Annotated in this window: 53 protein-coding genes and 2 tRNA genes (2 of these 55 running past the window's edge); 37 read left to right on the forward strand and 18 right to left on the reverse strand. The window is 68.0% G+C overall.

From position 1 onward, the window contains the following. The 3 genes in view from ACQ3HB_RS12805 to ACQ3HB_RS12815 are tightly spaced (each overlapping or abutting the next) and all read right to left on the reverse strand, a layout consistent with a single transcriptional unit that may run on beyond the window. Positions 1 to 887: the 5' portion of a thiolase family protein gene (locus tag ACQ3HB_RS12805; RefSeq protein ID WP_430920444.1), read on the reverse strand. Its footprint begins 319 nt before the window's first position; 887 of the gene's 1206 nt are visible here — the first part of the coding sequence; the start codon lies at positions 885 to 887; its stop codon lies off the left edge, out of view. Beyond that, the gene (locus ACQ3HB_RS12810) at positions 880 to 2157 is read right to left on the reverse strand and encodes a class I adenylate-forming enzyme family protein (protein ID WP_430920445.1); all 1278 of its coding nucleotides are present in this window, start codon (positions 2155 to 2157) and stop codon (positions 880 to 882) included. Before ACQ3HB_RS12810 ends, ACQ3HB_RS12805 begins: the two co-directional genes overlap by 8 nt. Continuing rightward, positions 2154 to 2834 (reverse strand): biotin transporter BioY, encoded by a 681-nt coding sequence (locus ACQ3HB_RS12815; RefSeq protein WP_430920511.1) that lies wholly within the window; start codon positions 2832 to 2834, stop codon positions 2154 to 2156. Before ACQ3HB_RS12815 ends, ACQ3HB_RS12810 begins: the two co-directional genes overlap by 4 nt. Positions 2835 to 2908: 74 nt before the next feature. Here ACQ3HB_RS12815 and ACQ3HB_RS12820 point away from each other — a divergent pair, with 74 nt between their 5' ends. Next, the gene (locus ACQ3HB_RS12820) at positions 2909 to 3550 is read left to right on the forward strand and encodes a TetR/AcrR family transcriptional regulator C-terminal domain-containing protein (RefSeq protein WP_430920446.1); all 642 of its coding nucleotides are present in this window, start codon (positions 2909 to 2911) and stop codon (positions 3548 to 3550) included. 130 nt (positions 3551 to 3680) lie between these two features. Next, a complete protein-coding gene (locus ACQ3HB_RS12825; protein ID WP_430920447.1) occupies positions 3681 to 3914 on the forward strand; it encodes a hypothetical protein in 234 nt (77 codons plus the stop codon). A gap of 367 nt (positions 3915 to 4281) precedes the next feature. On the opposite strand, the gene ACQ3HB_RS12830 is transcribed toward ACQ3HB_RS12825, so the two are convergent. Then, positions 4282 to 4902, reverse strand: a complete 621-nt coding sequence (locus tag ACQ3HB_RS12830) for a hypothetical protein (RefSeq protein WP_430920448.1) — start codon at positions 4900 to 4902, stop codon at positions 4282 to 4284. A 97-nt stretch (positions 4903 to 4999) separates the two neighbouring features. Continuing rightward, the gene (locus ACQ3HB_RS12835) at positions 5000 to 5188 is read right to left on the reverse strand and encodes a hypothetical protein (protein WP_430920449.1); all 189 of its coding nucleotides are present in this window, start codon (positions 5186 to 5188) and stop codon (positions 5000 to 5002) included. 111 nt (positions 5189 to 5299) lie between these two features. On the opposite strand from ACQ3HB_RS12835, the gene ACQ3HB_RS12840 reads away from it, so the two are divergent. From ACQ3HB_RS12840 to ilvC, 6 genes are all read left to right on the forward strand, one after another. Further along, on the forward strand, positions 5300 to 6940 hold the full coding sequence (locus tag ACQ3HB_RS12840; RefSeq protein ID WP_430920450.1) for an alpha,alpha-trehalose-phosphate synthase (UDP-forming): 1641 nt from the start codon (positions 5300 to 5302) through the stop codon (positions 6938 to 6940). Next, entirely contained in the window at positions 6937 to 7764 is an 828-nt protein-coding gene (gene otsB / locus ACQ3HB_RS12845) for a trehalose-phosphatase (RefSeq protein WP_430920451.1), read from the forward strand. Before ACQ3HB_RS12840 ends, otsB begins: the two co-directional genes overlap by 4 nt. Positions 7765 to 7766: 2 nt before the next feature. After that, positions 7767 to 9461: a dihydroxy-acid dehydratase gene (gene ilvD, locus ACQ3HB_RS12850; protein ID WP_430920452.1), complete on the forward strand. Its 1695-nt coding sequence runs from the start codon at positions 7767 to 7769 to the stop codon at positions 9459 to 9461. A gap of 46 nt (positions 9462 to 9507) precedes the next feature. Then, a complete protein-coding gene (locus ACQ3HB_RS12855; RefSeq protein WP_430920453.1) occupies positions 9508 to 11319 on the forward strand; it encodes an acetolactate synthase large subunit in 1812 nt (603 codons plus the stop codon). Positions 11320 to 11321: 2 nt separating this feature from the next. Continuing rightward, on the forward strand, positions 11322 to 11831 hold the full coding sequence (gene ilvN, locus ACQ3HB_RS12860) for an acetolactate synthase small subunit (RefSeq protein ID WP_430920454.1): 510 nt from the start codon (positions 11322 to 11324) through the stop codon (positions 11829 to 11831). Positions 11832 to 11922: 91 nt separating this feature from the next. Continuing rightward, on the forward strand, positions 11923 to 12951 hold the full coding sequence (gene ilvC / locus ACQ3HB_RS12865; RefSeq protein ID WP_430920455.1) for a ketol-acid reductoisomerase: 1029 nt from the start codon (positions 11923 to 11925) through the stop codon (positions 12949 to 12951). Between the two features lie 201 nt (positions 12952 to 13152). Here ilvC and ACQ3HB_RS12870 read toward each other — a convergent pair whose 3' ends face one another. The 3 genes from ACQ3HB_RS12870 to ACQ3HB_RS12880 are packed head-to-tail and all read right to left on the reverse strand — an operon-like array spanning position 13153 to position 17087. Further along, on the reverse strand, positions 13153 to 14160 hold the full coding sequence (locus tag ACQ3HB_RS12870; protein ID WP_430920456.1) for a Gfo/Idh/MocA family protein: 1008 nt from the start codon (positions 14158 to 14160) through the stop codon (positions 13153 to 13155). Next, positions 14157 to 16073, reverse strand: coding sequence for a DUF5107 domain-containing protein (locus ACQ3HB_RS12875; RefSeq protein ID WP_430920457.1), 1917 nt, complete (start codon positions 16071 to 16073; stop codon positions 14157 to 14159). Before ACQ3HB_RS12875 ends, ACQ3HB_RS12870 begins: the two co-directional genes overlap by 4 nt. Before the next feature lie 18 nt (positions 16074 to 16091). Further along, complete coding sequence (locus tag ACQ3HB_RS12880; protein ID WP_430920458.1) at positions 16092 to 17087, reverse strand: N-acetylglucosamine kinase; 996 nt, start codon at positions 17085 to 17087, stop codon at positions 16092 to 16094. An 89-nt stretch (positions 17088 to 17176) separates the two neighbouring features. On the opposite strand from ACQ3HB_RS12880, the gene ACQ3HB_RS12885 reads away from it, so the two are divergent. The 6 genes from ACQ3HB_RS12885 (at position 17177) to ACQ3HB_RS12910 (ending at position 23208) form a co-directional block, all read left to right on the forward strand. Further along, entirely contained in the window at positions 17177 to 18154 is a 978-nt protein-coding gene (locus ACQ3HB_RS12885) for a MurR/RpiR family transcriptional regulator (RefSeq protein WP_430920459.1), read from the forward strand. Between the two features lie 10 nt (positions 18155 to 18164). After that, positions 18165 to 18938, forward strand: coding sequence for a sugar isomerase domain-containing protein (locus ACQ3HB_RS12890; protein ID WP_430920460.1), 774 nt, complete (start codon positions 18165 to 18167; stop codon positions 18936 to 18938). 144 nt (positions 18939 to 19082) lie between these two features. Next, a complete protein-coding gene (gene ngcE / locus ACQ3HB_RS12895) occupies positions 19083 to 20489 on the forward strand; it encodes an N-acetylglucosamine/diacetylchitobiose ABC transporter substrate-binding protein (RefSeq protein ID WP_430920461.1) in 1407 nt (468 codons plus the stop codon). Further along, the gene (locus ACQ3HB_RS12900) at positions 20486 to 21487 is read left to right on the forward strand and encodes a carbohydrate ABC transporter permease (RefSeq protein ID WP_430920462.1); all 1002 of its coding nucleotides are present in this window, start codon (positions 20486 to 20488) and stop codon (positions 21485 to 21487) included. Before ngcE ends, ACQ3HB_RS12900 begins: the two co-directional genes overlap by 4 nt. Then, positions 21484 to 22392: a carbohydrate ABC transporter permease gene (locus ACQ3HB_RS12905; RefSeq protein WP_430920463.1), complete on the forward strand. Its 909-nt coding sequence runs from the start codon at positions 21484 to 21486 to the stop codon at positions 22390 to 22392. The genes ACQ3HB_RS12900 and ACQ3HB_RS12905 overlap by 4 nt, the downstream gene beginning before the upstream one ends. A 60-nt stretch (positions 22393 to 22452) precedes the next feature. Then, on the forward strand, positions 22453 to 23208 hold the full coding sequence (locus tag ACQ3HB_RS12910; protein ID WP_430920464.1) for a copper homeostasis protein CutC: 756 nt from the start codon (positions 22453 to 22455) through the stop codon (positions 23206 to 23208). A gap of 54 nt (positions 23209 to 23262) precedes the next feature. On the opposite strand, the gene ACQ3HB_RS12915 is transcribed toward ACQ3HB_RS12910, so the two are convergent. Beyond that, positions 23263 to 23649, reverse strand: a complete 387-nt coding sequence (locus tag ACQ3HB_RS12915; protein WP_430920465.1) for a DoxX family protein — start codon at positions 23647 to 23649, stop codon at positions 23263 to 23265. A gap of 72 nt (positions 23650 to 23721) precedes the next feature. Here ACQ3HB_RS12915 and ACQ3HB_RS12920 point away from each other — a divergent pair, with 72 nt between their 5' ends. The 3 genes from ACQ3HB_RS12920 (at position 23722) to serA (ending at position 26471) form a co-directional block, all read left to right on the forward strand. Then, a complete protein-coding gene (locus tag ACQ3HB_RS12920) occupies positions 23722 to 24363 on the forward strand; it encodes a hypothetical protein (RefSeq protein WP_430920466.1) in 642 nt (213 codons plus the stop codon). Between the two features lie 2 nt (positions 24364 to 24365). After that, positions 24366 to 24758 (forward strand): hypothetical protein, encoded by a 393-nt coding sequence (locus ACQ3HB_RS12925; protein ID WP_430920467.1) that lies wholly within the window; start codon positions 24366 to 24368, stop codon positions 24756 to 24758. Positions 24759 to 24881: 123 nt separating this feature from the next. Beyond that, a complete protein-coding gene (gene serA / locus ACQ3HB_RS12930; protein WP_430920468.1) occupies positions 24882 to 26471 on the forward strand; it encodes a phosphoglycerate dehydrogenase in 1590 nt (529 codons plus the stop codon). A gap of 223 nt (positions 26472 to 26694) precedes the next feature. Here serA and ACQ3HB_RS12935 read toward each other — a convergent pair whose 3' ends face one another. Beyond that, positions 26695 to 27240 (reverse strand): TetR/AcrR family transcriptional regulator, encoded by a 546-nt coding sequence (locus tag ACQ3HB_RS12935; protein WP_430920469.1) that lies wholly within the window; start codon positions 27238 to 27240, stop codon positions 26695 to 26697. A 92-nt stretch (positions 27241 to 27332) separates the two neighbouring features. Here ACQ3HB_RS12935 and ACQ3HB_RS12940 point away from each other — a divergent pair, with 92 nt between their 5' ends. The 5 genes from ACQ3HB_RS12940 to ACQ3HB_RS12960 are packed head-to-tail and all read left to right on the forward strand — an operon-like array spanning position 27333 to position 33225. Further along, positions 27333 to 28862 carry an MFS transporter gene (locus tag ACQ3HB_RS12940; protein ID WP_430920512.1) on the forward strand — a complete coding sequence of 510 codons (1530 nt, stop codon included), beginning with the start codon at positions 27333 to 27335 and terminating at the stop codon, positions 28860 to 28862. A gap of 51 nt (positions 28863 to 28913) precedes the next feature. Next, positions 28914 to 29969, forward strand: coding sequence for a 3-isopropylmalate dehydrogenase (locus ACQ3HB_RS12945; RefSeq protein WP_430920470.1), 1056 nt, complete (start codon positions 28914 to 28916; stop codon positions 29967 to 29969). 26 nt (positions 29970 to 29995) lie between these two features. After that, complete coding sequence (locus ACQ3HB_RS12950; protein WP_430920471.1) at positions 29996 to 31108, forward strand: branched-chain amino acid aminotransferase; 1113 nt, start codon at positions 29996 to 29998, stop codon at positions 31106 to 31108. 35 nt (positions 31109 to 31143) lie between these two features. Then, positions 31144 to 31908: a fumarylacetoacetate hydrolase family protein gene (locus ACQ3HB_RS12955; protein ID WP_430920472.1), complete on the forward strand. Its 765-nt coding sequence runs from the start codon at positions 31144 to 31146 to the stop codon at positions 31906 to 31908. 30 nt (positions 31909 to 31938) lie between these two features. Further along, complete coding sequence (locus ACQ3HB_RS12960; protein ID WP_430920473.1) at positions 31939 to 33225, forward strand: MFS transporter; 1287 nt, start codon at positions 31939 to 31941, stop codon at positions 33223 to 33225. Here ACQ3HB_RS12960 and ACQ3HB_RS12965 read toward each other — a convergent pair. Beyond that, positions 33194 to 34264 carry an aminotransferase class V-fold PLP-dependent enzyme gene (locus tag ACQ3HB_RS12965; RefSeq protein ID WP_430920474.1) on the reverse strand — a complete coding sequence of 357 codons (1071 nt, stop codon included), beginning with the start codon at positions 34262 to 34264 and terminating at the stop codon, positions 33194 to 33196. The two genes, ACQ3HB_RS12960 and ACQ3HB_RS12965, sit on opposite strands and share 32 nt — an antisense overlap. A gap of 82 nt (positions 34265 to 34346) precedes the next feature. Here ACQ3HB_RS12965 and ACQ3HB_RS12970 point away from each other — a divergent pair, with 82 nt between their 5' ends. The 4 genes from ACQ3HB_RS12970 (at position 34347) to ACQ3HB_RS12985 (ending at position 37960) form a co-directional block, all read left to right on the forward strand. Beyond that, a complete protein-coding gene (locus ACQ3HB_RS12970; RefSeq protein WP_430920475.1) occupies positions 34347 to 35306 on the forward strand; it encodes a LysR family transcriptional regulator in 960 nt (319 codons plus the stop codon). A 50-nt stretch (positions 35307 to 35356) separates the two neighbouring features. Further along, positions 35357 to 36877 (forward strand): glutamate--tRNA ligase, encoded by a 1521-nt coding sequence (gltX, locus tag ACQ3HB_RS12975; RefSeq protein WP_430920476.1) that lies wholly within the window; start codon positions 35357 to 35359, stop codon positions 36875 to 36877. Beyond that, a complete protein-coding gene (locus tag ACQ3HB_RS12980) occupies positions 36874 to 37794 on the forward strand; it encodes an NAD(P)/FAD-dependent oxidoreductase (protein WP_430920477.1) in 921 nt (306 codons plus the stop codon). Before gltX ends, ACQ3HB_RS12980 begins: the two co-directional genes overlap by 4 nt. 94 nt (positions 37795 to 37888) lie before the next feature. Further along, positions 37889 to 37960 (forward strand) — tRNA-Gln (locus ACQ3HB_RS12985). Positions 37961 to 38176: 216 nt separating this feature from the next. Here the strand turns inward: ACQ3HB_RS12985 and ACQ3HB_RS12990 are convergent. After that, on the reverse strand, positions 38177 to 38653 hold the full coding sequence (locus tag ACQ3HB_RS12990) for a DapH/DapD/GlmU-related protein (protein ID WP_430920478.1): 477 nt from the start codon (positions 38651 to 38653) through the stop codon (positions 38177 to 38179). Here ACQ3HB_RS12990 and ACQ3HB_RS12995 point away from each other — a divergent pair. Then, entirely contained in the window at positions 38652 to 39230 is a 579-nt protein-coding gene (locus tag ACQ3HB_RS12995) for an MmcQ/YjbR family DNA-binding protein (protein ID WP_430920479.1), read from the forward strand. The two genes, ACQ3HB_RS12990 and ACQ3HB_RS12995, sit on opposite strands and share 2 nt — an antisense overlap. A gap of 83 nt (positions 39231 to 39313) precedes the next feature. Here ACQ3HB_RS12995 and ACQ3HB_RS13000 read toward each other — a convergent pair whose 3' ends face one another. The 3 genes from ACQ3HB_RS13000 to ACQ3HB_RS13010 form a co-directional block, all read right to left on the reverse strand. Beyond that, positions 39314 to 42730 (reverse strand): error-prone DNA polymerase, encoded by a 3417-nt coding sequence (locus tag ACQ3HB_RS13000; RefSeq protein ID WP_430920480.1) that lies wholly within the window; start codon positions 42728 to 42730, stop codon positions 39314 to 39316. 95 nt (positions 42731 to 42825) lie between these two features. Continuing rightward, positions 42826 to 44445 (reverse strand): DNA polymerase Y family protein, encoded by a 1620-nt coding sequence (locus ACQ3HB_RS13005; protein ID WP_430920481.1) that lies wholly within the window; start codon positions 44443 to 44445, stop codon positions 42826 to 42828. Continuing rightward, positions 44442 to 45182, reverse strand: a complete 741-nt coding sequence (locus ACQ3HB_RS13010) for a hypothetical protein (RefSeq protein WP_430920482.1) — start codon at positions 45180 to 45182, stop codon at positions 44442 to 44444. The genes ACQ3HB_RS13005 and ACQ3HB_RS13010 overlap by 4 nt, the downstream gene beginning before the upstream one ends. Positions 45183 to 45345: 163 nt before the next feature. On the opposite strand from ACQ3HB_RS13010, the gene ACQ3HB_RS13015 reads away from it, so the two are divergent. Beyond that, a complete protein-coding gene (locus ACQ3HB_RS13015; RefSeq protein ID WP_430920483.1) occupies positions 45346 to 46047 on the forward strand; it encodes an SOS response-associated peptidase in 702 nt (233 codons plus the stop codon). 139 nt (positions 46048 to 46186) lie between these two features. Here ACQ3HB_RS13015 and ACQ3HB_RS13020 read toward each other — a convergent pair whose 3' ends face one another. Next, entirely contained in the window at positions 46187 to 46390 is a 204-nt protein-coding gene (locus tag ACQ3HB_RS13020) for a cold-shock protein (RefSeq protein WP_430920484.1), read from the reverse strand. A gap of 243 nt (positions 46391 to 46633) precedes the next feature. Continuing rightward, positions 46634 to 47272, reverse strand: a complete 639-nt coding sequence (locus ACQ3HB_RS13025) for an MBL fold metallo-hydrolase (protein WP_430920485.1) — start codon at positions 47270 to 47272, stop codon at positions 46634 to 46636. Positions 47273 to 47357: 85 nt separating this feature from the next. Here ACQ3HB_RS13025 and ACQ3HB_RS13030 point away from each other — a divergent pair, with 85 nt between their 5' ends. From ACQ3HB_RS13030 to ACQ3HB_RS13050, 5 genes are all read left to right on the forward strand, one after another. Continuing rightward, positions 47358 to 48260: a diacylglycerol kinase family protein gene (locus ACQ3HB_RS13030; RefSeq protein WP_430920486.1), complete on the forward strand. Its 903-nt coding sequence runs from the start codon at positions 47358 to 47360 to the stop codon at positions 48258 to 48260. 74 nt (positions 48261 to 48334) lie between these two features. Then, a tRNA-Glu gene (locus ACQ3HB_RS13035) sits at positions 48335 to 48407 on the forward strand. 179 nt (positions 48408 to 48586) lie between these two features. Beyond that, positions 48587 to 49639, forward strand: a complete 1053-nt coding sequence (locus ACQ3HB_RS13040) for a trypsin-like serine peptidase (protein WP_430920487.1) — start codon at positions 48587 to 48589, stop codon at positions 49637 to 49639. Next, the gene (locus tag ACQ3HB_RS13045) at positions 49639 to 50550 is read left to right on the forward strand and encodes a hypothetical protein (protein WP_430920488.1); all 912 of its coding nucleotides are present in this window, start codon (positions 49639 to 49641) and stop codon (positions 50548 to 50550) included. Before ACQ3HB_RS13040 ends, ACQ3HB_RS13045 begins: the two co-directional genes overlap by 1 nt. Next, positions 50547 to 51110: a DUF4333 domain-containing protein gene (locus ACQ3HB_RS13050; protein ID WP_430920489.1), complete on the forward strand. Its 564-nt coding sequence runs from the start codon at positions 50547 to 50549 to the stop codon at positions 51108 to 51110. Before ACQ3HB_RS13045 ends, ACQ3HB_RS13050 begins: the two co-directional genes overlap by 4 nt. An 84-nt stretch (positions 51111 to 51194) precedes the next feature. Here ACQ3HB_RS13050 and ACQ3HB_RS13055 read toward each other — a convergent pair whose 3' ends face one another. After that, a complete protein-coding gene (locus tag ACQ3HB_RS13055) occupies positions 51195 to 51878 on the reverse strand; it encodes a TIGR00645 family protein (RefSeq protein ID WP_430920490.1) in 684 nt (227 codons plus the stop codon). A gap of 236 nt (positions 51879 to 52114) precedes the next feature. On the opposite strand from ACQ3HB_RS13055, the gene ACQ3HB_RS13060 reads away from it, so the two are divergent. The 4 genes from ACQ3HB_RS13060 to murA form a co-directional block, all read left to right on the forward strand. Further along, entirely contained in the window at positions 52115 to 53113 is a 999-nt protein-coding gene (locus ACQ3HB_RS13060) for a TerC family protein (protein ID WP_430920491.1), read from the forward strand. A 130-nt stretch (positions 53114 to 53243) separates the two neighbouring features. Beyond that, entirely contained in the window at positions 53244 to 54746 is a 1503-nt protein-coding gene (gene leuC, locus ACQ3HB_RS13065) for a 3-isopropylmalate dehydratase large subunit (RefSeq protein ID WP_430920492.1), read from the forward strand. Continuing rightward, the gene (gene leuD / locus ACQ3HB_RS13070) at positions 54746 to 55342 is read left to right on the forward strand and encodes a 3-isopropylmalate dehydratase small subunit (protein WP_430920493.1); all 597 of its coding nucleotides are present in this window, start codon (positions 54746 to 54748) and stop codon (positions 55340 to 55342) included. Before leuC ends, leuD begins: the two co-directional genes overlap by 1 nt. 19 nt (positions 55343 to 55361) lie before the next feature. Further along, a protein-coding gene (murA, locus tag ACQ3HB_RS13075) for a UDP-N-acetylglucosamine 1-carboxyvinyltransferase (RefSeq protein WP_430920494.1) crosses the window boundary here: on the forward strand, positions 55362 to 56115 show its 5' portion. It continues 617 nt past the right edge of the window; only the first 754 of its 1371 coding nucleotides appear in the window; the start codon lies at positions 55362 to 55364; its stop codon lies off the right edge, out of view.

Here is a 56115-nt window from a genome sequence, read left to right on the forward strand (position 1 = left end):
ACGGCGTCGACGGGCCCGATGCCAGGCGTCGCCGGGTCGCAACCGATCGTCGCCGTGGCGCGGATGACGAGTCCGGGAGCGGTCCCGCGCAACGCTGCGGGCACGATCGCTACGGCCGCGGCGCCATCGCTGATCCGACACGAGTTCCCCGCGGTCACAGTGCCGCCGTGGAGGGCGGGGAAGCGGCCGAGCATCGCCGACATCCCGCTACGCGGACCGTCGTCGGCGACCACGTCCGACAGTGCGACGAGCTCCTCGTCGAACGCTCCGCGATGCTGCGCGGCGACCGCGAGGTCGTGGCTCCGCAGCGCGTAGGCGTCCTGGCGTTCGCGCGTGATGCCGTGCAGGCCCGCGAGGTGTTCGGCCGCTGGTCCCATCTCGGGGTCGGGGAAGCCGTCCGGTGCGAACGCAGCACGGCTGTAAGGAGCGCCGGTACCGGCCGCCGTGCGCGTCGGAGCGGTCGACGCGCTCTCGACCCCGCCGGCGATCCGGAGGCGCGCATCGCCCGCCGAGATCGAGTCGGCCGCCGTCACGATCGCCGCGAGCCCGCTGCCGCATTGGCGGTCGATGGTCATGCCGGGGATCCGCACGTCGAGCCCGGCCGCGAGCGAAGCAACGCGTGCCGTGTTGCCGCCGGGTCCCATGCAGTTGCCGAGGATGACGTCGCCGATGGGGAATTCGCGCCCGAGCACACGAGCCGCGTCGTCGACGACCGCCCGGAGGACGACAGCTGCGAGCTCCTCCGCCTGGAACTGAGCCAGGCGGCCGCCCTTGGTCGTGATGGGCGTCCGGCGGGCGGCGATGATGACGGGCGCGTCGGGAGGCAGCGGCGCGCCCTCGTGCGTCGGCAGGTTCGTGAGGGGGAATGTGAGAGCGGTGTCAGACACAACGGCTCATCTCTCCCGCGAGGGTTGCTCGGCGGATCTCGGCGCGGGCTGGCTTGCCGGAGGAGGTTCGCGGCAGCTGTGTGGAACGGTACCAGCGCCGTGGCAGGTGGGACGACGCCAACCGGGTCCTGGCCTCGGAACGGATCGTCTGCAGCGTGGGGGAGGACGGGTGGTCGCGCAGTTGGAGGACGACTGCGACGAGTGCTCCGATGCTCGGGTGCGGGATGCCGAAGACGACCGCGTCCTCGATACCGTCGATGCACCGGAGCGCCGCTTCGACGTCCTCTGGAACGACGGTCGCCGCCGCCGTGAGGATCGCTCCGTCGCTGCGCCCGCGAAGACGCAGGGCTGGGCCGCGCGCATCCTGGCGATCCTCCTCGTCCACGACCTCGGCGAGGTCGCCGACGGTGCCCCAGCCGTCCGCATCGACACGGAAGGACCCGGCCACGCCGTCGAGATAGCCCGACGCGAAGAAGGTCGACCGCACGAAGAGCACCCCGTCCTCGATCCTGACCTCGACGCCGGGGAACGCGCGCAGGCCGAGGCCGTCGGTGTCCACAGCGACGAAGGACAGTTCGGCCGCACCGTAGTACGACACGATGCGCACGCCCTGCGCCTCGGCTCGCTCGCGGAGCGCCCCGTCCAGGTGCGCGCCGCCGACCAGGACGACTCGGATCCGATGCGGAGTCCCGGTCTCGAGTCGTTCGACGATCGTCCGGAGGGCTTGAGGCGTGCCGTGGACGACGGTCGCGACAGCGAGGTCCTCATCGGACACGGCGTGGGCGCGGGGGAGGAGGACGGCCGCGCCTGCACCGTGCGCATGCGCAGCCGAGAACACGGACACGGACGACGTGAGCGGGGACGGCAGGTAGACGACGTCATCCGCGGTCAGGCCGATGAGGCCTGCGACCGCGTCGAACGAATCGGACCAGGACGACGCCGTTCGCACGATGACGCGAGGAGCGCCCGTGCTCCCCGAGCTGAGCGTCGCCCACGCCGCGTCAGGTGCCGGGGCGGAGGCGGCGACGAGCGCCTCGACGCTGCAGCGGAACTCGTCGGTCCACCGGTCGTCGCCGAGCAAGGGGACGCCGCCGGCTGCACGGACCTCGAATGCTCGCACCAGGGCTTCCGCAGGGTCGGCGTCGATGATCAGTACGAGGCGCCCCGGCGCGAGCGGCTGAGCGGCGGAGGCGCGCTCGAGGCGCTCGCCGAGTTCATCGCTCGTGACTTGGACGTCTCCGCTGCGCACCGCGATCCGGCGGTCCGTCATCGAGTGGGCTCGTGCGGGGCGGGCGCGGTGGTGTCGGACGGGGACGTGCGCGCGGTCACGGGCGCGACGGTCTGGGCCGGACGACGGAACGCTCGCGGGTACGCGCGCCAGAGCGCCATCGTGACGATCGTCGCGAGGACCGCCTTGATGAGGTCGCCGGGCAGGAACACGAGGCTCGTCAACGCGGTCTGGCCGAGGGGGAGCTGCGTGACGAGCGCCTGGATCGGGATGCCGAACGCGTAGATCACGAGGATGCCGCCGACGACCGTACCGAGCGCCGTCCGCCACCAGGTGGGGCGGCTCGACCCCGCGTGGACGATGGCGCCGACGACGAAGGCTCCGAAGATCCATCCGACCAGGTAGCCGGCGCTCGGGCCGACGAACACGCCGAAGCCGCCGCGCCCGCCGGAGAGGAGGGGAAGGCCCACCGCCACGAGCACCTCCAGCACGACGATCGCCGCAGCCCCGCGCCACGGGCCGAGCACGGCGCCCGCGAGCATCACACCGAGCGTCTGGGCGGTGATGGGGACCGCGCCTCCGAACGCCGGGATGGCCCCGGGGAGCCCGAGGACGGCGATGAGCGCCGCGAAGACGGCTATGCGGGCGAGGTCGTCGATGGCGAAACGCTTGCGAGTGGTCACGGGTACTCCTTGGCCGGGGCGGACGGTTCCGCACATCCTGAACGATGTCGACATGAACGGTGTTCACCTGAACGCCGTTCACCTGAACAGTGTTCGAGTATAGTGTGACCATGGCGACAGCATCCAACCCCCGGTACGGCCACACCCGTCACTCCCGCGATGACGTCGCCCAAGCGGCCCTCGCGATCCTCGACGAACACGGCCTCGCCGACCTCACGATGCGGCGTCTCGCCGCCACACTCGACGTCCAACCGAGCGCACTCTACTGGCACTTCGAGAACAAGCAGTCCCTGCTCGCGACGCTCTCCGACCGCATCGTCGCACCGCGGGCCACGACCCAGGAGGATGTCGACTGGTCGGTCGCGCTCGCCGCAGAGGCGCTCGTCCTGCGGGAGTCGCTCCTCGCGTATCGGGACGGCGCAGAGGTCGTCGCGAGCACGATCGCTCTCGGGCTCGGCGCCGAAGCCCCGATGGAGCGGTTCACGAGCGTCATCGGAAAGGGCGGATACGACCAGGAGACGAGTGCCGCGGCCGCTGCGGTGCTGCTCCACTTCGTCCTCGGCCATGTCTCCCATGAGCAGCAGCGGCTGCAGGCCGACAGCCTCGGCGTCGTCGCACCGGACCACTCGCTCGACCCGTCGGCTACGGGCTCGGATGCCACGGAAGCATTCCGCTTCGGCATCGCACTCCTCATCGACGGCTTGCGCGTTCGTGGCCGATCCGAGGCGGAGCAACCCGTTCTCGGCGGGTAGCACGTCGGCCACGATCGGGCAACCCGGTGCCCGGATCCGGCCTCGCGCGTACCGTTGAACACGAGGCGCCGGAGACGTCGGCGAGATCTCGCCCGTCGGGCGGCGGCCTCTGGGAGACGAGAGGTGCAGCATGAGAATCGCAGCCGTGTACACCACCGGTCGCACCGAGGCGACAGTCGAGAAGCGTTCCGATGTGCTCTACGTCGTGAGCGTCGAGGGCCGGGACAGGGGCTTCGTCGAGCGGGCAGGCAACGTGTACGTCGCCCTCTGGGGGCACCGATACGCGAGCGCCGTCGAAGTGATGCAGACCTTGGACTTCGACGCGGCCGTCGAACGACTGACCACACTGGACCAGCGGCCCTGACCTCTGCGGACCAGTCGGCGCGCACTCGGCGGATCATCTGAACAATCCCTTTGAACGAGTGTGCGAACCGCCGTGGATGGTCATCGGCATCGTCCGCGGTGTGAGACTGTAGACGGGTCGGTTCGTCGACCGGATCGGGTTCTGGTCGCGGACGGATCAAGCCTCCGTTGGCCTACCCAGCCCTGCGGAGCACAGCGTCGGTCGGGCGTTTCGCCCACCCGCGCCGTGACGCCTCATCGATTCGGGTTCGATGGGGCGTCACGCACCGTTTCCGTCGCCACGGAGCCGGGCTCTCAAATGCACGAAGCCCGCTATCACCTGCGCATGTGCGCGGGACAGCGGGCCTGACGTGCTGTGCGGTGAGCTGCTAGGCGATGGAGCGGTTCCGTGCTGGGACCGGGTTCACGAGGCTCGCGTCGATGAGGTCGGGTTCGGCCCAGACGGCGATGGGGTAGTGCTGCGGTTCGAGGAGCGTTCGCTCGACGAGCACGGGAGCAACCGGCGCGTCTTCGGCCTCTGCGGCGTCTTCGGCCGCCTCAGCTGCCGATTCTGCAGCTGCATCGGCCATGACCTCGGCCACGAAGACCTCGATCGCTTCGGTCGTGGGTGCCGCGTGGTCGAACTCTGCACCGGCTTCGGCGCCGGCCGTCTCGACAGCGACGGCTTCCGCGACAGCGGCGTCCTCACTCATCGACTCCGGCTCGGCGTCCGCGCGACCCCAGAGCCGCCAGCCGCGAGCGGGGGCTTCGGCACGCACGGTGACGGCGGCCTGCTCGAGGTCGATGTCCGTCGCGATCTCGTGGGCGAGCTGCTGGGCGAAGACATCGTGGAAGATCTCGTCCCCGGAATCGGGGAGTCGTCTCGACAGGACCCAGGCGCCAGTGGCGCCGAGCTCGTCCGCGAGGCGGGCGTGCACGAGGTCGAAGAGCTGCTTCTCAGTCAGCTTCGAGGCGGATACTGGCGCGGCGTGTCGACGACGACCGAACATGTCCTGGACCTTTCCTCGAGGTGGAATGGTCCCAGTGTGCGTGCACACGCCTGAGAATCCCCGCAGACACGCGGGAAAACGGGGGAATCAGCCGACTCTAGCGCTCGATCTCGGCGTTCTTGCTGTCCTCGATGACGGATCCGATCGCGAGTGCGAGGGAGATGCCCCAGCTCGCCCAGAGCAACAGCAGCCGCCAGTCGCGCGGTCCCTGCCTCGTGGCCTGGATCGCCGAGATGCCGCTGAACACCGTGCTGATGACGCTGCCGTTGAAGATGAACTTGCGCATGTGGGTGGGCCTCCGTTCCCTTCTACGCTAGCCGGTGCGGCCAGCCTCTGCACCCGGGTTGCCCTCCGGCGCGGCGAACCGCTATGCCTGAGAGGAGCATCACGGTGTCGGATGCCTCGGGAACACCTCGGACATCGCCTTCCGCCGCGTCACCGCGCGGAAGGCGAGCGGACGAACGCTGCTAGCCTGAGGAACGAACCGGAGCAGACCGGGAGGGTCATCATCACCAGGCACGAAACCGTCGCAGGCGCATCGCAGCCCACGTTCGACTTCATCGTCGTGTCCAACCGCTTGCCCGTCGATCGCGTGACCGACGCAGACGGCAACGAGAGCTGGCGCACGTCCCCGGGCGGTCTCGTGACCGCCCTCGAACCCGTCATGCGGGGAGCGGACGGCGCGTGGATCGGCTGGGCCGGTTCCGCGGACCTCGAGCTCGATCCCTTCGACAACGACGACATGTGGATCGTTCCCGTGCCGCTGTCCGAGGACGAGATCGCGAAGTACTACGAGGGCTTCTCGAACGACACGATCTGGCCGCTGTACCACGACGTCATCGCTCCGCCGAGCTACCACCGCGAATGGTGGGAGTCCTACGTCATCGTGAACCGGCGCTTCGCCGAGGCCGCAGCCGAGTCTGCGTCGGAGGGCGGCACCGTCTGGGTCCAGGACTACCAGCTGCAGCTCGTCCCCAAGATGCTGCGCGAGATTCGTCCGGACCTCACGATCGGCTTCTTCAACCACATCCCGTTCCCCGCGTACGGCATCTACTCGCAGCTGCCCTGGCGCCGCCAGATCATCGAGGGCCTGCTCGGCGCGGACGTCATCGGCTTCCAGCGCACCGCGGACGCCGGCAACTTCTCCCGTGCCGTCCGTCGCCTGTTCGGCTACGAGACGCGTGGAGCCGTCATCCAGGTGCCGCTCGACGCGCACGGCGTCCCCACCGCGACCGATGCCGCGCCGCGCGCCTCACGCCGCGGCTCGCCGTACCGCAAGGTCATCGCGAGGCACTTCCCGATCTCGATCGACAGCAAGGGCTACCAGGAGCTCGCCTCCCGCCCGGACGTCATCGCGCGCGCCAAGCAGATCCGCGAGGAACTCGGCAACCCGCAGACGATCATGCTCGGCGTCGACCGCCTCGACTACACGAAGGGCATCGGCCACCGGCTGAAGGCCTTCGGCGAGCTGCTCGCCCAGGGCAAGCTCGCGGTCGAGGACGTCACGCTCGTCCAGGTCGCGAGCCCCAGCCGTGAGCGGGTCGAGACGTACCGTCAGCTGCGTGACGACATCGAGCTGACCGTCGGTCGCATCAACGGCGACTTCGGCACGATCGGGCACACGGCCATCCAGTACCTGCACCACGGCTACCCGCGTGAGGAGATGGCCGCCCTCTACCTCGCGGCGGACGTCATGCTCGTCACCGCGCTGCGCGACGGCATGAACCTCGTCGCCAAGGAATACGTGGCCGCGCGCTTCGACAACGACGGCGTGCTCGTGCTGAGCGAGTTCGCGGGTGCGTCGGATGAACTCAAGCAGGCGCTGAAGATCAACCCGCACGACATCGAGGGCTTGAAGTCGGCGATCCTGCAGGCCGTGCACATGACGCGCGCAGAGCGGTCCCGTCGGATGCGAGCACTCCGCAAGCGTGTGCTCGAGTACGACGTGGCCCGCTGGTCCGCGTCCTTCCTCGACGAGCTGCACCAGATCCGCGAGGACCGCGCTGCACTCGAGGCCGGAGAGACGGAGCAGCGATGACGCTCGAGCGCACGGCTGACGGTGCGTCACCGTCGGCCGCGCTCCCGGCGGACCTCGACACGGCCCTCCGCCGTCTCGCAGCGGTGCCGCGCCTCCTCGTCGCCCTCGACTTCGACGGAACGCTCGCACCCGAGGTCGACGAACCCGAGCAGGCGCGGGCGCTCCCCGCAGCCCGGGAGGCCGTCCTCTCACTCCTCGCCGCGACGGACACGCGAGTCGCCCTCGTCTCCGGGCGAGCCGTCGCGAGCCTCGAACAGGTCGCCGATCTGCCGGGGACCGTCCTCCTCGCAGGGTCCCACGGGGTCGAGATCCGACTCGACCACCCTGGCGACGCGATCGCGCTGAGCGCCGAGGAAGGTGCCCGGCGAGCGAAACTGTCCGATATCCTCGGAGATGTCGCACAGAACTACGACAACGTCTGGATCGAGACGAAACCGGCAGGGTTCGCCCTCCACACTCGGCTCGCCAGCGAAGCAGACTCCAGGAACGCCCACCTCGAAGCACTCGCCCTCACGAAGGACGAGCTCGGCGACCTGACCGTACGCGAGGGCAAGAACGTCCTCGAATTCTCGGTCCGGACCGCCACCAAGGGCGAAGCCGTCGAACACCTCCGGCGGTATACCAAGGCAGACGCCGTGTTCTACGCGGGCGATGACGTGACCGACGAGGACGCCTTCAGGGCCCTCGGACCGGTCGACCTCGGAGTGAAGAGCGGGCGGGGAGCAACCGCCGCCGCGCACCGGGTCGAAGGACCGTCGGAGATCGCCCACGTACTGGGCGTCTTGGCCGAATATCGAAGCAATCAGGAAGCCGTAGACTCGTAAACATGCCCGAGATCGACATCAAACCTCGCAGCCGCGCCGTCACGGACGGCATCGAAGCAACCACCTCACGAGGCATGCTGCGTGCCGTCGGAATGGGTGATGAGGACTGGGACAAGCCCCAGATCGGCATCGCCAGTTCGTGGAACGAGATCACGCCCTGCAACCTCTCGCTCGACCGCCTCGCCCAGGGCGCCAAGGAGGGTGTGCACTCCGGCGGAGGATACCCGCTCCAGTTCGGCACCATCTCCGTCTCCGACGGCATCTCCATGGGCCACGAGGGCATGCACTTCTCCCTCGTCTCGCGTGAGGTCATCGCCGACAGCGTCGAGACCGTCGTCATGGCCGAGCGCCTCGACGGCACCGTCCTCCTCGCGGGCTGCGACAAGTCGCTCCCCGGCATGCTCATGGCCGCCGCGCGACTCGACCTGTCCTCGGTCTTCCTCTATGCGGGATCGATCGCCCCGGGCTGGGTCAAGCTGTCCGACGGCACGGAGAAGGAAGTCACGATCATCGACTCCTTCGAAGCCGTCGGTGCCTGCAAGGCCGGCAATATGAGCGAAGAGGACCTCAAGCGCATCGAGTGCGCCATCGCGCCGGGCGAAGGCGCGTGCGGTGGCATGTACACCGCCAACACCATGGCCTCCGTCGCCGAGGCACTCGGCATGAGCCTCCCCGGCTCGGCTTCGCCGCCCTCGGCCGACCGCCGCCGCGACTACTTCGCCCACCGCTCCGGCGAGGCCGTCGTCAACATGCTGCGCCTCGGCATCACGGCACGCGACATCCTCACGAAGAAGGCGTTCGAGAACGCGATCGCCGTCGCCATGGCGTTCGGCGGCTCCACCAACGTCGTCCTCCACCTCCTCGCGATCGCTCGCGAGGCCGAGGTCGACCTCACGCTCGACGACTTCAACCGCATCGGCGACAAGGTGCCCCACATCGGCGACCTCAAGCCCTTCGGCAAGTTCGTCATGAACGACGTCGACCGTCACGGCGGCGTCCCCGTCGTGATGAAGGCACTCCTCGACGCAGGCCTGATCCACGGTGACGCGCTCACGGTCACGGGCAAGACGGTCGCGGAGAACCTCGCGGACCTCAATCCCGACCCCATCGACGGCACCGTCATCCGCACGCTCGACAACCCGATCCACGCCACGGGCGGCATCACGATCCTCAAGGGCTCGTTCGCTCCCGAGGGCGCCGTGGTGAAGACGGCCGGCTTCGACGCCGAGGTGTTCGAGGGTCCGGCACGCGTCTTCGAGCGCGAACGCGCGGCGATGGACGCTTTGACCGACGGCAAGATCAACAAGGGCGACGTCGTCATCATCCGGTATGAGGGTCCGAAGGGCGGCCCCGGCATGCGCGAGATGCTCGCGATCACCGCCGCCATCAAGGGCGCGGGTCTCGGAAAAGATGTACTACTCTTGACGGACGGTCGATTCTCAGGCGGCACAACCGGACTGTGCATCGGCCACATAGCACCCGAAGCGGTGGACGCTGGTCCAATCGCCTTCGTGCGCGATGGTGATCTGATACGGGTCGATATCGCAGCTCGCTCGCTGGATCTACTGGTCGACGAAGCAGAGCTGGAAGCCCGCCGTGAAGGCTGGGCACCGCTTCCTCCGCGCTATACCCGTGGCGTTCTCGCAAAGTACGCCCGTCTCGTCCACTCTGCTGCAGAGGGTGCGATCACGGGCTGACCGAGCATCTCGTTCGTGCATCTCCACCGCCAGAAGGAATAACACCATGCCCACGGAGACTCAACCCGTGCCTCAACCCAGAGCGGCCGCTCCTGCGGCCGCCTCCGCTCCAGAAATCCTGACGGGTGCCCAGTCGGTCGTCCGCTCCCTCGAGCTCCTCGGCGTCAAGGACGTCTTCGGGCTCCCGGGCGGCGCGATCCTGCCGGTCTACGACCCGCTCATGGACTCCACCAAGCTGCGTCACATCCTCGTTCGTCACGAGCAGGGCGCCGGCCACGCCGCCGAGGGGTACGCCTCCGCCGGCGGCGGCGTCGGTGTCTGCATCGCGACGAGCGGTCCGGGCGCGACCAACCTCGTGACCGCGATCGCCGACGCCTACATGGACTCAGTTCCCATGGTCGCGATCACCGGTCAGGTGTTCTCGACCCTCATGGGGACGGACGCCTTCCAGGAAGCCGACATCGTGGGCATCACCATGCCGATCACGAAGCACTCCTTCCTCGTGAAGACGCCGGAGGACATCCCCGCCGCGATCGCGGCAGCGTACGAAATCGCGGGGACCGGTCGTCCGGGTCCCGTGCTCGTCGACATCACGAAGGACGCGCAGCAGGCCGAGGCGCCGTTCATCTGGCCGCCGAAGATCGACCTGCCCGGCTACCGTCCCGTGACGAAAGCCCACGGCAAGCAGATCCAGGCCGCCGCGCAGCTCTTCGTGGAAGCCAAGAAGCCCGTCCTCTACGTGGGCGGCGGTGTCATTCGCGCCAAGGCGTCGGAGGAACTGCTCGCTCTCGCCGAGGCGACCGGCGCCCCCGTCGTGACGACGCTCATGGCGCGCGGCGCATTCCCGGACTCGCACCAGCAGCACCTCGGCATGCCCGGTATGCACGGAACGGTCCCGGCCGTGCTCGCGCTCCAGGAAGCCGACCTGCTCATCTCCCTCGGAGCCCGCTTCGACGACCGCGTCACGGGCAAGGCCTCGCTCTTCGCCCCGAACGCCAAGGTCGTCCACGTGGACGTCGACCCGGCCGAGATCTCCAAGATCCGGGTCGCCGACGTACCGATCGTGGGCGACGCGAAGGACGTCATCGTCGACCTCACGGCCGCCTATGAGGCCGCCAAGCGCGAGACGACGCCGGACACGACGGAGTGGTGGTCCTACCTGGACGGTCTGCGCGACGAGTACCCGCTCGGGTACTCCGAGCCGACCGACGGGCTCCTCGCCCCGCAGTACGTCATCTCCCGCATCGGTGAACTCACCGGTCCAGAGGGCGTGTTCGCGTCGGGCGTCGGCCAGCACCAGATGTGGGCTGCGCAGTTCATCAAGTACGAGCGTCCCAACTCCTGGCTCAACTCCGGTGGAGCCGGCACGATGGGCTACGCCGTTCCGGCCGCCATGGGTGCGAAGGTCGCCCAGCCCGACCGCGACGTGTGGGCGATCGACGGCGACGGCTGCTTCCAGATGACCAACCAGGAACTCGCGACCTGCACGATCAACAAGATCCCGATCAAGGTCGCGATCATCAACAACTCGTCGCTCGGCATGGTGCGCCAGTGGCAGACGCTGTTCTACGACGGCCGGTACTCCAACACCGACCTGAACACGGGCCACGACACCATCCGCATCCCCGACTTCGTGAAGCTGGCGGAAGCCTACGGCTGCCTCGCCATCCGCGTCACGAAGCAGGAGGAGGTCGACGCCGCGATCAAGCTCGCCCTGGAGACGAACGACCGCCCGGTCGTCATCGACTTCGTCGTGAGTGCAGACGCGATGGTGTGGCCGATGGTGCCGCAGGGCGTCAGCAACAGCTACGTGCAGTACGCCAGGGACCACAGTCCGTCGTTCGATGAGGAGGCCTGATCATGAGTACCCACGTGCTGAGTCTCCTCGTCGAGGACAAGCCCGGTCTGCTGACCCGTGTCGCCGGCCTGTTCGCCCGCCGCGGCTTCAACATCGAGAGCCTCGCGGTCGGCCACAGCGAGATCGACGGCCTCTCCCGCATCACGGTCGTCGTGGACGTCGACGAACTCCCGCTCGAACAGGTGACGAAGCAGCTCAACAAGCTCATCAACGTCATCAAGATCGTGGAGCTCGACCCGGCCCAGGCCGTGCAGCGCGAGCACCTGCTGATCAAGGTGCGAGTCGACAACACGACCCGCTCGCAGGTCCTCGAGGCGGTCAACCTGTTCCGTGCCCGCGTCGTCGACGTGGCGCAGGACGCCCTCGTGATCGAGGTCACGGGCGATTCCGGCAAGACGAGCGCGCTCCTCAAGGTGCTCGAGCCCTACGGGATCAAGGAGATCGCCCAGTCGGGACTCCTCGCCATCGGCCGCGGCTCCAAGTCGATCACCGAACGCGTCTTCAAGAACTAGCAACCCTTTCGTCGCAACCCGCCAGCACGTACGCTGCCACGGGGAGCGAATGCATGGATTCGAATCACCACAACCAAGGAGAGAACCACCAGTGACTGAGATTTTCTACGATCAGGACGCAGACCTGCAGCTCATCCAGGGCAAGAAGGTTGCCGTCATCGGCTACGGCTCGCAGGGTCACGCGCACGCGCTCAACCTCCGCGACTCCGGTGTCGAGGTCGTCGTCGGCCTGAAGGACGGCTCGAAGTCGATCGCCAAGGCTGAAGAGCAGGGCTTCACGGTCAAGAACGTGGCCGATGCCTCCGCATGGGCCGACGTCATCGTCATCCTCGCTCCCGACCAGCACCAGCGCGGCATCTTCGCCGAGTCCATCAAGGACCAGCTCAGCCCCGGCAAGGCGCTCGTCTTCGGCCACGGCTTCAACATCCGTTTCGGCTACATCGAAGCTCCCGAGGGCGTCGACGTCTTCATGGTCGCTCCGAAGGGCCCGGGTCACACCGTCCGTCGCGAGTACGAGGCAGGCCGTGGCGTCCCCGTCATCGTCGCCGTCGAGAAGGACGATTCCGGCAACGCGTGGGCACTCGCTTGGTCCTACGCCAAGGCGATCGGCGGCCTCCGCGCCGGCGGCATCAAGACGACCTTCACGGAAGAGACCGAGACCGACCTGTTCGGCGAGCAGGCTGTCCTCTGCGGTGGCGTCTCGCAGCTCATCCAGTACGGTTTCGAGACGCTGACCGAGGCCGGCTACCAGCCGGAGATCGCGTACTTCGAGGTCCTCCACGAGCTCAAGCTCATCGTCGACCTCATCTGGGAGGGCGGCATCGCCAAGCAGCGTTGGAGCGTCTCCGACACCGCTGAGTACGGCGACTACGTCTCCGGCCCGCGCGTCATCGACCCGAGCGTCAAGGAGAACATGCAGGCCGTTCTCAAGGACATCCAGGACGGCACGTTCGCGCGTCGCTTCATCGCCGACCAGGATGCCGGAGCCCCCGAGTTCCTCGAGCTCCGCAAGAAGGGCGAGGACCACCCGATCGAGGCGACCGGCCGCGAGCTGCGCAAGCTCTTCGCATGGAACGCCTCGAACGACGACGACTACGTCGACGGCAGCGTCGCACGCTAGTCACGCCGTAGCGTCCGGTTCCACCGGTTCTGCTCGAAGCGCCCGTCCCGCACTGCGGGGCGGGCGCTTCGTCGTTCTGCGCCCCGCGCCGCTCTGATCGATCACAACTCCTTCGATTTCGACAGCCGCTCGGTCGGAACCGCGCGATTCCGCGGGCACTCTGGTTTGCGGACGCGAGATCGAAGGAGTTATGCGTGATGGTCAGGAGGTGGGGGTGCGGGTGACCTGGACCGGGCGACCGGTCGCGAGCGATTCCTTCGCCGCGAGGGACACTGCGAGCGCTGTGACCGCCGCATCCGTCGGACACCAGGCCGGTTCGGCGCCGGTCGCGATGCAGTCGAGGAAGTATTCCGCTTGACGTATGTACGGATCGCCGCCGTCGATGGAGGCCGATGCGAGCGCTTCTGCGCCATCGCCGACGGCCTCGAGATGCCGCGGCGACGCCGATCCGTCGAGGCTGCCGACGAAACGATGGGCCGCGAGAGCCTCCGATCCGAGCACCTCGGCAGAGGACGAGAACGTGAAGCCAGGGGGCATGCCCATGGAGGTGAGGACCTGGCCGAGGCCGCCGTTCGCATACTCGACGGCGGTTTCGATGGGACCGCCCGGCCGCCCCTGCCTCGCCGTGACCGTGAGCGGTTCACCGAGGAAGAGGTTGAGTTGGTCGAAGTCGTGGATCGCGAAGTCGACGAGGACGCCGCCGGACCGCGTCTCGTCGTGCCACCACGGCGACGGCTTCGGAGGCCCGCTCAGCCGTTCCGCACGAACCGACAACGGGACGCCGAGCGTGCCGGCCTCCGAGGCTTCGCGCAGTGCGCGGTACCCGCCGAAGAACCGCACGACGTGCGCCACCATCAGGAGCCCGGGACTGATCGCGGCCTGCGCACGGATCCGGTGGGCATCGTCGATCGTGAGGGCGATGGGCTTCTCGAGGAGCACGTGCTTGCCGGCCTGCAGTGCCAGGATCGCGATGTCGGCGTGCGTGTCGGTCGGCGTGCAGACGGAGACGATGCTCACCTCGGGGTCCGCGAGCACCGCATCGAGATCGGTGACGAGCGCGGCGTGGGGTGCGTGTTCGAGCGGCCTCGGCGTGCTGCCGGTGCAGACGTAGGCGATCCGTTCGCCGAGTCCTGCCCCGGCCCAAGCCCGCGCGTGCGCTTCGCCCATCGATCCTGCTCCGATGATGGCGATCGTGCCCTCGTGGCTCATTGCTCTCCTGTCATGCTGAACTGCGCTTCGGCCGGGACCGGCTCGTCGGGGATGAGTCGCCGCCAGAGATCGGCGAGCGCGTTGTCGCCCTCACGGAGATCCGGCACGTCGATGCCGGACCGCAGGAGCTCGACGGCGCGCGCGTCCTGGCCGGTTCCCGCGAGCGCCGAAGCGAGGAGCAGATCGATGCGTCCGCCCGTCAGCCCTGCAGCGATTCCTGCCTCGAGGAGCTGGAGGGCGAGTTCGGGATCGCCTGCTGGGAGTGCGGTCGTCGCCGCCTCGACGAGCAGCGATCGTCCGGCGGGGTTCGCTGCGCACGCCCGGCGGTAGTGGTCGAGCGCGGTGATGTGGTCCCCTCGATCCACGGCGAGGAGGGCGAGACCCCGTTCGGCGAGCGCATCCGGCCCGAATTCGAGGGCCTGTCCGTACAGCGTTCGCGCCGCATCGGCGTCGCCCGCCGCGTGCGCGATCGTCGCACGGTGCAGGAGCGTCTGGGCGGTGGGGGAGTGCGCCGCGAGCAGTTCGTCCCACGCGCTGCCTGCGACGAAGCTCGCGGAGCCGGTGAACTCGTCACCGTCGAGCAGTGCGATCCATGGTCGTTCCGCGTCGCCGATGCTCTCGGACCGGAACGGCGTGCCGGTCCCGTCGATCCATGGCGTCCCTGTTCGCGAGCGCAGGGCGGATTCGACCGCGCCCCAGCCAGAGCCGTCGGACACGATGCGATCCGGTGCGATGTCGAACGAGGCGCGCGCGGCGTCGTGGGCCCGCACCAGCACATCTGCTCCGATGAGCCGTTCGACCCGCTCGCCCGTGTGGATGACGGCCGCGTTCCAGTCGTCGCCGTGAGCGATCGACGGGTCGGCCGCAGCGTTGCCGTAGGCCTCGACCCACGACCACTCGCCCCCTGCCGGCATCGTGAGGTGTTGATACTGCGTCTGGGCGAGGCCGGCCTGAATCTCGGCGTACTCGCCGCCGTCCGGGCTCAGCCACTCCTGCCATCGCCTGCCGCCGCGCTCCTGTCCCCAGACGAAGAGCTTCCGCCCGCGCAACTCCGGGGTGGACACGATGGCGAGGCCGTCGCCGTCCTGATCCGTCTGGACGATCCAGCGGCGTTCATCCGGGGCGATATCGAAGAAGAAGTCGCGGGCGTGCTGGTTGTTCGTTGGCCAGGTGCAGTCCGTACCGCCGTCTGTCGTGGGCGAGACCCGCGCGATGCCGCCGGCCTCGTCGCTCGCGAATGCGGAGTCCGCGGGGGCGATCACGCGGTTCCGGGGATCCTGGGGCACGGCCGCGTTCGTCCACCAGTAGATCGGGACCTCTGCGTCCGCCGGGTTTCTGAGCCGCACGGCGACCAGGAGGACCGCGGAGTCCTCCGGCAGCCAGGCGTCGATCTGGAACACCGTCCCGCGCACCCGATCGAACTCCCACATGCGGAGGATCTCGCGACCGTCCGGTGCGTGCACGATCGCCGTGTGCAGCGGACTGCACGTCGTCGGGGTGTGACCGCGTGTGGTCGTATTCCATTCGATCCCGCCCGCGAACCAGGCGTTCCGGAGGGCGAGGTTCGCGAACTGGATCGTGTCGGGGGAGAAGAGGAGCTGTTTGCCCGTGCGGTGGTCGAGGAGTTCCCAGAGTCGTCCGCCGAGCGACGGAAGGAAGACGGCGCGCACGTGCTCGTTCTCGAGGACGATCGCCTCGACGGCCGTTTCACGCCGGTTCCGGTCGTAGCCGTCCTGTTCGCGATGCGGGTAGAGGTTCGCCGGTGTGCCGTGCTGGGAGCCGTCGATGATCTCCTGCGGGACGCCGCCGTCGATCCGATACGGGCTCTCGAGGAGCGGACCGACCATCGGTAACGGACTCTCCGGCCCGAGGTGGGCGAGCCGCAGCGATCGCGTTCCGACGGTGATGCTCATCCGATGTTCCTCGTTCCGTCAAGCGCGGCGTGCGCGCACGGGCGCGACGCCGTCGTCGATGCGATGGAAGACATCGTCGTCCACCACCGATCCCGCCCTGCGGAGGGCGAGGGTTCCAGCGCCGACGAGCCCGTCGGCCACCGGGACGAGTCTGGCCCCGCCGCTCGCGGCCGTCAATCGTTCGCGAGCGAGTCCGGAGTGTTGGAGGAGTCCGTCCACGAGGACGCTGCCGCCGACGACCACCGGGACGTCCGGTCCTGGGCGGTGCACCGCAGACAGGAGTTCGGCGAGTTTCTCGACCGCCTCCGCGAGGATCCGTTCTGCGACGTCGTCACCCGTCGCGGCGAAGGCGAGGGGCGCGAAGCGGGCGAGTGCGATGGGTCGGTCCCCGTAGACGTGGTCGATGAGGCTTCCGAGCGCGTTCGACCGGTGCTCCGACGGCGCTTCGTCGAGGGAGATGCCGAGTGCTTCGGTGAGGAGCGGGGTCAGGGCGGTGCGCGGGCCGAGGCCGTCGAGGTCGGCTGCGACCGCTCGCACGACACGTCTCGCGATCCAGAACCCGGACCCGTCGTCGCCGAGGAGCCAACCGGCCCCGCCGATCTCGCGGACGAGCGCGCCGTCCTCCACGCGCCCGGCGACGCTCCCCGTGCCCGCGATCAGGACAGAACCCCGGAGCCCCGGCGTACCGGAGCCGAACATGCCGAGGAGGTCTGGCTCGATCACGAGCTCGTCGAACCCGATCGGGGCGAATCGCGCCAACAGCTGCTCGCGGTAGGCGGTCGTCACCTGGCCGGCCTGTGTGATCGCTACGACCGAGCCGGCGTCCGCCCGCACGCCTGCCGCGGCGAGCGCTTCAGCGGCGGCGGCCGAGATCTGTTCGACGGCGCTCTCGATGCCGGAGGAGGTCGGGTTGCCGCCCAACGCCCGCCCGGTGCCGAGGCAGAGCCCCGATGGATCGAGGACGGCCGCCCTCGAGGACGTCCCGCCAGCGTCGATCGCCAGACTTATTCTCATCGTCATCATCCCGAAACATCTTGCCGTGGACGACACCGTACTGTAAGAATCAGTTTTGCGGCACTCCAACGAAGGAGAAACGAATTTCCATGACCATTGCGTCTCGAACGGTGATTCCCGGTGAACACGCCACTGGCGTGACCAACCGGATCCGATCCCGTATGCCCGAGATGTCCGACGTCATGACCCGCATCGCCCGCTACCTCCTCGAGAAGCCCGATGCGCCGCTCACCCTCACGATCGGCGAACTCGCCGCGGAATCCGGCGTCTCCGCCGCGACCATCACCCGTTTCTGCCGCCTGATCGGGTACACGGGATACGCTCCGTTCCGCGTGGACCTCGCGAAGGACTTCGGTCGGAGCACTGCCCGCGAGTCCTGGCAGATCGACATCGGTCGCGGCTTCGGACCGGACGACCCGCCGAACGACGTCCTCAGCACCCTCCTGAACGCACACTCCCGCACCCTCCGCGAAACGGCCGATGCGATCGACCTCGAGGTCATGCAGCGGATCGCGGAGCGCATCTCGGACAGCAGGAACGTCGACATCTACGGCGTCGGCGGGAGCGCGATGCTCGCGGACGAGATGCAGGCGCGGCTCTACCGCATCGGCGTGAACACCCATTCCTGGTCGGAGGTGCACGCGGGACTCACGAGCGCGGCAATCCAGGGATCGGACTCCGTCGCGATCGGCATCTCCAACACGGGCCGTACCGAGGAGACCATCCAGATGCTGCGCGAGGCCGGTCGCTCTGGCGCCCTCACGATCGCGATCAGCAACAACCCGACGTCCCCGCTCGCGGCCGAAGCCGACCTGCAGATCATCACCTCCGTCCACGAGCGCTTCCTCCAGCCAGACGACCTCTCCGCGAAGCACGGGCAGCTGTTCGTCCTCGACCTCCTCTACCTGCTCGTCGCCCAGAAGAACTTCGACCGGACGACCCAGCGGCTCGCGGCATCGGCGCTCGCCGTCGCATCGCACCGCCGTCCCCGCCGCCCCGCGGCCACTCCGACCCCCTCGACCACCCCGACCCCGGCCGCGCTCGGCGCGCACGGACAGAAAGGCTGAACCGATCCCCATGGCTGACGTCGCAACCCGCACCGAACTGAACCGTCGATACACGGAGGAGGTGACCTCCCGCATCGCCGCACTCGCCGCCTCCGCAGACGACGGCGGCCTCGACGCGGCGGTCGACATCCTCGCCGAGGCGATCCGGAAGGGCGGCGTCATCCAGGCGTTCGGCACCGGCCACTCCGAGGCGTTCGCGATGGAGATCGCGGGCCGGGCGGGCGGGCTCATCCCCACGAACAAGATCGCCCTCCGCGACGTCGTCCTCCGCGGCGAACGCACCGTGGCAGACCTCGGCGGCGCCGAACTCGAGCGCAGCGGCGACGTCGCCTCCGAACTCTTCGCGATCTCGCCCATTGGTCCGGACGACGCCTTCATCATCGCGTCCAACTCCGGCGTGAACGGCTCGATCGTCGGTCTCGCCGTCCTCGCCAAGGAACACGGCCACCCCGTGATCGCCGTCACCTCGCTCGAACACACCCAGCGGGTGCAGCCGAAGCACTCGAGCGGTCTGCGCCTCTCGGAAGTGGCCGACGTCGTCATCGACAACCGCGCCCCGTTCGGCGACGCGACGATCGAGGTCCGCGAGGGCGTCCCCGTCGGCGCCGTCTCCTCGATCACCGCCGCGTACATCGCCCAGCTCCTCACGATCGGCGTCGCCGACCGACTCGCCGAATCCGGTGAGACCCCGCCCCTCTACATCTCGGCGAACATCCCCGGCGGCGACGAGCACAACCGTGTGCTCGAGGACCGCTACCTCGGCCGGATCAGACGAGACGCCTGACCGGCGCCCGGCCGCCGCCAGCCCGAACGCCCACGGCACCTGCACCACCAGCACTCCAGCCAGAACAGGCCCACAGACAGAACAGACCCAGCCGGCTCGCCGGTTCTCCGCACCACACCATACGAATCACTGGAAGGTAGAACGATGGAACAGCAGCACGCATCATTCCAACGACGCGACTTCTTGCGGGGAGCACTCGTCACCGCCGTGCTCCTCCCACTCGGTGGCACACTCGTGTCCTGCGTGGGTGGAGGCGGAACCGCCACCGCGACCGGTGGGCCCGTCTCCGCGGGCAACCCGTTCGGCATGGCAGCCAAGTCGACCGTCGACGCCGTCATCTTCAAGGGCGGCTACGGCATCGAGTACACGGAGTTCGCCGGCAAGCTCGTCGAGAAGCAGCAGGAGGGCTCGACCGTCAAGGTCACGGCCGCCACGAACATCGCGCAGACCCTGCAGCCCCGCTTCGTCGCAGGCAACCCGCCGGACGTCATCGACAACAGCGGTGCCGGCCTCATCGGCATCAACACCATCCGTGACCAGCTCGAAGACCTCACCTCCGTCATCGAGGCGAAGAACTACGAGGGCAAGGTCATCAAGGACACCCTCTACCCGGGTGTCGTCGAGCCGGGCACCTTCGACGGCAAGTTCGTTCAGCTCAACTACGTGCTGACCGTCTACGCCATGTGGTACTCGGCGTCCCTCTTCGAGTCGAACGGCTGGACCGTTCCGAAGACCTGGGATGAAGCGCTCGAACTCGGCGCGAAGGCCAAGGAGCAGGGCAAGTACCTGTTCGGCTGGGGAACGGAAGCGGCCACCTACTACCAGACCATGGCGATCGCCTCCGCGATCAAGGAGGGCGGCGACGAGGTCCGCGTCGCACTCGACAACCTGGCCGAAGGCTGTTGGTCGCTGCAACCCGTGCAGGACGTGTTCAACGCGCTCAAGAAGATCATCGACGCCGGGTACGTCAAGCCAGGTGGCGCGGGAACCCAGTTCACGGCCGCACAGGCGCAGTGGAGCAACGCGGAGGACTTCATCCTCTACCCGTCCGGCGGCTGGATCGAGAACGAGATGAAGACGCAGACGAAGGAGGGCTTCAAGATGACGGGCGCTCCGGAGCCCACCGTCACAGCGAACCCCAAGATGCCGTACACGGCGCTGCACAGCACCGCGGGTGAAGGCTTCGTCGTCCCGTCGCAGGGCAAGAACGTGCCCGGCGGCAAGGAGTTCATGCGCGCGATGCTCTCGAACGACGCCGCGGTCAACTTCGCGAAGACGACCTTCTCCTCCACGATCGTCAAGGACACGATCCCCGCGGACGGCTTCGGCTCGACGGCACTCGTGTCGCAGGTCAAGATGCTCGAAGCCGCAGGGAAGGACGTGTTCTCCTGGAACTTCGTCGACCTGTACGGCCTCAACACCGACCAGCTCGTCCTCTGGAACACGTTCCTCCAGGGCGGCTCCGACGTCGCGACCCTCACCAAGGGTCTGCAGGACATCAGCGACAAGGTCCGGAACGACGACTCGGTGAAGAAGGTCACCGTCAAATGACAGCGATCGGCACACCGGTCGGGCGCGTGGGTGGCGGGAAACCTCCCGCCGCCCGCCGGTTGCGCCGTCGTGACTTCACGTTCGACCGGATCACCTTCTTCCTCGTGTTCCTCATCGTGCCCGTCGTCGGGTACGTGGTGTTCGTGGTCTCGCCGTTCGCCCAGGCCGCGTACTACTCGCTCACGAACTGGTCCGGCTTCTCGCCGGCGATGGACTTCGTGGGCATCTCCAACTACACGAAGCTGTTCCAGGACGCCACGTTCCTGCAGGCGATGGGGAACAGCGTCACACTCGCGATCGTGCTCCCGATCGTCACGCTCGGCATCGCGTTCCTGTTCGCATCGCTCATCACCATCGGCGGTCCGAGCAACGGACCGATGCGGGGCCTGCGGAACTCGAGCGTCTACCGGGTCATCACGTTCTTCCCGTACGTGGTGCCCGCCATCGTGATCGGTCTCATCTGGAAGCAGATCTACGACCCGTCGTCGGGGCTCCTGAACGGCGTGCTGACGGGGATAGGACTCGATCAGTTCCAGTCGTTCGCGTGGCTCGGCAATCCGGACACGGCGATGATCGCCACGATGTTCGTGATCGTGTGGGGCCTCATCGGCTTCTACACGGTCCTGTTCATCGCGGCCATCAAGGGCGTGCCGGCCGAGATCTACGAAGCGGCTCGGATCGATGGCGCTGGTCGGTTCCGCACGGCGCTCACCATCACGATCCCGCTCATCCGCGACAACATCCAGACGGCGTACATCTACATGGGGATCCTGGCGCTCGACGCCTTCGTCTACATGGCGGCGTTGAACCCGGGCGGCGGCCCGAGCAACACGACGCTCGTGATGTCGCAGCAACTGTTCACGACGGCTTTCACCAAAGGGCAGTTCGGCTACGCCTGTGCAATGGGTGTCGTCCTGGCGCTCGTCACCCTGCTGTTCGCAGGGATCGTCTTCCTGGTGAGTCGTCTCACCGGCGGAACAAGTGAGGTCGCAGAATGAGCTCCGTCACCACGGCAACAACGGCGAATCCGGCCGTCGTCGGCACCCAGAAGGTGCCATCGACCCGGAAGTCGACGACGGGTGACAAGGTGGTGGGGACCGCGTCGCACACGGTCCTCATCATCTGGTCGATCGTGGTCGTCGTCCCGCTGCTCTGGACGGTCATGTCCTCGTTCAAGACGAGTTCGGAGATCTTCTCCTCGCCGTTCGCGCTCCCGTCGAAGTGGAACTTCGACAACTACGTCAACGCGTGGACGACTGCCGGCATCGGCAGCTTCTTCATCAACTCCGTCATCGTCGTGTTCGGCGCGCTCATCGTCACGATGCTCTTCGGGTCGATGTGCGCGTACGTGCTCGCGCGGTTCCAGTTCTTCGGGAGCCGGGCGATCTACTACCTGATGCTCGCAGGGCTCACCTTCCCGGTCTTCCTCGCGATCGTTCCGTTGTTCTTCGTGCTGCGCAGCATCGGATTGCTGAACACACTGCCCGGGTTGATCCTGACCTACGCGGCGTTCGCCTTCCCGTTCACGGTGTTCTTCCTCTTCTCCTTCTTCAAGTCGTTGTCGGCGTCCATCGCGGAAGCGGCGGCGCTCGACGGCGCGGGGGAGTGGCGGACGTTCTTCCAGGTGATGCTGCCGATGGCCCGTCCCGGTCTCGCGACCGTGGCGATCCTCAACTTCGTCGGACTCTGGAACCAGTTCCTCCTGCCGGTCGCCCTCAACAGCAACCCGCAGAACTACGTGCTGACCCAGGGCATGGCGTCGTTCGCCTCGCAGGCCGGATACTCGGTGGACTTCGGCGCGTTGTTCGCGGCGTCGGTCATCACGGTCGTGCCGGTGCTCATCGTGTACCTGATCTTCCAGCGCCAGCTGCAGGGATCGGTTTCCCAGGGAACCAACAAGTAGCAGCCCGGCGGGGTGCACGGGGCAGTCCTCGGCATGCGGAAGACTAGAAGGATGAGCCCCATGAGCACCCTTGAACGTCACGTCGCGGTGGAGATCGCCGTCCAGGATCTGGACGGCGTGCGCGTCGCCATCAAGGAGGGCGCCGAGCGGATCGAACTCTGTCAGGCGCTCGGCGTCGGAGGTCTCACACCCTCCATCGGGCTCGTCATGGCCGCTGTCCGCGCGGCGGACGAGGCGGGACTCACGAACTTCGTGCACGTCCTCGTCCGTCCGCGCGAAGGCGGGTTCGTCTACTCGCCCGGTGAGGTCGAGGTCATGCTCGGCGACGTCCTCGCGCTCGAAGCCGCCGGAGCAGCAGGCGTCGTCGTCGGTGCGCTCCAGGGCGACCGTTCGATCGACTTGGAGACCACGGCACGGTTCGTCGAGTCCGCGGGAGATCTCGAAGTGACCTTCCACCGGGCGTTCGACGCTTCGCTGAAGCCGCTCGAGGGCATCGACGCGTTGGCCGAGGCCGGGGTGCGTCGTGTGCTCACGTCAGGGCAGGCGCGGTCGAGCATCGATGGCGTGCCGATGCTGTCGAAGCTCGTCGAGCACGCGGCCGGCCGGGTGGAGATCATGGCGGGCGGCGGCGTCACCGTCGACGCCATCCCCGAGTTGGTCGGCTCCGGCGTCGACGCCGTGCACCTGTCCGCGAAGCGTCCTTCCGGTCGCCTCACGGAGACGGGTCCGGGCGGAGGATCCGCTGCGTATGACGTGACGGATGCGACGACGGTCGCCCGCGCGGTGGCAGCGGTCAGGCGTTCGATCCGCTCGTGATCGGTTGTTCCGGCCTGGCCGGACCAGTCTGTCCGAGTCGCTGTTGTGTGTCGGTCAGATGACCGTGACGACGAGCGCCGCGATGAGGACGAGCTGCCCGATCAGGCGCGGGACGAACGGCGTGGCGAGTGCACCGAACTTCTCGCGGTGCTTCGCCGCGTAGGCGTTCGCCGGGAAGACCGCCACCAGGAAGACGATCAAGCAGATCACGGCCGCGAGACGCGTCGCCGGAACGAGCAGTCCGATGCCGCCCGCGATCTCGCACACGCCGGTGAACGCGACGAGCGCGGCGGGAGTGATCCGGTCTGAGCGCAGCCTCGGCGGGATCATCGCCGCCATCGTGCGTTTCGGACCGGGGAGGAAATGCCCGACGCCCATCACGAGGAAGACCGCGGCGAGCGCGATCACGAGGACGAGCGGGACGATGCTGAACGGGCTCATCCGACTATTGTCGCCCCGTTGCGGTCTCCAGCCCGCACGGCTGCCCGGCCGCGCGGCGATAGGCTGGACGACATGAGTGATGGGCGTGACGACGAAGCGCTGAGCTGGGCGGGCGACGACGACCCGACCCTCGACCCGCAAGGCGTCCGATCAGCGGAGCCCCATCTGGCTCCAGGCTGGAAGGTCGTCGGTACGCCGGGCGAAGCCGAGGCGGAAGCGCCGGAGACGGTCTTCGCCTCGGAGGCGGAGACATCCGAAACGGATCCTGCCACGGATCGCGCCACGGATCCTGACGCAGCGGTCGCTGTCGATGCTGCGCCGATCGCGGACTCCGACGTCGTTGCGCCGGAGGCCGTCGAGACCGAGGCGGTCGAGCCTGCGACCGCGGCGGCCGGCTCGTCGACTGCACCCGGCGCACCCCGGGAGCAGATGAGCTCACCGATGCTCATCACGCTCGGCGTCTTTGGGGGAGTGTTCCTGCTCTATGCCGTCGGCTGGATCGTCTCGGCGTTCCGACCGGACGTCCCACCGCCCACCGACGTCGTCGGGGCCTTTATGTTCAACCTGGGTCAGGCCCTCGCGGTCCTCGCGGCTCCGGCCTGGATGGCGGCCACCCTGTGGCTCACGAGTCCCCAGAAGCCGTGGTTCCGCATCGCGATGCTCGCCGTCGGGGTCGTCGTCCTCATTCCGTGGCCGTTCCTGAGAGGGGTCTGACGATGCGTGCACGCACCACCGCGGAAGCCGGAGCGGATCGAACCGCTCCCGACCGCGCACAGAAGACCGGTCCAATCTGGCTCAGCTGGACCGTCGCCGTCCTGTTCGGCCTCTTCTTCGCCTACGACGTGTTCGAGGCGATCGGGAACCTCGTCGGCATCCTCGGACTGTCCTCTCAGCTCGGCCCGATGAACGCGCTCGCCTGGATCGTCCTGCCCGCCAGCATCGTGCTCCCGCTCGTCGCCTTCGCAATCGCCTACTGGACGGGAAGGCGCAAACGCATCCTCGAACAGGCCGTGCGGTTCTTCGTCGCCCTGTGCGTCGTGGCCGCGCTCTGGCAGTCGGTCCTCGCGCTCTTCGGCCCGTACTCCTTTTTCGACATCCCGCTGTCCTGAGCATCGGTCGCGGAGCGTCATCCGGCGGCCGGAGCGCAGCCCGCTCCGCTAGAGTGCTGGTGGGCGCGCCCACGTGCTGTCTCGCCCAGTCCCCGCTCCCGCTGCGCTCAAAGGAATAGTTCCGTGTCGAAACCGGTCGTGCTGATCGCCGAAGAACTCTCACCCGCCACAGTCGACGCCCTCGGGCCCGACTTCGAGATCCGCACCGTCGACGGTACCGACCGCCCGGCCCTGCTGTCCGCCCTGTCCGACGCGAGCGCCATCCTCGTGCGCTCCGCGACCAAAGTCGACGAGGAGGCCATCGCGGCCGCCCCGCAGCTCAAGGTCATCGCCCGTGCGGGCGTCGGCCTCGACAACGTCGACATCAAGGCCGCCACGACGGCAGGCGTCATGGTCGTCAACGCACCGACGTCGAACATCATCTCTGCCGCGGAACTGACCGTCGGCCACATCCTGAGCCTCGCCCGCCACATCCCGGCCGCGCACGCCGCGCTCGCCCAGGGCCAGTGGAAGCGCTCGAAGTACACCGGCACGGAGCTCTACGAGAAGACGATCGGCATCATCGGCCTCGGCCGCATCGGCGCCCTCATCACCGCTCGCCTGCAGGCGTTCGGCACGAACGTCATCGCGTACGACCCCTACGTCACCTCGGCCCGCGCTCAGCAGCTCGGCGTGCAGCTCGTCACGCTCGACGAACTGCTCGCGCAGGCGGACTTCATCTCGATCCACATGCCGAAGACGCCGGAGACCACGGGCATGATCGCCGGTCCGCAGTTCGCGCTCATGAAGCCGACGGCCTACATCGTCAACGTCGCTCGTGGCGGCCTGATCGACGAGGACGCGCTCTACACGGCCCTCACCGACAACGTCATCGCCGGCGCCGGCCTCGACGTCTTCGTCAGCGAACCGCCCACCGACCACAAGCTCCTCGGCCTCGAGAACGTCGTCGTCACCCCGCACCTCGGTGCGTCGACGGATGAGGCGCAGGAGAAGGCCGGCGTCTCGGTCGCGAAGTCCGTGCGCCTCGCCCTCGGCGGAGAACTCGTTCCGGATGCGGTCAACGTCGCCGGCGGCGTCATCGACCAGTACGTGCGTCCCGGCATCCCGCTCGTCGAGAAGCTCGGCCAGGTCTTCTCGGCCCTCTCCACGTCGCCGCTCACGAGCGTCGACGTCGAGGTCCACGGCGAACTGAGCGGATACGACGTCAGCGTCCTCAAACTCGCCGCCCTCAAGGGGATCTTCACGAACATCGTGAGCGAGACCGTCTCCTACGTCAACGCACCGCTCCTCGCGGAGCAGCGCGGCGTTGTGGTCCGCCTCCTCACCGACGACGTGAGCGAGGAGTACCGCAACATCATCACGCTCCGCGGCGCACTCAGCGACGGTTCGCAGATCTCGGTCTCCGGAACGCTCACGGGCACGAAGCAGATCGAGAAGATCGTCGAGATCAACGGCTACGACGTCGAGGTCCCCATCGCCGAGCACCACATCGTGATGCTCTACACGGACCGCCCCGGCATCGTCGCGGTCTACGGTCAGAAGTTCGGTGAGGCGTCGATCAACATCGCCGGCATGCAGGTCGCCCGTCACGAAGCAGGCGGCCCCGCGCTCAGCGTGCTCACGGTCGACTCGCCCGTCTCGGACGAGATCCTCGAGGAAGTGCGTGTCGCGATCGACGCCACGGTGCTCCGCGAGATCGACATCACGGAGTAGTCCTCCAGGTCGGTCGCTGAGCCTGTCCGGAGGATGCACTTCGACAGGCTCAGTGACCGGGTGCGCCTCAGCGATCGGAGTCCGGTCCCTGAGCTTGTCGAAGGGTGTGGCCTGTTCGGGTGCACTTCGACAGGCTCAGTGACCGGGTGCGGCTCAGTGACCGGGTGCGGCTCAGAGACCGGGTGCGCCTCAGCGACCGGGTACGGCTCGGCACCCCGCCGCGTCAGGGGATGAGGCGCTTGATGACCGCGAGCAGGCGGTCGATGCTCTCGTCGGATCCTTGTGACGGATCCGCGATGCCCATGCCCAGCTGGGCGGTGTTCGCGTAGAGGCCGTCGCACATGAGGACGACGGCGCGCGCCGTGTCCGCGTCGCCCACCGCGTCCTCGATCGTCCGCAGCCAGCCGTCGCGGATCGCCGACATCGCTTCGCTCGCGCGCGGGTTCGGCCCCTGAGCGATGTGGCTCACAGCGATGATCGCGCGATCGAACGGGGTCCCGCAGTCGACCGAGGTGCGCACGAAGTACTCGACAGCCCCCTCCGGAGCGTTCACCATCGCCTCCGTGTCCGCTTCGGCGAGGGAGCTGAGCCGCTCGATGAGGCCGTCGGCCAGCGCTTCCTTCGAGCCGAAGTGATAGAGCAGGCCGCCCTTCGAGACGCCGGCCGCTGCTGCGACGGCCTCGAGGGTCGCCGCGCGCTCACCGTGCTCGATGAGCATCTCCGCGAAAGCGTCGAGGATGCGCTCGCGGGCTGCGGGTGGTCTGGCCATGTCTCCATCGTAACCAGCAGGGGACGAACTGCTGCTTGATAACTATACCGACTGGACGGTATAGTAGTCGAGTTCTGCCACTGAGAAAGAGGATCACTGTGTCAACCGCAACCGCACCCATCACCACCGAGGCCCCCCGCGCAGGTGCGCGCGCCTGGTGGGCACTCGCGGTGCTCATGCTGCCCGTGCTGCTCGTCTCGGTCGACAACACCGTCCTGAACTTCGCGCTCCCGTCCATCTCCGAAGCGCTCACGCCCACGGGGACGCAGCTCCTCTGGATCGTCGACTCCTACCCGCTCGTACTCGCGGGCCTCCTCGTCTCGATGGGCAGCCTCGGCGACCGCATCGGCCGTCGGCGGCTCCTGCTCATCGGCTCGATCGGGTTCGGACTCGTCTCGATCGCCGCGGCGTTCGCTCCCAGCCCCGAGCTCCTCATCGCAGCGCGCGCCGGCCTCGGCTTCTTCGGCGCCATGCTCATGCCGTCCACGCTGTCCCTGCTCCGCAACATCTTCCTGAACCGTGACCAGCGCCGGTTCGCGATCGCCGTGTGGGCGAGCGGATTCGCCGCCGGCAGTGCGCTCGGCCCCATCGTGGGCGGCATCATCCTCGAGCACTTCGCGTGGGGGGCCGTGTTCCTCATCGCCGTGCCAGTGCTCCTGCCGCTCGTCGTGCTCGCACCGATCCTCATCCCGGAGTCGAAGGACCCGAAGCCCGGTCGCATCGACGTGCCGAGCATCCTGCTCCTGCTCCTCGCGATGGCGCCGTTCGTCTTCGGCATCAAGCACCTCGCCGAGTCCGGTTTCGATTGGATCACGGTCGTCGCGTTCGTCGTCGGCATCACGAGCGGCGTCCTGTTCGTGCGCCGTCAGCTGCGCCTCGAATCGCCCATGCTCGACCTCACGCTCTTCCGGAAGCCCGCGTTCAGCGGTGCCGTGCTCGTCAACCTGTTCAGCGTGACCGCGCTCGTCGGCGGCCTGTTCTTCGTCTCGCAGCACCTGCAGCTCGTCCTCGGGCTCAAGCCGCTCGACGCCGGCCTCGTGCTCCTGCCCGGTCTCCTCGTGATGATCGCGGCCGGTCTGCTCATCGTGCCCGTCTCGAAGCGCGTGCGCCCGGGCATCGTCATCCCGATCGCCCTCGCGGTCTCGGCGGCGGGGTACGCGGCCATCGCGATCACCGGCGGTGACGTCACGGCGTTCGGCATCGGCCTCGCATTCGTGGCGCTCGGCCTCGGCATCGGTTCCGCTGAGACGATCTCGAACGAGCTCATCATCGCGAGCGCTCCCGCCGAGAAGGCTGGTGCGGCCTCCGGCGTCTCCGAGACCGCGTACGAGCTCGGTGCAGTCCTCGGAACGGCCATCCTCGGAACCGTCCTCACGGCTTCGTACCGTGCGAGCGTCGTCCTGCCCGTCGGGCTGACGACCGAGCAGCAGCACGCCGCGGGGGAGACCCTCGGCGGCGCGGCGAACGTCGCGGGCCAGCTGCCGGCCGACCTCGGCCAGCAGCTCCTGGACTCCGCTCGGCACGCGTTCGACAGCGGTGTGGGCGTCGCAGCGTGGATCGGCGTCGGCCTCATCCTCGGCGCGATGGTCATCGCCGCGGTCGGCCTGCGTCGCGTGCGCTGATCCAGCGGCGATAAGCTGGACGGCACACTGTCGTTCACCCCCAGGAGCCCCATGTCGCGCACCGTCAAACTCGCTGTCATCCCCGGTGACGGGATCGGACCGGAAGTCATCGCGGAGGCCGTCAAGGTCCTCGACGCGGTCACGGCCTCGAGCGACGTGGTGTTCGAGCAGACGGAGTTCTCGCTCGGCGCCGGGCGGTTCCTGGCCACGGGCGACGTCCTGACGGACGAGGACCTCGAAGCGATCAAAGCGCACGACGCGATCCTGCTCGGCGCGGTCGGCGGGGTTCCCGGCGACCCGCGTCTGAAGGACGCGAACATCGAGCGGGGACTCCTCCTCAAGCTGCGGTTCACGCTCGACCACTACGTGAACCTTCGGCCCACCCTCGTCTACGAGGGCGTGGAGAGTCCTCTGCGCGATGCCGGCGACGTCGACTTCGTCGTCGTCCGTGAGGGCACCGAGGGCCCGTACGTGGGCAACGGCGGCGCGATCCGCCAGGGAACGCCGCACGAGATCGCCAACGAGGTGTCCGTGAACACCGCGTACGGCGTCGAGCGGGTCGTGCGCTACGCGTTCGCTGCAGCGCGCGAGCGTCGCGGCAAGCTCTCGCTCGTGCACAAGACCAACGTGCTCGTCTTCGCCGGGTCGCTGTGGAAGCGCATCGTCGACGCCGTCGCCATCGAGTTCCCGGACGTCACCGTGGATTACCTCCACGTCGATGCGGCGACGATCTTCCTCGTCACGGATCCTGCTAGATTTGACGTCATCGTCACGGACAACCTCTTCGGCGACATCCTCACCGATCTGGCCGGCGCAATCAGCGGCGGCATCGGACTCGCGGCCTCCGGCAACATCAACCCGGACGGCACGTACCCGAGCATGTTCGAGCCCGTCCACGGATCGGCGCCCGACATCGCCGGGAAGCAGCTCGCGGATCCCACCGCCGCCATCCTCTCCGTCTCCCTCCTGCTCACGCACCTGGGACTGACCGATGAAGCGACGCGGATCGCGACTGCAGTGACCGCGGACATCGCGTCCCGCGGCGGAGTCACCCGCACCACGACCGAGGTCGGGGATGCGATCGCGGCCCTCGTGGGCGCACACTAGACACAGGATTCGACGGAAGACGGACCATGACGACTCAACTCCAGATGGCACAGCGCGACCTCACCTACACCGTGACGCCCAACGAGCACTCGCTCGGGGACGCGGAACGTGAGGCGATCCTCGCGAACCCCGGTTTCGGCCAGTACTTCACCGACCACATGGTCGACGTCTGCTGGTCCGAGCACGGCGGCTGGCACCGACCGCGCGTCCAGGCGTACGGGCCGATCGCGCTCGATCCCGCCGCTGCGGTCCTGCACTACGCCCAGGAGATCTTCGAGGGGCTCAAGGCCTACCGTCACGCGGACGGCTCGATCTGGTCGTTCCGCCCCGACGCCAACGGACGCCGCCTGCAGCGTTCTGCCAAGCGCCTCGCCCTGCCGGAACTGCCCATCGAATACTTCGTCGAGTCGCTCAAGCAGCTCATCGCGGTCGACGGGGCCTGGGTGCCGTCCGCCCCGGAGACGAGCCTCTACCTGCGTCCCTTCATGTTCGCGAAGGAGGCGTTCCTCGGTGTGCGCCCCGCGAAGAAGGTCGCCTATTACGTGATCGCGAGCCCGGCCGGCGCCTACTTCTCCGGCGGCGTCTCGCCCGTCTCGATCTGGCTCTCCACCGACTACAGCCGCGCTGGCAAGGGCGGCACGGGCGCAGCGAAGACCGGCGGCAACTACGCCTCCTCGCTCCTCCCGCAGTCCGAAGCGGCCGAGCACGGCTGCGCGCAGGTGCTCTTCCTCGACTCGCAGGAGGCGAAGTACATCGAGGAGCTCGGCGGCATGAACGTCGTCCTCGTGAAGAAGGACGGCACGCTCGTCACGCCGGACTCCGACTCGATCCTCGAAGGCATCACGCGCGACAGCATCCTGCAGCTCGCCGAGGACCGCGGCCACCGCGTCGAGCGCCGCAAGGTGACGATCGACGAGTGGCGTGAGGGTGTGGAGAACGGCGACATCGTCGAGGTCTTCGCGTGCGGCACGGCAGCGGTCATCACGCCCATCGCCCAGCTGAAGTCTGCGGAGTTCACCGTCGGCGACGCCGATGCACCGGCCGGTGAGTTGACGATGTCGCTACGCCAGGAACTCACCGACATCCAGTACGGCCGTCTCCCGGACCGTCACGGCTGGATGACGCGGCTCGACGCCTGAGCGCGGACCGGGTCGGTCTGGCTTAGGCTGAGAGTGTGAAAATCGCACGGTTCAGCCATGACCAGACCATCCGGTACGGCATCATCGACGAAGCGGATCTCGTGGTCCTCGACGGTGACCCGCTCTACTCCGGGTTCGAACCGACCGGTGAGCGCGTCCCGCTCGCGGACGCCACGCTCCTCGCGCCGGTGATCCCGCGCTCGAAGGTCGTCGCGGTCGGCAAGAACTACCACGACCACGCCGCGGAGATGGGCGGGGAGGCTCCTGCGGAGCCGCTGCTCTTCCTCAAGCCGAACACCTCGGTCGTCGGTACGGGCGACACGGTCGTCTTCCCGCCGCAGTCCGAGCGCATCGACTTCGAGGGCGAACTCGCGATCGTCATCGGCACGATCGCGAAGAACGTCACGGCGGAGCGCGCGGACGAGGTCATCTTCGGCTACACGATCGCCAACGACGTCACGGCTCGCGACCTGCAGCAGGCCGACGGACAGTGGGCACGCGCGAAGGGCTTCGACACCTTCTGCCCCCTCGGGCCGTGGATCGAGACTGAATTCGACTTCGACGGCGCCACGATCGAGACCAGGGTCGAGGGCGAGGTGCGCCAGCAGGCGCCGCTCTCCGACATGATCCACTCGATCGGCGCGATCGTCGAGTACGCGTCAGCGGTCTGGACGCTCCTCCCGGGCGACGTCATCCTGACCGGAACGCCGGCCGGCGTCGGCCCGTTCGCGAGCGGTGAGACGGTCGAGGTGGAGATCTCCGGCATCGGTGTGCTCCGCAACACCGGTCGCCGTCCCTGAGGCTCGCCCTCCGAACCATGACCACCTCCTGTGAGCACTGAACCACGATCGGCGTTCGACGTCGTCGCGGTTCAGCGCCGCACGGTCGTCGTCCTCGTCAGCGGACAGATCCTCGGCGGGCTCGGCTTCGGCGCCGCGCTCTCCATGGGCGCACTGCTCGCGGCGAGCGTCTCCGGGTCCGACGAGTGGTCGGGGTTCGCTGCGACGATGACGACGCTCGGCGCGGCTGCTGCGGCCGTCCCGCTCGCTCGGCTCGCGCAGTCCCGTGGGCGTCGCAACTCGCTCGCGGCCGGTGCGGGACTCGCCGCGATCGGCTCAGCGCTCGTGATCGTCGCGGCCGTCCTCGGCGTCTTCCCGCTCCTGCTCCTCGCACTCGCCTGCATCGGGGTCGGTTCGGCGGCGAATCTGCAGGCCAGGTTCGCCGCGAGCGACCTCGCGACCCCGACGAAGCGTGGGCGAGACCTGTCGATCGTCGTGTGGGCGACCACGATCGGTTCCGTGATCGGCCCGAACCTCGTGGGCGTCGGCGCGTTGCTCGCTCGGATGGTGGGGATCCCGGAGCTCGCTGGACCGTTCCTCTTCGCGATCGTGTCCCAGCTGCTCGCGGTCGTCCTCTATCTCAGTGCGCTCCGGCCGGACCCGCTCCTCGTGAGCCTCGCGAACGCCGCCTCGGCCGCGGCCGAGCCCGGCGCAGTGCCTGCATCGACCCATGCCCATGCTGGCGTCGGTCTGCGGTTCGCGATCCTCGCGGTCGCCCTGAGCCACGCGGTCATGGTCGCCGTCATGGCGATGACGCCCGTCCATCTCCAGCATCACGGCGCGTCGATCTCGGTCATCGGCCTGACGATCAGTCTGCACATCGCGGGCATGTACGGCCTGTCGCCCGTGTTCGGCATCCTTTCGGACCGCTTCGGCAGAGTGGCCGTCGTGTTCCTCGGACAAGGACTGTTCCTCGCCGCGTTGCTCGTCGCGGCGCTGTTCTCGGACGACTCGTTCGCGGTCGGGGTCGGCCTCGTGCTCCTCGGCCTCGGGTGGAGCGCCAGCACGGTCGCGGGGTCAGCGCTCGTCACCGAACTGTCGCCGGCGATCCAGCGCACGCGCTACCAGGGGATCACCGACCTGCTCATGAGCCTCGCAGGCGCCGTCGGCGGTGCGCTCGCTGGACTCGTCCTCGCGCTCAGCGGCTACGCAGGGCTGGCGCTCTGGTGCCTCGTCCTCGTCGGTGTCGTCGTGGTCGCCGGAGTGCTCGTGCGTGGACGGCTGAGCGGCGGCGCCCGTGGCCGCTTCAGCGGCCGAGCGCCGTCAACGCAGCTCTGACATCGTCCTGCGTGTTCCAGAGATGGAACGCCACGCGGGCTCGACCCGCGCGGCCGGACGCCGTGATCCCGGCGGCGGTGAGCTTCGCGAGCTCCGAACCGTCGCGATCCGGCCAGGTGATGATCGCCTGCCCGCGTGGATCGATGTCGAGGCCCTCGCTCATCGCATCGCCGAGAGAGACGGCGTGCGCGTGGACGGCCTCCGCGTCGAGCGACGCGAAGAGGTCGATCACCGGTTCGGCGCCGACCCAGGCCTGCCAAGCGGGCGAGACGTCGAACCGCCTGGCATCGGGGGAGAGGTGGAGGGCCGGTCCGTAGCAGGACGCCCACACGTCCTCGCCGGAGTACCAGCCGGCCTGCACGGGTCGGAGCGTCTCGAGGAGCGTCCGAGCGACCGTGAGGAAGGCCACGCCGCGAGGCGCGCACAGCCACTTGTAGGCGTGGCAGACGGTGACGTCGAACCGCGACGCGTCGACCGGGAGCCACCCCGTCGCCTGCGTGAGGTCGCACAGGGTGAGGGCGCCGGCCGCGTGCGCGGCACTGATGACGGCATCCTGATCGACGATCCGGCCGGTGGACGATTGCACGAGTGAGAATGCCACGAGCCAAGTGTTGGGGCCGATGGATGCCGCGAGGTCGTCGATCGCGACGTGCCGGACCGCGACGCCACGATCGGCATGGACGAGGAACGGCGCGACGAGCGAACTGAAGTCGCCATCGATGCAGAGGATCTCGGCTCCGTCTGGTGCGGAGGCCGCGACCACGCTCACGAGGGCAGAGGTCTGCGAGCCGATCGCGACCGTTCCGACGGGGCTGTGCACGAGCGACGCGTACCGCGCGCGAACCCGTTCGACCGTCCGGCCGTAACCTGTCGCATCGGACAGGCCCGAACTCCACGACGTGAGGTCCGTCCGCAGTGCGTCGATCGTCGCGGAGGTCGGCAGTCCGAGCGTGCAGGCCGCGAGGTACCCGCGAACCGCCGGGAACTGCCGGACGGCGTCGTCGAGCGATCGAGCGGGGGAGGACGCGATGGAGGGCATGCCACCAGTGTCGTCGTCCCGATTCCATCCAACAAGGACAGGTCATCGATATGAACCATAAGCCAGCATTATGATTATCGGCATGGCCCTCGTACACCAGGACGATCTCGCGGCGGAACTCGACTCCGGGACGCTGCGGATCATCGGCGCCCTCGCCGAGCAGGGAACGATCACGGCGGCGGCCGCGAGCCTCGGGCTCAGCCAGCCGGCCGTGAGCCAACACCTCCGCCGCCTCGAGGCGCGTCTGGGCGTGGCCGTGATCGAGCGCCGGGGAAGAGGCGTCCGCTTGACCGAGGCCGGCCGGATCCTCGCCGAGCACGCCGTCACCGTGATTCGCGCGCTCGACGCGGCGGCGAGCGAGATCCACGAACTCACAGGACTCCGCTCCGGTCGGGTGCGCATCGCCGCGTTCCCCTCCGCGTCATCCGCGATCGTGCCGACGCTCCTCGGCGAGCTCGCCCGCATCCATCCGTCCGTGACGGTCACGTTCGTGGAAGCGGAGCCACCGGAGGCGGTCGCCGCGGTCCGTGCGGGCGACGCCGACCTCGCGATCACCTTCAGCTATCCAGGCGACCCCGCCGATCCGCACCTCGCGAGCGCGGTCGGCCTCCGTGTCGACAACCTCTGGAGCGACCGGATGATGCTCGTCCTGCCCGCTGCGCATCCTGCCGCGGCGCAGCCCATCGTCGCGATCGCGGACCTCGCCGACGAACGGTGGATCGCCGGATGTCCGCGGTGCCGCGGGCATCTCCTCGGCCTGTGCGCGTCGAGTGGATTCGAGCCGGTCATCGCCCACGAGACGGACAACGTCGCTGCCGTCACGGCGCTCGTCGCGGCGGGCCTCGGAGTCGCGCTCCTGCCGAGCCTCGCCCTCAGATCCTCCGTGTTGCCGCCCGGCGCGGTCGCCCGCCCGACCGGTCGTGGCGACGAGCGGATGCTGCATCTCGTGGGATCCGGCCACGCCGAGCGCATCCCGGCCGTCGCGGCGACCATGCGCATCGTTGCCGGGCTCACGCCGACGTTCGCGAACGCCTCCGCCTGAGTGGCGGTTCCACCCGCACCGCCCTGCGCTCGACGGCTAGGATTGGACCGATGTCTGACTCGATCTCCCACCCGTTCTCTTCCGCCACAGGCGCTGACGTCCGCGTCCGCTTCTGCCCGTCACCCACCGGTACGCCGCACGTCGGCCTCATCCGCACGGCCCTCTTCAACTGGGCCTATGCGCGTCATACGGGCGGCAAGCTCGTGTTCCGCATCGAGGACACCGATGCCGCGCGCGACAGCGAGGAGAGCTACGAGCAGCTCATCGACGCGCTCACCTGGCTCAAGCTCGACTGGGACGAGGGCGTCGGTGTCGGCGGCCCCCACGAGCCGTACCGACAGTCGCTCCGCGGCGACGTCTACGCCGACGTCATCGCTCGCCTGACCGCGGCCGGACACCTCTACGAGAGCTTCTCGAACGCGGAGGAGATCGACGCCCGCAACGAGGCGGCCGGTCGCCCCAAGCAGTTCGGATACGACAACTTCGACCGCGACCTCACGGACGAGCAGCGCGCCGCCTTCCGCGCGGAGGGCCGCCAGCCCGCGCTCCGCCTCCGGGTCCCGGACGCCGACCTCAGCTTCGACGACCTCGTCCGCGGCGAGATCACCTTCCCGGCCGGTTCCTTCACCGACTTCGTCGTGGTCCGCCCCAACGGTCACCCCCTGTACACGCTCGTGAACCCGGTCGACGACGCGATCATGCAGATCACGCACGTCCTCCGCGGCGAGGACCTGCTGCCGTCCACCCCGCGTCAGATCGCGCTGTATCACGCGCTCATCGACATCGGCGTGACCACCTTCGTCCCGCGCTTCGGCCACCTGCCCTACGTCATGGGGGAGGGCAACAAGAAGCTCTCCAAGCGCGACCCGGAGGCGAACCTCTTCCACCACCGCGACCGCGGCTTCATCCCGGAAGGCCTCATCAACTACCTGGCGCTCCTCGGCTGGTCGCTCACGGCGGACCGCGACGTCTTCTCGATCGATGAGATGGTCGCGGCGTTCGAGGTCTCCACCGTGAACCCGAATCCGGCCCGGTTCGACCTCAAGAAGGCCGAATCGATCAACGGCGACCACATCCGCCTGCTCGAGGTCACGGACTTCGCATCGCGAACGATCCCGTACCTCTCGGCGGCCGGCATCGTCACGGAACCGCTTACCGCCGAGCAGCAGGTCATCCTCGATGCGGCCGCGCCGCTCGTGCAGGAGCGCATCGCGCTGCTCGGCGAGGCGCCCGACATGCTCGGCTTCCTCTTCATCGGCTCGGACGCGCTCGAGTACCAGGAGGACGCCCTCAAGAGCCTGCCGGCCAACGCCGGTGAGGTCCTCGCTGCGGCCATCGGTGCGGTCGAGCTCGTGCCGGAGTCGGAGTGGAATGCCGCTGCGCTGCAGGAGGCGCTCGCGGGTGCGCTCATCGAAGGCCTCGGGCTGAAGCCCCGCATCGCCTACGGCCCCTTGCGGGTCGCGGCTTCGGGGCGACGCGTGTCACCGCCGCTCTTCGAGTCGTTCGAGATCCTCGGCAAGGCCGAAACGATCGCCCGACTCGATCGGTTGTCGGCGAAACTCGCCTCATGAGCGAGCACTACGACGTCGTCGTCGTGGGCGCTGGGCCCGCCGGTCTCTCGGCGGCGCTCAACCTCGCCCGCGCCAGACGTCGTGTCCTCGTGCTCGACAGCAACCGGCCCCGTCACGCGGCAACGCTGCTCTCGCACGGCTTCCTGACGCGTGACGGCATCCCGCCCCTCGATCTCCGGCGACTCGGTCGCGAAGAGGTCATGGGGTACGAGAACGCCGAGGTGCAGTTCGCGCTCGTGCAGCGGATCACGCCGCTCGACGATGGCTTCCAGGTCATCGCGCAAGGTGTCCGTGGCGAGCGGGACCGCGTGGTCACGGCCACGACGATCGTCCTGGCGACGGGCATCACGGAGACGCTGCCGAACATCCCCGGGATGCGTGCGTTCTACGGGACCGATATCCACAGCTGCGTCGAGTGCGACGGTTTCGAGAAGGCCGATGCGCCGCTCGCGCTCATCGGCGAGTCCGGCGACCTCGCCGAGTGGGCTCTCCTCGTGTCGCAGTGGTCTGACGACCTCATCGTCTTCACGAACGGCCAGGGCACGGTTTCCGCGGACGACGAGGAACGTCTCGGCGCCCACGGCGTCCGAGTGGACCGACGTTCGATCGCGGAGCTGTCAGGCGGGCGCGAAGGCCTCACCGGGGTCGTCCTGGCCGACGGGACGGCGATCGAACGCGCTGCCGGATTCGTGCGCCCGTCCTGGTCGGTCAAGCTCGACGCGATCCACGGCCTGGGCATCGACACCGATGCCGAGGGCCTGGTGATCGTCGACGAATGGGGACGGACGTCTCGCCCAGGCGTCTATGCCGCTGGCGACATCACGCCTCCCGGACCGCAGCAGCTCATCGTCGCGGCGGGTGCCGGGGCGCGTCTCGCGCGCGCCGTGAACCGGGACCTGATCGGCGTGCGCGCGTGACCTCGTCGCCACACGCCCGGGCTGCAGCTGATTTGGCGGCCCTCGCCGGGTAGGGTAGAGTTTATCTTCGGTCGGGGGCAACGCTTCAGACCATTGGGGTATGGTGTAATTGGCAACACGACTGATTCTGGTTCAGTTGTTCTTGGTTCGAGTCCAGGTACCCCAGCAGTACTCGCAACATGACAAGGCCCGCGCATCGCGCGGGCCTGTTGTGTTTCTGCGGGGTGTATCCGGCCCGCCTCGTATCGAGACGGGCCGAGCGCCTGAGCGTTGTGACGGTCATCCGGAGCAGGCGGGAAACAGCAGAGGGGCGACCGGTCTCCCGATCGCCCCTCTGGCGTGTGCTGCGATGCGCGGCCGACGTTCGCGCGGCCGGTGCGGCCTATGCCGCCTTGCCGAAGCGGTCCGAACCGCCGCCGCGCGGTGTCCGCGGGCTCCGGTTCGTGTGGCGGATGGTCGGCTCCGACATGACGGGAGCCGTGCCACCGACGAGCGAGCGGTCCGGGACGCGCTCGTCGCGTTCGACGGTCGCGCCGTGGGCGACCTTCGCGTTGCTGCCGATGCGGGCGTTGCTGCCGACGCGGGCGCCGCGTCCGATGACGCTGCCTTCACCGATGTGGACGTTGGCGCCGATGAAGGCGCCCTCGCCGATCACTGCGGAACGGTCGATCCACGTGCCTGCACCGATCCAGGCGTTCGCCCGGATGTCGGCTTCTGCTTCAACGAACGTCGTCCGTTCGACGAAGGCGCTCGGGTCGACCAGTGCACGAGCTGCGACCATGCCTTTGCCGTTCGGGTGATGACGGTAGCGCTCCACCTCGCCGGTCCGGCCTTCGATCTCTTCGTACACTCGTGCCATGGGTTACCCCCTCCTGGTATTGCGGGTCAGTGGATGCAACACGTGTGGTCCCCGTGGCATTCCTGGTCTCGATGGAGCTGAGAATTCGGTGTGCGACGAGCGGTTCTGCAGCGTTTCGTCGACGTCGGAGGGCCTCGATACGCTGTTCGGAGCGGACGGCCGATCGGTTTGCTCCGCGCCGGAATCCACGCGGCACATGAACGACAGGAGAGCGATGATCGACGTCGAAGAACTGCGCCGATTCTGCGTGGAACTACCGGGGGCCGAAGAACGTTTCCCCTTCCAGCGCAGCCCGGAACTCGGCGTCTTCAGCGTCTTCGGCACCTGGTTCGCCGTGGGCGACCTCAGCCTGGAACCGCCGAGCATTACGGTCAAAGGCGATCCGGACCACGCGAGGCTCCTCCGCGAGACCTTCGACGGCATCACCCCCGGATATCACATGAACAAACGGCATTGGAGTTCGATCCGCCTGGACGGCGCTGTCCCGGACGACGTCGTGTTCGAGATGATCGAGGACGCCCACGCGATCATCGTCGCCAAACTGCCGAAGCTGCGGCGTCTGGCGCTCGGCGGCTGAGACGGCCGATGCCGCAGCCGATGCCGATGCCGATGCCGCAGCCGCAGCCGCAGCCGACGCTGCGTGCTCGTGCGCCTGTGGGCTCACTGGAAATCGCGTGAACGCACCTGTGCACCGATGTGGAGCGGTTCCAACCGATCCGCCACGAGGTTGACGATGCCCTCCGGTGAACGCTCCAACATGCCCCGGACGATCATCGCCGGCGCTTCCCTCGCCACTCGGCGGTAGCGATTCCAGACCCCGACGCTGCAGATCACGTTCACGAGCCCGGCTTCGTCCTCGAGGTTCATGAACGTGATCCCGCTCGCGGTGGCCGGGCGCTGGCGGTGGGTGACCACGCCGCCCACCTCGACGCGTCGGTCGGACTCGGTGGTGCTGAGCTCGTCGGAACGGAGCACGCCGCGGCTGCGGAGCGCCTGGCGGACGTGGCGGATGGGATGGTCGTCGGTGGAGAGCCCGGTCGCCCAGATGTCGGAGATGACTTGCTCCGCAGCCGTGGGGATGGGCAGGAGTGGCGGCTGGACGCTCACGAACGTCCCCGTCAGCTGATCGGGGCGTTGGCGACTGGCCTGTCCTGCGCCCCAGAGCGCCTCCCGTCGATTCACCCCGAGGGAGTCGAAGGCTCCTGCCGCGGAGAGCGCTTCGAGCTGCTGGGTCGTGAACCCCACTCGCCTCGCGAGATCGCCCTGGTCGAGGTAATCGCCGTTCCGCTCGCGCTCGGCGACGATCCGCGCGGCCAAGGGCTTGCCGATGCCACGCACCTCGGTGAGTCCGAGTCGGACCGTGAGCGCGCCGTCGCGCCGGTGCCCCGCCGTGTCGTCGGGGAGCGAGCGGTCGAACGGGGGGACCGCCGGCTGCTCATGCTCAAGACATGAGTCGCGGCCGGTCGGTGCTGCACCGGCGGACGCGTCCTTCGACTCGAGCACGGCGTCGACCCCCGAGCGCAGGATGTCGGGGCGCAACACGGTGACGCCGTGCCTCCTGGCATCCGCGACGAGCGTCATGGGGGAGTAGAAGCCCATCGGCTGGGCCTTCAGGAGCGCGGCGAGGAACGCGGCCGGGTAGTGGAGCCGGAGCCACGCGCTCGCGTAGACGAGGAGGGCGAAGCTCAGCGAGTGGCTCTCGGCGAAGCCGAAGTTCGCGAACGCCTGGATCTTCAGGTAGACGGCATCGGCATCGTCGCCCGTGATGCCGTTGCCGGCCATCCCCGCGTAGAGCTTGTCCTTGAGCGAGTCGATCTTCTCCTCACCGCGCTTGGAGCCCATGGCGCGGCGCAGGAGGTCGGCGTCCTCCGCCGAGCACCCGCCCACCGCCATCGCCATCTGCATGAGCTGCTCCTGGAAGAGTGGAACACCGAGCGTCCGTTCGAGCACCGGTTCGAGGCTGGGGTGCAGATAGGTGATGTCCTCCTGACCGGTCTTCCGGCGCAGGTAGGGGTGCACGGCGCCGCCCTGGATGGGCCCTGGGCGGATCATGGCGACCTCGATCACGAGGTCGTAGAAGCGCCGGGGGAGCAGGCGCGGCAGCATCCCCATCTGGGCGCGGCTCTCCACCTGGAACACGCCGATCGAGTCGGCACGGCACAGTTGATCGTAGACGCCGGGTTCCTCCTTCGGGATCGTGTCGAGTGCCCACCGCTCGCCGAGCGAGTCCGCCACGAAGTCGAAGCAGTACTGGATGGCGGACAGCATGCCGAGGCCGAGCAGGTCGAACTTGACGAGCCCCATCCAGGCGCAATCGTCCTTGTCCCACTGGAGCACGGTCCGGCCGTCCATCCTGGCGTGCTCGATGGGACAGACCTCGCCGACTGGTCGGTCGGTGAGCACCATCCCACCCGAGTGGATGCCGAGGTGCCTGGGGAAGGTGAGGAGCTCCTGGGCGAGTCCGACCACCTGGTCGGGGATGTCGTGGTCCTGACTCGAGACGAGAGCGCCCCACCGCTCGACCTGCTTCGACCAGGCGTCCTGCTGCCCGGGGCTGTAGCCGAGGGCCTTCGCCATGTCCCGCACCGCGAACTTGGGGCGGTAGCTGATGACGTTGGCCACCTGGGCCGCGTTGCGTCGCCCGTACTTCCGGTAGACGTACTGGATGGCCTCCTCACGGCGGTCGGAGTCGAAGTCGACGTCGATGTCGGGTTCTTCGTCGCGCATGCTCGACAGGAACCGCTCGAACGGCAGCTTGTAGCCGATCGAGTCGACGGCCGTGATGTCGAGGAGGTAGCAGACGGCCGAGTTCGCGGCTGATCCGCGTCCCTGGCAGAGGATGCCCTGACTCCTCGCGAACGCGACGATGTCGTAGACGATGAGGAAGTACCCGGGGAAGTCCTTCATCTCGATGACCTCGAGTTCTCGTTCGATGCGTTCGAGGTCCGTCTTCGACGCCTTCGGGTACTTCCGCGGGACGGCTTCCCACACGAGGTGACGGAGCCAGCTCATGGGCGTGTGGCCATCCGGCACGTCCTGCTTGGGGAGGTGCGGCCGGACCGCTCGGAGGCTGAACGCCAGATCGTCGGCGATCTCCACGCTCCTCGTGACGGCTCCGGGGTATCTGGCGAACCGCTCGGCCATTTCGGCGCCGCTGCGCAGATGACCGCCGTTCGACGCCGGAAGCCAGCCGTCCATCTCGTCGAGGCTGCGCCTGGCGCGCACGGAGGCGAGTGCGCTGCCGAGTCGATGCTGTGACGGAGTCGCGTAGTGGACGTTCCCCGTGGCGACGACGGGCAGATCGAGGAGCGCGGCGATCTCGGCGAGGGCGTCGTTGGTCGTACTGTCCTCCGGCTGCCCGCGGTCGATGAGTTCGACGACGACGTTCTCCGGACCGAACAGCGCGACGAGCCGATCGACCTCCGCGGCCGCCGCATCGATCCCGTGGTGTTCGAGCGCCTGTCTCACCCGCCCCTTCCGACACCCGGTGAGGACGAGCACGTGCCCTGCGACCGAGGCCGCGAGTGTTTCGAGGTCGTAGATCGGCCGTCCCTTCTCCGCGCCCTCGGCGAGCTGCGCATCCGTGATCGCGCCCGCGAGCCGGTGATACCCCTCTTCCCGGCGGGCGAGGAGGAGCAGGTGATGGCCTTCCGGATCAGCCGTGCCGTTCTGCGGCCCGCTCAGTCCGAAGGAGAGTTCCGCGCCGTAGACGGTCCGGAGCTCGGGGTACCGTTCGGCGGCTTCCGCCATCCGGACGATGCCCTGGAATCCGTCGTGGTCGGTGATCGCGAGCGCGTGGAGACCGAGTCTGGCCGCCTCCTCCACGAGTTTCTCGGGCGGGCTCGCGCCGTCGAGGAAGCTGAAGGTCGAGTGCGCGTGGAGTTCCGCGTACGGGACCACGGCATCGGGATCGAGCACGGGGACCGGTGGCTGCTCGGGGCGGTAGGGGAGGCGTTTCCGCGACCAGGCCGGGCTGTCGCCGCCGTCCGCGCCGAGCGGAGCGGACGGCGGTCTGCTGGCGCCGGAGAGCTTCCGTTCGAACTCCGACCAGGAGACGGGCGGGTTGTGCCATCCCATGCTGTGACCTTCCGTTGGTGTGGTGCGAGCTGCGAGTACCGGGCGAGCTGCGAGTACCGGGTTTCGAGGCGGTGGCGATGCGTTCGGAGTGCGCGTCAGTCGTATCTGGCCTCCGCGTGCCACTGATGGTCCTCGAGGACGAGCAGCCAGGCCTGCCCGTGTTCGTCGATGAGCTGGAAGCGGTGGAACCGCCGGTGGTGCCGTGCGTCCCACCACCGTTCATCGACGGTCCAGGGCCCCGCCCACGCGGCTATCGCATCGGTCCGTCGTTCGTCTGGGGTGGTCGAGAAGCCGACGGGGACGGCGCTGAGCAGGTTGCGATCGTCGTCGATGTCGACCGGGTCGCCGTGGGCGTCTACAACGATGGCCGGTGCGAACGGGTCGAACACGGTCGCGGGGTTCGCACCCGGGATCGCGCCGGGCCACGGCTGTTCGCGCTTGGCCGCGACCGCCGCTTCTCCGCCGGGCGGGAGTCCGCCCCACGGGACGAGGATGCGACGGTCGGTGAGGAGACGGCCTCCGGCGCGCACCGCCGTGAGGACGCCCGTGTGGCCGAGCATGCTCTGCACCCGGGAGAGACCGTGGTGGATGCGTTCGTCCGGCCCGCCTCCCCAGAGGCCCTCCTCGTGATCGCCCGCGCTGTCGAGCGTCTCCGGAACGACCGCGACGAGGACGAGCGGCGAGCCGAGACCGTCGCCCGAAGTGTTCGAACCCTGGAGCTGCCATCGGACGCGGTCCAGGACGTCCGACGCCGTGAACCAGCGCGGGTGCATCCAGGTGCGGGTGAAGTGCTGGCCCTCCTCCATCTGCAGGGTGACGGTGATCGCGGTGCTCACGAGACCCGCCTGCATGATCTGCTCGATGAAGCGATCCGCGGACTGCCGGAAGCCGAACGCGATCTGGTCGATGCGGTCGAGCGGCGGTTCGAACGCGACCGAGACCGCGAGTTCCTGCGGCGCTTTGCCCGGGACAACTCGACGGGTGTCCGCTCCGGCGGCGAGGCGATGCGCGAAGGAGCCCTCTGCGCCGAACCGGTCACGGACGTCGGCTTCAGGCAGCATCGCGAACTGCCCGAGGGTGCGGATGCCGAGGCGACTGAGGAGTGCCACGAGCTCGGGTTGTCCGAGGACGGTGAGGGGCAGCGGGGCGAGGAAGGCCGGCGAACCCTGCGATTCCACGATCCGGATGGCGGCGTCACCGCTCGCCCTCGCTGCGTGCTCCGCGGCGAACGGGCCGTCGGCGATGCCGACCCTGGCGCCCGTGACCCCGAGGGATGCGACGCAGTCGAGCAGCACGCCCGCCGCCTGCTCCTCGCCGCCGTAGTAGCGGCTCGGCCCACGGGAGCGGATCGCGCAGATGCCCGGCCGGAGGAGCTGGACGCCTGGCATGATCTCCTCGATCGCGGCGATGACGGGCTCGAACGCCCGCGCGTCCACCACGGGGTCGTACGGGACCACCTGGAGATCCGTGCACCTGGCCTGCGCCTCGCGGACCCGGAGGCCCCTGCGGACCCCTGCAGCTCTCGCCTGGTCGTCGCAGGCGAACACCTCACCGCGGTCGACGAGGGCGAGCGGGCCGTCCTCGAGGTCTGCGGAACGCCGGGCGGCGCCGATGGGCCAGTCAGGGCACCAGAGGATGAGGGTTCGATCGATCTGCTCGGTGAGGTCCGTGCCGGCAGGGCGGCGGACCTGGTCTTCGACGAGTGGCGTGCTCACAGGTTCGCCACCCGTCGCAACGGCGCCAGCTCGTGCTCGTGCTGCGCTCCGTCGTGCGCAGTGCCGCCGCGAACGGTGCGTGGAGCTGTGGCGGGGGACAGGCGGAGGGTCGCGGTGCGCGGGCGTCCCGTCGTGCCCTGTCCGAGGAGCGAGCTGACGGTCACCTCGCGTTCTTCCAGGAAGCCGTGTCCTGTGCCAAGCCCCGTCCACCGACTGGAGGTGATCCGCAGGGTCGCTTCGCTCTGCGGCCACTGCCCGAGCACGATGAGGGTCGCCTCGCGTTGCCGGAGTCTCGCGGACAGTCTCGCCGCTTCGCTCGGGGTGATCCGATCCGGGGCGGAGGCGATGAGGACGCCGGCGACGTCCGCCATGGCGGCGGTGACCGAGAGCCAGTGCTTGCCCGGTTCAGGGACGAGGACGAGGCGTTCGAGGTCGATGCCGGCGTCTGCAGCGGCTTCGATCCCGAAGGTGGGGACGCCGACCACCCCGCACCAGGCGCCAGCGGCAGACGGGCCGGCCATGAGCGCCATGGCGAGGGAGGTGGATCCGATGACGGAATAGCTCGCCCCGGCCTGCAGCGCTCCGCCCGGGAGCAGCGACGCGAGCGGTGCCGCTGTGGGGAGCGATCTCGTGTCCAGGCGGGTGGTCTGCATCCGCGTGATCTTGCCCTGCAGTTCGCGTACCCGTGCCGAGACCCCCGCCAGGGCGGGTGCTCCAACTGCGACGGGTGTGGTCATGGACCCATATTCGAACATATGTTCGAGGATGTCAATTGGAGATCCCGACCGCTTCGGACAGGGCTGTCCGCGGCCGTCCCGAGTGTCGCATCCACCTCCGACACCCGTGGAGGCCTGTGGAGAGCTGCGCGGTGATGTCGGGGGCCGACGGTACGCTGGCCACATGTGCGGACGTTTTGTGGTGACGGAATCCTCCCGAGATCTCATCGAGCTCTTCGACATCGATCTGGCGAGCGAGCATCTGCCGCAACCCTCCTACAACGTCAAGCCCACGGATCAGATCCCCGTCATCCTCGAGTCCGTCAAATCGGAACCGACCGTTCGCCGGCTCGAATCGGCCAGGTGGTCGCTCGTGCCGTCGTTCGCGAAGGAGCTCACGGGCAAGTTCCCCACCTTCAACGCGCGGTCGGAGGATGTGGCCGCCAAGGCGGCGTTCGCGGAGTCGGTCATCTCGCGGCGAGCCATCATCCCCGCTGCCGGGTACTACGAGTGGCATACGGTCGGCACGGAAAAGACGCCGTACTACGTCCACGCGGGAAACGGCGCCCCCATCGCGTTCGCAGGCCTCTACTCCTGGTGGAAGAACGAGGCGGTGCCGCCGGGCGCCCCCGGGCGCTGGGTGCTGAGCGCCACCATCCTCACGCGCGACGCCGTGGGCGAGCTGGCCGGCATCCACCCGCGCACGCCGGTGATGCTGTCCTCGGAGTTCTGGGACGCCTGGCTCGACCCGAACGAGGAGGGCGACCAGTCCTTCGTCGATGCCGCCGTGGACGCTTCCACGGAGATGGTCGAAGAACTCGTGTTCCACGAGGTCGCTCCGCTGAGGGACGACGGGCCCGGGCTCATCCAGCCCGTCACTCGCTGACCTGATCGCGGCGCGGTCCGCCAGAAGACGCAGAAAAGCCCCGGACCGAAGTCCGGGGCTTTTCGTGTGAGGCAGGGGCTGGATCAACCGGCCCGATGCGTCATGAGACCACGAGGCCCGAAGGCCAGAGGCTCAAGGGTTAGAGCGGCTGGATGTTCTCAGCCTGCAGGCCCTTGGGGCCCTGGGTGGTCTCGAAGCTGACCTTCTGGTTCTCGTCGAGCGAGCGGTAGCCGCTCGATGCGATGGCCGAGAAGTGAGCGAAGACATCTGCGCTGCCGTCGTCGGGGGTGATGAAGCCGAAGCCCTTTTCAGCGTTGAACCATTTGACAGTTCCAGTAGCCATGTAACTTTTTCCTTTTCATGAGTGACCGCTCCCGACTTTCGGGAACGTTCGTCGCGGTGTTCTTTGTTCGCTCCTCAGAAAAGCGGCTACCCGTTCGGTAGGGAAACTGCTTGAAATACCTGCGCAACACAACAACTCTGACTCCAACGCTAGCCCATGTCGAAGCAAATTGGGACTCAAACTGGTAACAAACTGTCGAAGAACATTCAGTCGCCCTCGCGAGCGCGTGCGCGTGCAGGTGAATCAGACGTCGAGAGAGTCGTACGGGGCGAGGGGGAAGAACTCGCCGCCGCCCTGCTCCGTGGCCCACTGGATGCGGCCGTTCGACATCGTTTTGCCCGCCGTGGAGAGCACCATCTCGTGCGTCGGGAAGGACCGTTTCGGCTTCACGGCGAGCACGTAATCGATCGTCTCGCTGATCTTCAGCCACGGCGCGCCGGCCGGCACGGCGAGGAGATCGACGTCGACGCCTTCGGGAATGGTGAAGGAGTCGCCCGCGTAGTACAGCTCGTCGTTCACGAGGACGCCGATGTTGTCCACCACGGGGATGGAGGAGTGGATGACGGCGTGCTTCTCGCCGAAGAAGCGGAGTGTGAACGGGCCGGCCGTGACCGTGTCGCCGGCCGTGACGACCTTGACGGGGAATCCGCTGGCCGCTGCAGCGACGCCCGCCGGTCCGTAGATGGGGGTGCCGGGGCTCTTGTCGAGGATGCGCTCGAGCTGCTCCGGGGTCCAGTGGTCGGCGTGTTCGTGGGTGATGACGATCGCCACCGCCTGCGAGCCGTCGGTGATCGCCGTCGTGAACGAACCCGGATCGATGTAGAGCTTCTTTCCGGAGTCTTCGAGGACGAGTGCGGCGTGTTCGAGTTTCGTGAGCTTCATGATTCGAGTGAATACCTTTCGGTGATCCGGAGCAAGCGCGCTCGTCCAGCCTGGGAAATCGCCGAGGTCCTGCCAGAATCGGCGTGTGAATGACCACTCTCCACGCATCGGCGTGGCCATCAATCCGGTCGCGTCCTTCGGGGCGACGAGTGCCGTCGGTCCGCGCGTCGTCGAGGTCCTCCGTGCTGAGGGCTTCGAGGTCGTCCAGCTCCTGGCCTCTGACGTCGGGGCGTTGCGGACGGCGGTTGACGGTGCGATCGCGGACGGCCTCGACGGGCTGGTGGTCGTGGGTGGCGACGGGATGGTGAGTCTCGCCGTCGAGGCCGTCCACGGCACGGGCCTGCCGTTCGGTGTCGTCCCCTCCGGGACGGGGAACGACATCGCCAGGGGGCTCGGGATCCCGCTGGACGATCCGGAGGCGGCGATCGTGCGACTCGTCGAGTCCTTGCGCCGTGAGCCGCGGACGATCGACGCGGGTCGGGTCGTCCACGCGAGCGGGACCACGTGGTTCGCGGGCGTGCTGTCCGCCGGCTTCGACGCCATCGTGAACGAGCGGGCGAACCTCATGCGTCGGCCGAAGGGCAAGAGCAGGTACACGATCGCGTTGCTCCGCGAACTGCTCACGCTGCGTCCGCACCGGTACCGCCTCGTCGTCGACGGGGTCGAGGAGACCGTAGACGCCGTGCTCATCTCCGTGGCAAACAACACCTCGCTCGGCGGTGGGATGCTCGTCGCTCCCGATGCCGTCCTCGACGACGGTCTCCTCGACCTCTTCATCGTGGCCCCGCTCTCTCGCATCCGCTTCCTCCGTCTGTTCCCGAAGGTGTTCTCGGGGACGCACGTGGGGCTCGACGTCGTGACCCTCAGAAGGGTCCGATCCGTGCGCGTGGAGACCGATGGAGTGGTGGCGTACGCGGACGGTGAACGAGTGGGGTCGCTCCCCGTCCAGATCGACGTGATTCCGGGGGAGTTGCGGGTCTTCCAGTGATCGCGCCACGCCGATGCCGCGCTCGATTTGGAACGTGCTTGATCCGTGTGACATACTCATCTAGTTGTTTACGAGGCCCCATCGTTTAGCGGCCTAGGACACCGCCCTCTCACGGCGGCAGCACGGGTTCAAATCCCGTTGGGGTCACAACACACAAAAACCGCTTCGTCGCACTGGTCTTCCAGCGCGGCGGGGCGGTTTTTTCATGCCAGGAAGCACGCGCCCGACGAGACTCGGATGAGCAGTCCGGCCGAGCGGATCACGAAGGCGATCCGACCACGTCGACCCGCCGGGCAGTCGACTCCCGGTCTGCTACCTTGGCCCGTGTGAAGCTGACACGCACTCGGGGGATCGTGTACCTCACGGCGCTGTGCGTCGTGGCGCCGCTCTTCGCGGGCTGTTCCATCCCGGTGACCGGTGAGGCCGTCGCGGGTGGGAAGGCGCCCATCGTCGATGTGAACTCGAGCAAGGACGACTCGCTTCGCAAGGACTTCGATGCGACGCCGCAGGAGGTCAACGACTACTGGACGGACGACAAGTTCGGGGGAGCGAAGGCCCCCACGCTGAAGCCGGGCGAGGACACCCTGACCGGCGATCAGGCGACGGGTGTCGTCGTGCACCCGACGACGGGCGTCGTCCCCGCTGTCGACGTGAACGCCATCACCCCCACGGCGGCCGGTGACCCGTTCACCGCGACGGGACTCGTCGCCGCGACGCAGGGGCGCCTCTACTTCTCCAACGCGGGTCAGACCTACGTGTGCTCCGGCAGTGTCGTGAACTCGCCCTCCCTGGACCTCGTCCTGACCGCGGGGCACTGCGTCTGGGACACCTTCGGCAAGAAGCTCGCCGAGAACATCGTCTTCATCCCCTCCGACTCGGCGAACGGGCAGAACCAGCCCTATGGCCAGTGGGTGGGAGCGAGCACCTACGTGCCGGAGGAGTTCACGAGCACGGCGAACTCCGATGCGAGCGGCGCGACGAGCGGCAACGGCTGGGCCTACGACTTCGCGCTCATCCGCCTCGCCCCGAACGACGGCAAGAAGATCCAGGAGGTCACGGGCGGGCAGGGCATCGCCTTCGGTGCGACCGTCGAAGGACTGACGATCATCGGCTATCCGTCAGCGGCACCGTTCGACGGAACCACCGAACGGTACTGCGCCAGCCGCGACTACACCAAGGGGTACGCGGGCTACCGCGTCGACTGCCTCATGACGCCCGGCAGCTCGGGCGGCGGGTGGCTCACGAGGCTCGATCCGGCCACGGGCGCCGGCTACGTGACCTCCGTGACCTCGCGAGGAGACGGCACCTGGCTCGAAGGACCCGTCCTCGGACAGAAGGCGTATGCGCTCTACAACGACGCTGTGGCGGAGGGCAGCTGATGCGCCGCGCGCGAAGCTCCAGGGCGTCGATGGCGGCGCTCGCCGTGCTCGCGGCCGTCGCGCTCGCCGGATGCTCGGTCCCCGGCGTCGCGTTCCCCGATGCGGTCAAGCAGCAGCGCTACATGCAGGATCTCGCGGACCAGCAGTTCGACCTCCTGTCGGAGCACATCGGCCAGGCGCCGGAGGTGAAGGGCGCCGAGTACCTCCACGTCGTGTTCGGCGACGAGGAGACGCACGTCAACAACGCCGTCATCCTGTTCGGCGATCCGACGAGCGCGTTCAGCCAGGACAAGGGATCCTCGGACGGCAACACGATCGACGTCTACCACGTGGGCGGCACCGGCGTGGACTACCTGCTCCTCGGCGGTGACCTCAAGGAGCTCGCGCCGACGGAATGGGTGGCCGTCCCGACGCGGTACGTGCAGGAGGACGACGCCGCAGACACGCTCGGTCCGGCGTGCGCGTACCCGGGGATCTCGACCGCGTGCACGATCTACGCGGCCGTGGAGGCGACGCTCGCCTCCGACGTCGGCTCGCGGGTGAACGTCGTCGTCTCCACACGCAGCGACGGCTCCTCGCAGATCACCACGAGTGCGAGCCTCCAGAGCGTCGTCGACCTCGGCCCGTCGTTCGGCCTGCCGGAGGACGCCGCGACGGCGTTCACCGCTGAGGAACTCGAGACGCTGTTGCCCGTCACCATCTTCCAGAACGCGGACGGCGGCCTCCAGAAGGCGGAGCTGAGCGGCAAGGTGGACGGTTCGAAGCCGCTGCAACTGCAGACGGGCTTCGAGGTCACCGGACCCGCCACGCTCGAGGACCTCCCGACGAGGCCGTCCGCATTCGATGTGACCGTCATCCCGCAGGCCGACGAACAGGCGTTCTGGGACAAGATCCAGGAGTTGAGGACATGACGAACGATCCGCAGCAGCCGTACCCGCAGCAGCAGCCGTCCCAGCCGTACTTCCCGCCGCAGCCCCAGCAGAGCCAGCAGCCGGCGCAGCCTCCGTACGGCCAGTACCAGCCGCAACCATCCCAACCGCAGCAGAGCCAGCAGTGGGATCAGCAGCAGTGGGATCAGCGGCAGGGTGGGTGGCAGCAGCACGCGGCACCGGTGCAGCCGCCGAAGGAGAAACGCAGCGGCTCCGGCAACCGTCTGTGGCTCGGCATCCTCATCGGCGCCGTCGCCGCGGCGATCATCGTCGTCCCCGTGACGCTGCTCTCGGTGGGGAAGCTCTTCACGCCGACGCTCGACCAGGGTGCACTGCAGCGCGGCGTCGCGAAGGTGTTGCAGGCCGACTTCGGCCTGACCGACGCCGATGCCGTCTCCTGCCCATCCGGGCAGCCGGTCGCGGCCGGGACCGCGTTCGAGTGCACGTTCAGCTACAACAAGACCACCTACCCCGTGAGCGTCGAGGTCCTGAACGACGCCGGGCAGTACCGGGTCGGCATCGACGCACCGAAGAAGAAGTAGCGCGCCGCGCCGCGAACGACGGAGCCCGATGCCGCACAGGCATCGGGCTCCGTCGTTCCGTCTGGTCGGTCAGGTGTGCGTCGGTCAATGCGTGACGGGCTCGCCGTCGTGCAGTTCACCAGGAGTCGGCTTGTGGTACGACATGCGGTCGATCGCAGCGAGGGCGAGCGCGGAGAAGATGAACACGCAGTGGATGATGACCTGCCACATGACGCCGGTCGGCGTGTAGCGAGCCTCGCCGCCGTCGACGACGACGCCGCCGTCGGACATGCCGCCGATCTCGATGAAGGTCTTGAGCAGGTGGATCGAGGAGATGCCGATGATCGCCATCGCGAGCTTGACCTTGAGGACGTTCGCGTTGACGTGCGAGAGCCATTCCGGCTGATCCGGGTGGCCGTCGACCTTGATGCGCGAGACGAAGGTCTCGTAGCCGCCGATGATCACCATGATGAGGAGGTTCGCGATCATCACGACGTCGATGAGGCCGAGGACGGCGAGCATGATGTCGGCCTCGTTGATCTCGGCCGCATGGAACAAGACGTTCTCGGCGAGGTGCCAGAGCTCGATCATGAACACGACGACGTAGATGAGTTGGGCGATGATGAGCCCGAGGTAGAGCGGGGCCTGCAGCCAACGGCTGAGGAAGATGAGGTAGCCGACGCTCGTCAGCCATGGTTTCTGGGGAGGGAACGTCTTCGGGGAGGACTGGTTCTGGGCGGTGGTCGGGGGGATGCGCGTACTCACGGCGTCTTCTGGCGTCTGGGTCACGTCGGTATTTTAGGGGGCTGATCCTGGGGGTTCGGCGACGTGCGGATGGACGTGCGCCCGGAGGTGTGCGATCGCGGACGCCTCACCCTGTAGGATTGCCGGAGCGAAGGGGAGTATCCCAATTCGCCGTGTCCGTCAGGACGGATCGCGATGACGGGATTCCGGGCACGGTGGCGACTGCAGAGTCGCGGGAGAGACGTTCGAGTATTCGACGTACCCCAATGCGAAAGGTTCCCATGGAACTCGAACTCCCCGTCTGGTTTGAAATCGGCTCCCTCGTGGTGCTCGTGCTCATCCTCGTGGCAGACCTGCTGATCGTCTACAAGCGGCCCCACATCCCCTCCACCAAGGAGTCCACCCTCTGGGTCGTCTTATACGTCGGCCTCGCGCTCGTCTTCGCGCTGCTCCTGCTGATCTTCGCGGGCGGTGAATGGTCGGGACAGTTCCTCGCCGGCTGGCTCACCGAGTACAGCCTGTCGATCGACAACCTGTTCGTGTTCGTGATCATCATGAGCCGCTTCTCCGTTCCGCGGAAGTACCAGCAGGAAGTCCTCATGGTGGGCATCATCGTGGCACTCGTGCTGCGCGCGATCTTCATCATCGCCGGCGCCGCGTTCATCGAGGCGTTCTCCTTCATCTTCTACATCTTCGGACTCTTCCTCCTCTACACCGCGTGGAAGCAGGCGTTCGGCCACAACGAGGACGCCGAGGACGGCGAGACGAAGCTCGTCACGTTCCTCCGCAAGCGCATCGCCCTGACCCCCGACTTCCACGGCTCCAAGGTCCGGGTCGTCGTGGACGGTAAGAAGTTCTGGACGCCCATGGTCGTCGTGTTCATCGCGATCGGCACCACGGACCTCATCTTCGCGATCGACTCGATCCCGGCCATCTTCGGCATCACCCAGAGCCCGTTCATCGTCTTCACCGCGAACCTCTTCGCGCTCATGGGTCTTCGCCAGCTGTACTTCCTGCTGGGCGGCCTCCTGGACCGCCTCGTCTACCTCAAGTACGGCATCGCGTTCATCCTCGGGTTCATCGGCGTGAAGCTCTTCCTCCACGCGATGCACGTCAACGAGCTGCCCTTCATCAACGGCGGGAAGCACATCGACTGGGCGCCTGAGATCAACACCTGGACCTCGCTCGCCGTCATCATCGGCGCGATGGTCATCGCCACGGTCGCGAGCCTCATCAAGTCCTCGCGCGATGCGAAGAAAGTCACCGCCTCGGGGGAGTGATACTCTGGTCCGATGTTGTTGTCCGGTCTGCTTCTCCTTCGCTGCCGCGACGAGGCCTAGTCCACAGGCTGCACTCGTCGCGGAGGTTGCCGATGCCTGACCACTCATCGTTTGAAGGAATCTCACGACCATGCAACAGGAACAGTCCAACGGGTCGAGCCCGTACACGCTGACCGAACACCCCCGCACCCTGGCCGAGAAGGTCTGGGACGACCACCTCGTGGTCAAGGGTGAAGACGGTTCGCCGGACCTCATCTACATCGACCTGCACCTCCTGCACGAGGTCACGAGTCCTCAGGCGTTCGACGGTCTGCGCCTGGCCGATCGGGGTCTCCGCCGTCTCGATCTGACGATCGCCACGGAGGACCACAACACGCCGACGCTCGCCATCGACAAGCCGATCGCCGACCTCACGAGTCGCACGCAGATCGATACGCTCCGCAAGAACGCGGAGGAGTTCGGTGTCCGCATCCACTCGCTGGGCGACATCGAGCAGGGCATCGTGCACGTGGTCGGTCCGCAGTTGGGGCTGACGATGCCGGGCATCACGGTCGTCTGCGGCGACTCGCACACCTCCACGCACGGCGCGTTCGGCGCCATGGCGTTCGGCATCGGCACGAGCGAGGTGGAGCACGTCATGGCCACCCAGACGCTGCCGCTGAAGCCGTTCAAGACGATGGCGATCACGGTCGAAGGAACGCTGCGCCCCGGTGTCACGGCGAAGGACATCATCCTCGCGGTCATCGCCAAGATCGGCACGGGCGGCGGGCAGGGCTACGTGCTCGAGTACCGCGGCTCCGCCATCCGCGCCCTCTCCATGGAGGGTCGAATGACAATCTGCAACATGTCGATCGAGGCCGGCGCACGCGCTGGCATGGTCGCGCCGGACCAGACCACCTATGACTACCTCGAAGGCCGTCCACATGCTCCGCAGGGCGCCGATTGGGACGCCGCGGTCGAGTACTGGAACACCCTGCCGACCGATGAGGGCGCCGTCTTCGACGCCGAGATCTTCCTCGACGCGAACGAACTCGAGCCCTTCGTCACGTGGGGCACGAACCCCGGTCAGGGCGTCTCGCTCAACGACTCCGTGCCGGACCCGGCCTCGATGGCCGACCCCAACGACCGCGCGGCCGCCGAGCGTGCGCTGGAGTACATGGACATCCAGGCGGGCACGCCGATGAAGGACATCCACGTCGACGCCGTCTTCATGGGATCATGCACCAACAGCCGCATCGAGGACCTCCGGGCGTTCGCCTCGGTCGTCGAGGGCAAGCAGAAGGCCGACGGCGTCCGCGTCATGGTCGTCCCAGGCTCTGCTCGCGTCCGGCTCGAGGCCGAGGCAGAGGGCCTCGACAAGATCATCACGGCGTTCGGCGCGGAATGGCGCTTCGCCGGCTGCTCCATGTGCCTCGGCATGAACCCGGACCAGTTGGCCCCGGGGGAGCGTTGTGCGTCCACGTCCAACCGCAACTTCGAGGGGCGGCAGGGCAAGGGCGGACGGACGCACCTCGTCTCGCCGCTCGTCGCCGCTGCAACGGCCATCCGCGGAACGCTCTCCAGCCCCGCCGACCTGGCGGACGATGCCGGCCGGGGCATCACCCACGACGCCAAGGAAGGGGTGAGCGCCTGATGGACAAGTTCACCACCGTGACCGGCATCGCAGCTCCGCTGCGCCGCTCCAACGTCGACACCGACCAGATCATCCCGGCCGTCTACCTCAAGCGCGTCACCAAGACGGGCTTCGAGGACGCCCTGTTCGCCGCGTGGCGCCAGGACCCCGAGTTCATCCTGAACCAGGAGCCGTACCAGGGCGTCAGCGTGCTCGTCGCCGGCCACGACTTCGGCACCGGTTCCAGCCGCGAGCACGCGGTCTGGGCGCTCCGCGACTATGGATTCAAGGTCGTCATCAGCTCCCGCTTCGGCGACATCTTCCGCGGCAACTCGGGCAAGCAGGGACTCCTCGCCGCCCAAGTGACCGAGGCAGATCTTGAGCTGCTCTGGCAGGCGTTGGAAGCACAGCCGGGTGTGGAAACCGTCGTCGACCTCGTCGCGCGGACCGTCACCATCGGCGATCTCACGGTTTCATTCGACGTCGACGACTACACTCGTTGGCGGCTCATCGAGGGCCTCGACGACATCGGCCTGACGCTCCGCAGCGAGGAGCAGATCTCCGAATTCGAGGCGAGGCGGCCGAGCTGGCTGCCCCGCACGATCCCCGTCAAGTAACAGGACTGTAGGTACTGATTTGAATTCTCTCGTCCAGGCGTCACACGCCGCCGGCTCACAAGTCGGCCTCGACGTCGACCGCATCACGATCAACGGCGGCATCCCGCTGTCCGGTCGGATCGAGGTCAAGGGTGCCAAGAACCTGGTGACCAAGGCCATGGTCGCCTCCCTCCTCGGCGAGAGCGCGAGCGTGCTCCGGAACGTCCCGAACATCAGCGATGTCCGGGTCGTCCGCTCACTCCTCGAGATCCACGGCGTCGATGTCTCCGAGGGCGACAACCCCAACGAGCTGCGCCTCGACCCGAGCAACGTCGAGTCGGCGCACATGGAGGAGATCGACGCGCACGCGGGCTTCTCGCGCATCCCGATCCTGTTCTGCGGGCCGCTCCTGCACCGCCTGGGTGCAGCGTTCATCCCCGACCTCGGCGGCTGCCGCATCGGCGACCGGCCCATCGACTTCCACCTCGACGCACTCCGCAAGTTCGGTGCCGTCGTCGAGAAGCTGCCGCAGGGCATCCGTCTCTCCGCTCCCAACGGCCTCCACGGCACGACCGTGCACCTCCCGTACCCGAGCGTCGGCGCCACCGAGCAGGTCCTGCTCACGGCCGTCCGCGCCAAGGGCACCACGGAGCTGAAGAACGCCGCCATCGAGCCCGAGATCATGGACCTGATCGCCGTGCTGCAGAAGATGGGCGCGATCATCTCCTACGAGCCCAACCGGGTCATCGTCATCGAGGGCGTCGACCGCCTCGACGGCTACGATCACACGGCCA

The organism is Plantibacter lichenum (assembly GCF_050587525.1).
Lineage (GTDB): Bacteria > Actinomycetota > Actinomycetes > Actinomycetales > Microbacteriaceae > Plantibacter.

Bases quoted from the DNA above. Each gene is read 5' to 3' on its own strand.
- ACQ3HB_RS13015 (WP_430920483.1), top strand. From the start codon at position 45,346: ATGTGCGGACGTTTTGTGGTGACGGAATCCTCCCGAGATCTCATCGAG.
- ACQ3HB_RS12915 (WP_430920465.1), bottom strand. From the start codon at position 23,649: ATGAGCCCGTTCAGCATCGTCCCGCTCGTCCTCGTGATCGCGCTCGCC.
- ACQ3HB_RS12870 (WP_430920456.1), bottom strand. From the start codon at position 14,160: ATGAGCCACGAGGGCACGATCGCCATCATCGGAGCAGGATCGATGGGC.
- ACQ3HB_RS13010 (WP_430920482.1), bottom strand. From the start codon at position 45,182: ATGACCACACCCGTCGCAGTTGGAGCACCCGCCCTGGCGGGGGTCTCG.
- ACQ3HB_RS12820 (WP_430920446.1), top strand. From the start codon at position 2,909: ATGGCGACAGCATCCAACCCCCGGTACGGCCACACCCGTCACTCCCGC.
- ACQ3HB_RS12925 (WP_430920467.1), top strand. From the start codon at position 24,366: ATGCGTGCACGCACCACCGCGGAAGCCGGAGCGGATCGAACCGCTCCC.
- ilvN (WP_430920454.1), top strand. From the start codon at position 11,322: ATGAGTACCCACGTGCTGAGTCTCCTCGTCGAGGACAAGCCCGGTCTG.
- ACQ3HB_RS12980 (WP_430920477.1), top strand. From the start codon at position 36,874: ATGAGCGAGCACTACGACGTCGTCGTCGTGGGCGCTGGGCCCGCCGGT.
- ACQ3HB_RS12840 (WP_430920450.1), top strand. From the start codon at position 5,300: ATGCCTCGGGAACACCTCGGACATCGCCTTCCGCCGCGTCACCGCGCG.
- ACQ3HB_RS12810 (WP_430920445.1), bottom strand. From the start codon at position 2,157: ATGACGGACCGCCGGATCGCGGTGCGCAGCGGAGACGTCCAAGTCACG.
- ACQ3HB_RS13025 (WP_430920485.1), bottom strand. From the start codon at position 47,272: ATGAAGCTCACGAAACTCGAACACGCCGCACTCGTCCTCGAAGACTCC.
- ACQ3HB_RS13060 (WP_430920491.1), top strand. From the start codon at position 52,115: ATGGAACTCGAACTCCCCGTCTGGTTTGAAATCGGCTCCCTCGTGGTG.
- ACQ3HB_RS12965 (WP_430920474.1), bottom strand. From the start codon at position 34,264: ATGCCCTCCATCGCGTCCTCCCCCGCTCGATCGCTCGACGACGCCGTC.
- ACQ3HB_RS13020 (WP_430920484.1), bottom strand. From the start codon at position 46,390: ATGGCTACTGGAACTGTCAAATGGTTCAACGCTGAAAAGGGCTTCGGC.
- ilvD (WP_430920452.1), top strand. From the start codon at position 7,767: ATGCCCGAGATCGACATCAAACCTCGCAGCCGCGCCGTCACGGACGGC.
- ACQ3HB_RS12995 (WP_430920479.1), top strand. From the start codon at position 38,652: ATGGGTTACCCCCTCCTGGTATTGCGGGTCAGTGGATGCAACACGTGT.
- ACQ3HB_RS12885 (WP_430920459.1), top strand. From the start codon at position 17,177: ATGACCATTGCGTCTCGAACGGTGATTCCCGGTGAACACGCCACTGGC.
- ACQ3HB_RS12910 (WP_430920464.1), top strand. From the start codon at position 22,453: ATGAGCACCCTTGAACGTCACGTCGCGGTGGAGATCGCCGTCCAGGAT.
- ACQ3HB_RS12900 (WP_430920462.1), top strand. From the start codon at position 20,486: ATGACAGCGATCGGCACACCGGTCGGGCGCGTGGGTGGCGGGAAACCT.
- ACQ3HB_RS12905 (WP_430920463.1), top strand. From the start codon at position 21,484: ATGAGCTCCGTCACCACGGCAACAACGGCGAATCCGGCCGTCGTCGGC.
- ACQ3HB_RS12970 (WP_430920475.1), top strand. From the start codon at position 34,347: ATGGCCCTCGTACACCAGGACGATCTCGCGGCGGAACTCGACTCCGGG.
- ACQ3HB_RS12835 (WP_430920449.1), bottom strand. From the start codon at position 5,188: ATGCGCAAGTTCATCTTCAACGGCAGCGTCATCAGCACGGTGTTCAGC.
- ACQ3HB_RS12825 (WP_430920447.1), top strand. From the start codon at position 3,681: ATGAGAATCGCAGCCGTGTACACCACCGGTCGCACCGAGGCGACAGTC.
- leuC (WP_430920492.1), top strand. From the start codon at position 53,244: ATGCAACAGGAACAGTCCAACGGGTCGAGCCCGTACACGCTGACCGAA.
- gltX (WP_430920476.1), top strand. From the start codon at position 35,357: ATGTCTGACTCGATCTCCCACCCGTTCTCTTCCGCCACAGGCGCTGAC.
- ACQ3HB_RS12935 (WP_430920469.1), bottom strand. From the start codon at position 27,240: ATGGCCAGACCACCCGCAGCCCGCGAGCGCATCCTCGACGCTTTCGCG.
- ACQ3HB_RS13000 (WP_430920480.1), bottom strand. From the start codon at position 42,730: ATGGGATGGCACAACCCGCCCGTCTCCTGGTCGGAGTTCGAACGGAAG.
- ACQ3HB_RS12990 (WP_430920478.1), bottom strand. From the start codon at position 38,653: ATGGCACGAGTGTACGAAGAGATCGAAGGCCGGACCGGCGAGGTGGAG.
- ACQ3HB_RS12815 (WP_430920511.1), bottom strand. From the start codon at position 2,834: ATGTGCGGAACCGTCCGCCCCGGCCAAGGAGTACCCGTGACCACTCGC.
- ACQ3HB_RS12830 (WP_430920448.1), bottom strand. From the start codon at position 4,902: ATGTTCGGTCGTCGTCGACACGCCGCGCCAGTATCCGCCTCGAAGCTG.
- ACQ3HB_RS12880 (WP_430920458.1), bottom strand. From the start codon at position 17,087: ATGAGAATAAGTCTGGCGATCGACGCTGGCGGGACGTCCTCGAGGGCG.
- ACQ3HB_RS13045 (WP_430920488.1), top strand. From the start codon at position 49,639: ATGCGCCGCGCGCGAAGCTCCAGGGCGTCGATGGCGGCGCTCGCCGTG.
- ACQ3HB_RS12875 (WP_430920457.1), bottom strand. From the start codon at position 16,073: ATGAGCATCACCGTCGGAACGCGATCGCTGCGGCTCGCCCACCTCGGG.
- ACQ3HB_RS12855 (WP_430920453.1), top strand. From the start codon at position 9,508: ATGCCCACGGAGACTCAACCCGTGCCTCAACCCAGAGCGGCCGCTCCT.
- ACQ3HB_RS12920 (WP_430920466.1), top strand. From the start codon at position 23,722: ATGAGTGATGGGCGTGACGACGAAGCGCTGAGCTGGGCGGGCGACGAC.
- ACQ3HB_RS12890 (WP_430920460.1), top strand. From the start codon at position 18,165: ATGGCTGACGTCGCAACCCGCACCGAACTGAACCGTCGATACACGGAG.
- ACQ3HB_RS12950 (WP_430920471.1), top strand. From the start codon at position 29,996: ATGACGACTCAACTCCAGATGGCACAGCGCGACCTCACCTACACCGTG.
- ACQ3HB_RS13050 (WP_430920489.1), top strand. From the start codon at position 50,547: ATGACGAACGATCCGCAGCAGCCGTACCCGCAGCAGCAGCCGTCCCAG.
- otsB (WP_430920451.1), top strand. From the start codon at position 6,937: ATGACGCTCGAGCGCACGGCTGACGGTGCGTCACCGTCGGCCGCGCTC.
- ACQ3HB_RS12945 (WP_430920470.1), top strand. From the start codon at position 28,914: ATGTCGCGCACCGTCAAACTCGCTGTCATCCCCGGTGACGGGATCGGA.
- leuD (WP_430920493.1), top strand. From the start codon at position 54,746: ATGGACAAGTTCACCACCGTGACCGGCATCGCAGCTCCGCTGCGCCGC.
- ngcE (WP_430920461.1), top strand. From the start codon at position 19,083: ATGGAACAGCAGCACGCATCATTCCAACGACGCGACTTCTTGCGGGGA.